This is a genomic window from Desulfomarina sp., from assembly GCF_054039375.1.
This window is the reverse complement of record NZ_JBPLBA010000140.1, coordinates 1-56,312: the sequence shown is the minus strand read 5'-3', so window position 1 is coordinate 56,312 and position 56,312 is coordinate 1. Positions and strand designations below refer to the sequence as shown.

Sequence of the window (56,312 nt, the reverse complement as noted above, 5' to 3'; positions counted from 1 at the left end):
CATCTCCAGGCTGGCGGGCTTGACTCCCGCCGGTGTCATTTGTGAAATTATGAATGATGACGGGACAATGGCCCGTATGCCTGACCTGGAGAAATTCGCGGAAAAACACGATCTCAAGATTGCGACCATTGCCGATCTTGTCGAATACAGGTTACGTGAAGATGTTCTGATCCAGCGGGAAGCCGAGGCAAGAATCCCCACGGATCACGCGGGGGAATTCAGGGCGGTTATCTATACAAATTCCGTTGATAATCACGAACATATTGCCCTGGTTAAAGGTGATATCAGCAAGGTGGAACGGGTGCTTGTCCGGGTGCATTCCGAGTGTCTTACCGGAGATGTGTTTGGCTCTTCCCGGTGCGATTGCGGCCTGCAGCTTAAAGCGGCGATGAAAATGATCGACCAGGAGGGGGCCGGTATTGTTCTCTATATGCGCCAGGAGGGAAGGGGAATCGGCCTGGTGAACAAGCTCAAGGCCTATTGTCTTCAGGATACTGAAGGGATGGATACGGTTGAGGCCAATCATAAACTCGGCTTTAAAAGTGATTTGCGGGATTACGGTATCGGAGCTCAGATCCTGCGGGATCTCGGGGTGAAAAAAATGGCAATACTCACCAATAACCCCAAAAAGATTGTCGGTCTGGAAGGATATGGTATCGAGGTTGTTGAACGTATTCCGCTGGAAATGCCTGCCGGAGAAGAAAACAAGGGATATCTCCTCTGCAAGCGGGATCGGATGGGGCATCTTATAGCTGTTGAAGATTGAGAGGCAGCTTGAATTATTGCAAGGTGAAAATATGGCGAATATTATTGAAGGCAGCCTGAAGGCGGATGGAAAAAAATTTGCGGTAGTTGTTGCACGGTTTAACTCCTTTATCAGCGAAAAGCTGCTTGAAGGTGCACTTGACAGTCTTATTCGGTCGGGGGCCCTGGAAAGCGATATCGATATCGTGCGGGTGCCCGGAGCATTTGAAATCCCGTTGATTGCCAAACGTCTTGCCGGTTCGCAGAAATATAATGCTGTCATCGTTCTGGGGGTCGTTATCAGGGGAGCCACTCCCCATTTTGACGTTGTGGTCAACGAGGTTTCCAAGGGCGCGGCCCAGGTGGGGCTTGAAACCGGGGTTCCGGTTCTTTTCGGGGTACTGACGACGGAGACAATCGAGCAGGCAATCGAGAGGAGCGGCACCAAGGCCGGTAACAAGGGCGCTGAAGTTGCGGTTGCCGCCATAGAGATGGCCAACCTGGTTGAAAGACTGCATTGATTTGATACGGCAGGGGGCTTGTTTCTCTGCCATGGTGTGATAATGGGAACACGTAGGAAATCAAGAGAGGCGGCACTGCAGTTTCTCTATCAGAATGATTTTGTTGCGGTGGCGGACGTGGGTGACGAGGCCGCTCTGCAGGACAGTTATGGTCTTTTCTGCTCTCTGTACCAGGTGAACAGAAAGGCACGGCCCTATGGGTATGACCTGATCAAAGGGGTTTTGACTGAACTGGAATCGATTGACTCGATCATTGAAAAAAAAGCCACCCACTGGCGACTGCCCAGGATTGCGCCAACCGACAGAAACCTGTTGCGCATCGCGGTGTATGAAATGCTTCACGTGGATGATGTGCCGCCCCAGGTGGCCATAAATGAAGCGGTGGAGATAGCAAAACGATTTGGAGGTGACGAGTCTCCCAGGTTCATCAATGGAGTTCTGGATGCTGTCTGTGAGTAGTTACTTATTGGAAACGGGGTAACACGCATGGCTGCCAAAACTGATCAGAAACGGCCGGGGCTGAAGCAGGAGGCACTGGCTGTTTTTGGTATCTTTGTTTCACTCTTTATTTTTCTCAGTCTCTTTTCCGTAAGTTTTGAACTGGGCCCTTCCTGGTGCGGGAAAATCGGCCTGCTTCTGGCTTCTCTCCTGCAGGATTTTACCGGCCTGGGAGCCTATATGCTTCCCAGCCTGACCCTGCTGCTCTCTCTTCTTTTTTTCAGACCGAGGATGTCCTTTGACAGGTTGCCCCAGGTCACCGCCGGCCTTTCCATGGCCCTTATCTCTTTCTGCGGGCTGCTTTCCAGCCTGGCTATCAGGGACCCGAAACTCCTCGATACTGGAGGGTTTCTCGGGAGAACAGGGTTTGTTCTCCTGCGCTCTGTTATCGGCAATGGCGGCACGGTCATGGTTTTCAGCCTGTTTTTTCTGATTGCGCTGATGCTCACCACCCAGTTTTCTCCCTATGAAAGCGTCAGACTGGTCTGGAAAGCCATTAAAAAATTCTTTTCTTTTGTTAAACGGGATCCCCTGAAAAAAGAAGCCGCAAAGAAGAAGCGAAGTGTGAAACGCGGGAAGATTCAGGAAAAGAGGAAAAAGAAGCCGGCCGGGGAGCAGGAACCGGCCGTGGGGCAGCAGACTGTCCCGGAATTGAAAGAGTCCGCCTCGGCTGTCAAGAGGAGTCGGGAGGATGAGGAGTTCGCGGCCAGGCCGGTGGCCAGGGGGGACTGGAAACTGCCGCCGCTGTCACTGCTCAGTAAAAATAAACAGGTCCACACCAAGGTTGAAAAGGAAGCGTATTACAAGCTCTCCAAACAGCTTGAGCAGAAATTAAAAAATTTTGGTGTTTCGGGTAAGGTTGTCGGTATTTCCCCCGGACCTGTGGTCACCACCTATGAATATGCTCCGGCTCCCGGTATAAAAATAAATAAAATTGTCGGTCTGGCGGATGACCTGGCCCTGGGTTTGAAAGTCAGGTCGGTGAGGGTTGTGGGTTCTGTTCCCGGAAAAGCCGCTCTTGGTGTGGAAATCCCGAATGAAAACAGGGAAATCGTCTATATCCGTGACCTGATCGGTTCGGAAGATTACCGCGAAAATCAGCACAAGCTTTCCATCGCCCTCGGCCTTGATGTGGTGGGTAATCTTTCCATGGCCAACCTGGCGAAAATGCCGCACCTTCTGATCGCGGGCGCAACGGGTGCCGGCAAGAGTGTCGGGATAAACACCATTATTGCCTCAATTCTCTACAATGCCACCCCGGAAGAAGTTCGTTTCCTGATGATTGATCCCAAGAGGATCGAGCTTTCCGGCTATGAGGGGATCCCCCACCTGCTCCATCCGGTTGTGGTTGATCCCAAACTGGCCTCCCGTGCCCTGAACTGGGCGGTGAGGGAAATGGAGCGACGCTACAGGTTGCTGGAGGAGAGCAAGGTCAAATCCTTTGATTCCTACAATGAACATAACGAGGAAAAACTGCCGTATATCGTAATTATAGTTGACGAACTTGCGGATCTTATGATGGTGGCTTCAAAGGATGTGGAGGCCGCCATTGCCCGGCTAGCCCAGATGGCAAGGGCGGCGGGGATGCATATGATCCTGGCAACCCAGCGTCCCTCGGTCGATGTGCTGACCGGACTGATCAAGGCTAATTTCCCCACCAGAATTTCATTCAAGGTGTCTTCCAAAATTGATTCCAGAACGATTCTCGATACATCGGGAGCCGAGCATCTTCTTGGTGCGGGGGATATGCTCTATCTTGCTCCGGGTACTTCGAGAATCAAGCGGATTCACGGGGCGTTTATTTCCGAACGTGAGACAACCGATATTGTTGATTTCTGGAAAAGCCAGGGCAGCAGCACCTATGACGATGAGGTGATCGAGGAAATTGAACGGGATGAAAATGGTAAAGACGGTGCCGGAAGCGATGATTATGATGAACGCTACGATGAGGCTGTCGCCATTGTCACCGAGGCGGGCCAGGCGTCCATTTCCATGGTGCAGCGACGCCTCAGGGTCGGCTATAACAGGGCCGCCAGAATGATAGAGCAGATGGAAAAAGACGGGGTGATCGGCCCCGCTGATGGAGCAAAACCACGGCAGGTTATAGTGCGGAATAGTTACGATTAAAGCGCGGAGAGTGGTTTATGAATTTCCTTGACAATTACCAGGCAACCTAATATAAAAAACTCTTATGAAAATGAGTAGTCATTCATTGTTGTGCAGGTTTCACGATTTGTACCTCAATAAATGATTGTTAGCAATACTCGGCTGCATCCTTTTTTGTGTTAGTAAAAGTATTTTATGCTTTTGTTAAATAAAATTGTATGGAGCTGAGGGTTTTTATGGTATCAATTGTACATAGTTTAAGTTGGCCCTGTCGGTTCAGGGTCACAACAGTTAATACAAACTGAGGAGGTAGTTTAATGCCAAGTTATGTAGATCCTTCCAAATGTGATGGCTGCAAGGGTGGAGATAAAACCGCATGCATGTACATCTGTCCGAACGATCTGATGGTTTTGAACGTTGAGGAAATGCTGGCGTATAATCAGGAGCCTGATGCGTGCTGGGAATGTTACTCTTGCGTTAAAATCTGTCCGCAGGGCGCTATTTTCGTACGTGGTTATGATGACTTCGTACCGATGGGCGGCCAGGTTCATCCGATGAGGTCTTCCGATTCCATCATGTGGACCGTTAAATTCCGTAATGGAACTATGAAACGCTTCAAGTTCCCGATTCGCACCACCGCTGAAGGTGCTGCCAATGCTTATGTGGGTGAAAAAGGCGCTAACCTGGACGACGAATGTCTGCTCCTCGAAAGCGATCTTCCTACCCCCAAATAAGTAAAGTTAGAAGGTTTTAACTGATAAAAATCTTATTATTCCAAGGAGATTTAAATATGGCGTTACCTAATAAACCAAAAGGTGAGCTCAAAGCCGATGTGAACCCGGAAATCGTCGAGCACGATGTGGATGTTCTTATCGTTGGTGGTGGTATGGCTGCTTGTGGAACCGCTTTTGAAATCAAGAAGTGGGCTCCGGAAGATCTGAAAATCATGCTGGTTGACAAAGCTTCTCTTGAGCGTTCAGGTGCTGTTGCTCAGGGTCTTTCCGCTATCAATACCTATATCGGAGAGAACGCAATTGAAGATTATGTCAAGATGGTTCGTAACGACCTGATGGGCGTTGTCCGTGAAGACCTTATTTATGACTGTGGTCGTCACGTTGATGAGTCTGTCAAGCTGTTCGAGGAATGGGGTCTGCCCGTATGGAAGAAAGACGCGGACGGCGAAAACCTCGACGGTGCCAAGCCTGCTCCGACCCTGCGTGAAGGTGGAACTCCGGTACGTACCGGTAAATGGCAGATCATGATCAACGGTGAGTCCTACAAGTGCATCGTTGCAGAGCCCGCACAGACCGCTCTTGGTGCTGACAATGTACTCGAGCGTGTATTTATCGTGAAACTGCTCCTCGACAAGAACAAGCCGAACCAGATCGCCGGTGCGGCTGGCTTCTCCACCCGTGAAAACAAGGTACACATCTTCCGCTGCAAAACAGCCATGGTTGCCTGCGGTGGTGCGGTAAATATCTTCCGTCCCCGTTCAACGGGTGAAGGTAAAGGACGTGCCTGGTATCCGGTATGGAACGCAGGTTCCACCTACACCATGTGTGCTCAGGTCGGTGCTACCCTGACCATGATGGAAAATCGTTTCACCCCGTCCCGCTTCAAGGATGGTTACGGACCGGTTGGCGCGTGGTTCCTCCTGTTCAAAGCCAAAGTTTCCAACGGCCTTGGAGAGTTCTATGCGATGGGCGATGCGGCCAAGGAAGAGCTTTCCAAATATATGCCTTACGGCGCTTCCGCAGTTACTCCCACCTGTCTGCGTAACCATCTGATGATCAACGAGCTGAAAGAAGGCCGTGGTCCTATCTACATGGCTACCGACGTTGCTCTGAACGCATTCCTTGACGAGCGCCGTGAAGCAGGAATGGACGAGAAGAAACTGAAGAAGTTCTGGAAACATCTCGAGTCTGAAGCCTGGGAAGATTTCCTCGACATGTCTGTAGGTCAGGCTGGTCTCTGGGCCGGTATGAACATTGAGCCTGAGAAGGTAGGTTCTGAGATTATGCCGACTGAGCCCTATATGCTCGGATCCCATTCAGGTTGCTGCGGTATCTGGACCTCCGGTCCCGAAGAAGACTGGGTACCCGATGTACAGAACGATTCCCGTGTACACAAGTACAAGTGGGGATACAACCGTATGACTACTGTTGACGGTCTGTTCACCGCCGGTGACGGTGTTGGTGCTTCCGGTCATAAGTTCTCTTCCGGTTCCCATGCTGAAGGCCGTATCTGTGCCAAGCAGATGGTCAAGTTCTGTCGTGATAATGCTGATTTCACACCTGAACTCAAGCAGACTCCGCAGGAAATCGCAGATGAGATTTATGCACCTGTCAAGCGGTACTACGAATTCGTCGGTGCTTCCACCGCCGAAGATGTAAACCCGAACTACTGCAAGCCTGCTGGTCTCATGATGCGTCTGATGAAGGCAACGGACGAGTACGGTGGTGGTGTTGCTACTTACTACATGACCTCCGGAAAACTGCTCAACATCTGCCTCGATCTTCTCCAGCTTCTCCGTGAAGATGCTGAGAAAATGGCCGCCGGTGACCTGCATGAGCTCCTGCGCTGCTGGGAGAACTACCATCGTATCTGGTGTGTTGAAACCCATATCCGTCACATCGAGTTCCGTAAGGAATCCCGTTATCCGGGCTTCTATTACAGGTCTGATTACCCGACCTGTGATGACGAGAACTGGAAGTGTTTCGTAAACTCCACCTTCAATCCTGAGACCCAGGAATGGAAATGTGAGAAGGTAGAGTGTATCAACATCGTCGAAACCGACCCCTGGCTCTAATAATATGGTCAGCAAGGTTTACTGTTGATATGATGTAGGAAAAATCTCCAGGGGTCTTTTATGACTTCTGGAGATTTTTTTGTAACAGGGATTTTGATTTATGTTGGCCAGGGAATTTCTGCCCTGGCCAACATAAATCAAATTTCTTTTGAATTTCATCTGTTTGAGATTAAAAACCCGCCTCTGGTATTTGGCAGGGGGATTATTGACTCGCAATAGTCTGAAATCATTGGTTGAAAACGTGGTTTTAGCATGTCGGGTCAACTATTATTCACTTGAGTCCCCTTGGGAAAGTTTCCGGGTTTCACCTGATTTGGTAGCTCAGGTTGTTCTGTTGCACTCAATAGTTGATATACGATCCATATATTTGGTATGTTGTGTGGATGTGTGTCAACGGTACAATATTTTTATGAGCAATTATGGAGGTAAGGTATGACTGACGAGCAAGGCACTTCCAGTGCAATATTGGTCGTGGGCGGTGGCATCAGTGGTTTGACTGCTGCATTGGAAGCCGCGGAAGTCGGGAATGATGTATTTCTTGTTGAACAGGGCCCCAGTTTTGGAGGCAGGGTGGCCCAGTTGAATCAGTATTTCCCGAAACTGTGTCCCCCGAGCTGTGGACTTGAAATCAATTTCCGTCGCATCAAGGACAATCGAAAAATAAGGACTTATACACTGACAACTGTAAAGTCTGTTTCGGGAACACCTGGTAATTATGAAGTGACACTGGAAACGGCTCCCCGATATGTGAACAGCAACTGTACAGCCTGTGGTGACTGCAGTGACGCCTGTCCCGATGAGATTGAAAATGAATTCAATTTCGGTATGGATAAATGCAAGGCCGCATATCTGCCCCATGAAATGGCCTTTCCGAGGAGATATGTTGTTAAAAAAGATGCCCTGAGTTCTGCCGGGGAAGAGGCGATCAAGGCTGCATGTAAATATAATGCCATTGACCTTGATATGCAGGTGGAGACAAAAACCGTCAAGGTCGCTTCCATTGTCTGGGCTACCGGCTGGACCCCATATGAGCCCACGAAAATGGAAAATCTCCATTTTGCAGACTCCCAGTCAATTATCACCAATATGATGATGGAGCGGATGGCCGCGCCAAATGGCCCCACGGGTGGCACTATTGTCCGACCGGGGGATGGAAAGGAAATAGAGTCCATCGCCTTTGTCCAGTGCGCTGGCTCCAGGGATGAAAATCATCTTGAATACTGCTCTCATATCTGTTGTATGGCAACCTTCAAGCAGATGAGTTATGTGCGCGAGCAGTACCCCGACGCTCAGATTTATGTGTTCTATATTGATCTTCGAACTCCTGGGAAATACGAGAAATTCCGTGAAGCGAGGATGGCCGACGAAAAGGCGACTTTTATTAAAGGCAAGGTGGCCGATATAGTGGTGGAGTCTGATGGCGGCGTAACCGTGGTAGCCGAAAATGCCCTCACTGCTGAAAAGATATCTCAGAAAGTGGATATGGCCGTACTGGCAACCGGCATGCAGCCGACTCTGGATATCCAGGGCGCTCCTGTTGCTCTCGATATGGACAGCAATGGTTTTGTCATGACCAATTCTGAAAAAGCAATGATAGCCGCAGGTTGTGCCAAGAAAGCTGCGGATGTCGTTACTACCACTCAATCATCAACTGCTGCTGCCCTTAAGGCAATTCAGGTTTCCAGGAGGTAATTATCAATGGATAAGACATATTGTGCATATATATGTTCCGGTTGTGGCATCGGGGAAGCGCTTGATATGGAGGCTCTTGCCGAGGTTGTAACTGATGAAATGTCCATGGAGTGCAAAAGTCATGAATGCCTCTGTGGACAGGAAGGGCGTGCTTTTATAGAAAAAGATATCGCCGATGGCATCAATACCGTTGTTATTGGAGCATGTTCTCCGCGTGTGATGGCAGACGAATTTAATTTCGGTGATGATAAAATTACGGTTCGCGCCAACCTGCGTGAGCAGGTGGTCTGGGCGGAAGTCAAGCCTGCGGAAGGTGAAGAACCTGCCGAGGAAGCCGCAGAGTATCTGCAGGAAACAGCAGCGGATTATATGAGAATGGCCTGCACCCGTGCCCAGAAAACGGAACTGCCGGAGCCGTTCAAGCTTGAAATGCTGCATAAAACCATTCTTGTCATGGGTGGTGGTCTTGCGGGTCTCACCGCGGCGAAAGAAGCTGCCGCCGCCGGTTATGATGTTCTGCTGATTGAAAAAGAGGATAAGCTCGGCGGTAAGGCCAATGGCTGGAGAAAATCATTTCCCACCAAGGCTCCGTGGACCGATCTTGAGGAAAACCCGATTGGTGCGATGATAGCGGAGGTTGAAGGCAACCCAAAAATCACGGTGAAGACCGGCATGGAAGTTGCCCGTATTTCCGGTGCGCCCGGTGATTTCAATGTCACCCTGAAGGAGGCCGGAACCAAGAGCGAGTGGGACGCGCCTGCCAAGGTAACTGTCGACGAGCAGGATCTCATTGAAAAGGGTGAGATGGAAGATCCCAACGAGGGACTGCAGAAATATACTGAAATTGACCCGGATGCCATCAAGGTGGGTTCGGTTGTGCTTGCAACCGGATGGAAACCTGCTGATGTGTCCCAGTATGAACACCTGGGTCATGGCACCCTGAAGAATGTAGTCACCAACGCGGAATTCGAAAAGCTTTCCAAGGAAGGCAAGGTGCCTGCAAGTGTGGCGTTCATCCAGAGTCCGGGCGGAGAAGAGCACGATAAGGATTTCCCTTATTGCAACTCTGTCACTTCCATGGTTGCTCTGAAGCAGGCTCAGTATGTCTGTGAGGACAATGAAGACGGCAAAGCGTTTATCCTCTATCAGCATATGCGTACTCCCGGCCATATGGAGCTGTTTTATAAAAATGTTCAACTCCATGACGGTATATTCATGACCAAGGCAACGGTCATGAAGGTGGAGGAAAATGGCGATAAATTAAGCGTGTCAGCGGAAAATACCCTGCTGGGTGAGGACCTGACCCTGGACGTGGACATGGTGGTTCTGGCTGCCGGTATGGAACCGGTTACAGCCAATGAAAATTCCATCAACCTTGCCTATCGGCAGGGACCGGCTTTTTCTGATCTGGACCTGTTTGACGGTTACGCGGATTCTCATTTTATCTGTTTTCCGTATGAGACAAGGAGAACCGGTGTTTATGCCTGTGGTGGTGTCAGGAAGGCCGAAACCATGGAGGAGGCAGTTGACGATGCCACGGGTGCAGCTCTCAAGGCTATCCAGTGTATCGAGTCTGTTGATCGTGGCGTAGCCGTACATCCCCGTTCCGGTGATGCAACTTATCCGGATTTCTTTATGCAGCGATGCACCCAGTGTAAACGGTGTACGGAAGAATGTCCTTTCGGTGCCCTGGATGATGATGAAAAAGGAACACCGCTGCCGAATCCGACCCGCTGCCGCCGCTGCGGTACCTGCATGGGTGCCTGTCCGGAAAGAATTATCGGCTTCAAGGATTATAATATTGATCTGATCGGCTCCATGATCAAATCGGTTGAAGTTCCGGAAGACGATGACGATCGTTTGAGAATAATTGTGTTTGTCTGTGAGAACGATGCTTATCCTGCCCTTGATATGGCCGGAATGAAGAGGAATGGTATTAATCACATGATCCGTTTTATACCGGTACGTTGCCTGGGTTCAGTCAATATGGCCTGGATCAGGGATGCACTTTCTGCCGGAATGGACGGTGCCATGCTGCTGGGATGTACTTATGGAGATGATTACCAGTGCCATTTCGTCAAAGGATCTGAAATCGCAAACAAGCGTATGGAAAATATAGGTGATACTCTTTCAACCCTCGGTCTTGAGCCGGAGCGTTGTGCGGCTGAACAGGTTGCCATTACCGATTACGACAAAATCCCGCAGATTCTGAATGATTTTGTAGAGGAAATCGTCGAGATGGGACCAAATCCATTCAAAGGCTTCTAATCTGTTTTTTATCATTACGCCACCATCCTTTTTGATGGTGGCGTTCAATGCTGCCGCCAGGAGGCAAAGTTTGAGATGATGTATTTTTTGATAATATAGCAGGAGGAAGAAAATGAATGTTCAACCGGATTTAGATTTTATCAGATCTCTGAAGGAAGCAGGAGGGGATACACTGAAAAAGTGTTATCAATGTGCCACCTGCTCTGTGATGTGTCCCCTTTCAAAAGACGGCAGTCCGTTTCCGCGTAAGGAAATGATCTGGTCTGGCTGGGGGATGAAGGAAAAGCTTATTGCTGACCCGGACGTGTTTTTATGTCATCAGTGTGGTGACTGTACGGCAAACTGTCCACGCGGCGCCAAACCCGGCGATGTTCTCGGGGCGATTCGTGCCTATGCCTATACCCATTACGGCTGGCCGGCACCCCTTGCCAAACTGGCATCAAGTGCGAAGGGACTGCCCATGCTGATAGGTATCCCGGTTATTGTAATCCTGATCATGTGGCTGTTATCGGGAGCCATGCATATTCCGTCCCAGGAAGACTTTGCCCACCATGGTTACCAGCAGTTTTTTGGCACCTGGAGCTTTAAATGGTATGCCAAGAATATCTTTTTTATTGTTCTTATAATGGTTCCTTCCCTGGGGCTCGGTCTTTTTTCCGCATTCAAGGGTATCACAAAAATGTGGAAAGCCATGGCGGAAAATGAAGGTGTCAACCCGGATTATCGTCCTTCCGCAGTCCAGTTTGTCAAGGAATTCCTGTGGCCTTCGCTTGTAGAGATTGTCCAGCATAATCGCTTTAAGGAATGTACTACTCATATTGACAGGGTCAGAGGGCATCTGCCGCTGATGTTTGCCTTTATCGGTCTCTTTATCGTGACCTGCTGGTCTTTGCTGAAGAATGATGTCCTTGGTCTTATCTGGCCTTCACTGCATGGTCCGCTTCCATTGACGGACCCCTTTAAAATTCTGGCCAATGTTTCAGCCGTGGCCTTTATTTTCGGCATAGCGGTGTTGTGGAGCAACAGGAGAAAAGCTGAGCAGGAGCTTGACACAAAAGTAACTTTTTATGACTGGTTTCTTATCTGGGAAATTACGGCAGTTGGTGTTACCGGTCTCGGGGCTGAACTGCTTAGATGGGCAGGTATGCCGACCATGGGATATATTGTCTATTTTTTCCACCTGGTGGCGATAATGATGCTTTTCCTCTATCTCCCGTACACAAAACTGGCACATCTTATTTACAGGACAGCAGCTTATACTTTTGAAAAGTATCGAGAAAGTGCCTTTGCGAATAAATAATATCACATAAGTGATCTGAAAAAGGGCTGGATTCTCAATGAATCCTGCCCTTTTTAATTTCCCCTGTTCCATGACACGGGACGATAATTCGTAATTTTCAAGGCACCCCTCAAGAAAAAAGCTTAAAATTGAAAATATCTATTGAATTAAGATTTTGAAGTGAGTATATTCTCTCACCCTGTAAGCTGGCGTAGCTCAATTGGTAGAGCTCCTCACTTGTAATGAGGTTGTTGTGGGTTCAAGTCCTATCGCCAGCTCCATTTAAAAAAAACACTTTACAAAGTGCTTAAAAGAGAATATAAGTGCCTGTCTTTTTTCAGACACTTCCCCTGGAGGGGTTCCCGAGCGGTCAAAGGGAACAGACTGTAAATCTGTCGGCCAAGCCTTCGAAGGTTCGAATCCTTCCCCCTCCACCATTTTTCTTTTGCTTTGTGAAGTGAGAGATACCCAGAGCGGGAATAGCTCAATTGGTAGAGCATCAGCCTTCCAAGCTGAGGGTTGCGAGTTCGAGTCTCGTTTCCCGCTCCATTTTTATTTCTCATATTTGGATATGGCGCCCACGTAGCTCAGTCGGTAGAGCGCATCCTTGGTAAGGATGAGGTCACCGGTTCAAATCCGGTCGTGGGCTCCAGTTCGGTGTGGGGTGTTACTGGTGCCTGTCGAGAGCAGTGCCCGCTTTTTGCTTTGCGGGGGAGCTTTTCAGCTTTGGTGCCTGACCCTGTTTGTCGGGGTAAGCAAAAAATCCTTTTTAACGGCCTGAGGAGACAAGAAGATGTCAAAAGAAAAATTTGAACGGACTAAACCGCATGTCAACGTTGGGACTGTTGGTCACATCGATCATGGTAAGACAACCTTGACCGCTGCGATTACTCGTGTCTTATCTACTAAAGGTCAGGCTGATTTCACTGACTTCAGCGAGATTGATAAGGCGCCGGAAGAGAAAGAAAGAGGAATCACCATCGCCACGGCACATGTGGAATACGAGACTGAAAAACGTCATTACGCTCATGTGGATTGCCCTGGTCATGCTGATTATATCAAAAATATGATTACCGGTGCTGCGCAGATGGACGGTGCAATCCTGGTTGTGGCAGCAACTGACGGTGCGATGCCCCAGACCAGGGAACACATTCTTCTTGCCCGTCAGGTTGGTGTCCCCGCTATCGTTGTCTTCCTGAACAAATGTGATATGGTCGATGATGAAGAGTTGATTGAGCTTGTGGATATGGAGCTCCGTGAACTGCTGGATAAATACGAGTTTCCTGGTGATGATATTCCTTTTGTTCAGGGCTCGGCTCTGCTTGCGCTTGAGAATCCTGAGGATGAGGAGAAGACCAAGTGCATCTGGGAGCTGATGGAAGCAATTGATTCATATATTCCTGAGCCGAAGCGCGATGTGGATCAGCCGTTTTTGATGCCGGTTGAAGATGTTTTCTCTATTTCCGGACGTGGTACTGTCGCTACCGGCAGGGTAGAGCGTGGTGTTATCCATGTCGGGGATGAGGTTGAGATTGTTGGTATCAGGGAAACTCAGAAAACCACCTGTACCGGAGTTGAGATGTTCCGTAAACTCCTGGATGAAGGTCAGGCTGGAGATAATATCGGTGCTCTTCTTCGTGGTATCAAGAGAGATGAGATTGAACGTGGACAGGTTCTTGCTGCGCCTAAATCCATTACCCCGCATACCAAGTTCAAGGCCGAGTGCTATATTCTCGGTAAGGATGAGGGCGGAAGGCATACTCCGTTTTTCAACGGATACAGACCGCAGTTCTATTTCAGAACTACGGACGTAACCGGTGTGTTGACCCTGGAAGAGGGTGTTGAAATGGTAATGCCGGGAGATAATATTGCTGCAACTGTAGAGCTGATTACTCCCATTGCCATGGATGTCGGTCTGCGTTTTGCTATTCGTGAAGGTGGGCGTACAGTTGGAGCCGGTGTTATCAGTGAGATTGACTCCTGATTCATTCACGATAATTTGTTTTAACCTGCCTGTTTCTGCAGGCAGGTTAATGTTTTGAATAGGGTAAGATAATGAGAGATATCGTGACTCTGGCATGTGGAACCTGTAAGCGCCGGAACTATACAACGACGAAAAACAAGAGAAACACGCCAAATAAACTGGAGTTTAATAAATATTGCCCGTTTTGCAGAGTACACACTCCACATAAAGAGACCAAGTAGCTTAACTTGTGCAGGCCAGTAGCTCTAATTGGTAGAGCGCCGGACTCCAAATCCGGATGTTGGGGGTTCGAGTCCCTCCTGGCCTGCCATAGGTGTTTGTGGAGCAGGGAGTTTTCGGTTGTGTTTTGGATCGGGAATTATGAACACACGTTTTTTTTGGTAATTGCTCTCAGGCACCTCGGCTTTTCACGGTCTCTTTTGTCCGCTTAGGTTGGCAGAAGCGGAGAAGAGCCTGCAAAAATCTGTGGCCCTGTGGACAGTTACAGTTCAGAGGTTATTAAATCAGACAGTTGTTGCCTCTGTGAGGAGTTACTTTTTTGGGAGGTAGGAGATGGCAGGAAAACAGAAGTCCAGAAAAAATAAAACAGTCAAGGTTAAAGAGCCGTCACCGTACTCACCTGCCCAGATAAAGAAATTTATTGATGAAGTCAAAGTAGAGTTTTTGAAGATTGTCTGGCCGGATAAAAAAATGACCCTGGGGCTCACCGGTGTTGTTGTCGTGTTGACGGTGGTGATTTCAATCTACCTTGGAACGGTGGACCTGCTGCTGGGCAAAGTTGTGGCGTCGATTTTACAGTAAGAAGCAAAAACTTACTTTTACTGATACTTTATTCGTATCTTCACTCTATTACGATACTGATCCTATGGCAAGACAATGGTATATCCTTCAGGTGCACTCCGGTTTTGAAGAGAAGGTAAAAGCTACTCTTGAGGAGCGTATTAAAAAAGAGGGATTGGAAGAATCTTTCGGCGAGATCCTTGTGCCCACCGAGCAGGTTGTTGAAATGATCAAGGGAACCCGCAAAACTTCAAGCAGGAGGTTCTTTCCCGGTTATATGCTTGTCAGCATGGATTTGAATGATGTCACGTGGCATATCATTCATCAGAATATGCCGCGGGTTGTTGGTTTTGTAGGCGATGACAGAAATCCGATACCTCTTTCTGATGAGGATGCAGCTAAAATCATAGGACGTATTCAGGATGGTTCTGAAAGGCCTCGTCCCAAGGTGATATTCACCGTAGGGGAAGTTGTGCGTGTGACTGATGGGCCATTCGCCAATTTTCAGGGTGTTGTCGATGAGGTTTTTCCGGAAAAGGGAAGGGTTCGGGTTATGGTCTCAATTTTTGGCAGGGAAACCCCTGTCGAACTTGAATTTGTTCAGGTGACGAACACCTGATTCTGCATTTAAGATAAAGCTTGATGTCCTGCAATGTGATTACCCACAGGCACGGCTGGCTTTTTTCGGTTTTTTTGCTGGCACAGGCAGCAGGCTGCGGGATGCAGCGAAAAAGAACCTGTGAATTTATGGCATCTGTGGGCAGTTACAGTTCGTAGGTAATAATAACATAGAGTTATTAATGCCGTGAGTGGTTACTAAAAATGTATACTGGTCTGAAAGATTTTTGTTAAAAACCAGTGAGTGAGTTGGAGTAAAACAATGGCCAAAAAAGAAATGGCGTTCATCAAACTGCAGATTCCCGCGGGAAAGGCAAATCCTTCACCGCCGGTCGGGCCCGCTCTCGGGCAGCATGGCGTGAATATCATGGAATTCTGCAAGAGTTTTAACGCCAAGACACAGTCAATGGGTGACACAATCGTCCCCGTGGTTATCACCGTTTATCAGGATCGTTCTTTCAGTTATATTACCAAGACTCCACCGGCATCCGTTCTGCTTCTGAAGGCAGCTGGAATTGCCAAGGGCTCCGGTAATCCAAAAGCTGAGAGAGTCGCGGAAATTGGTCGCGACAAGATTCGTGAAATTGCCGAGACCAAGATGGTTGACCTTAACGCCTATGACATTGAAAGTGCCATGCGCATCATTGAGGGAACCGCAAGAAGTGCCGGAATTACTGTTATAGATTAATTTTTCAATATTTTACTGCCGACAGGTTTTTTTGTTGCCCTGGTCGAGTAGGAGGCTGCTATGCCGAAACACGGAAAGAATTATAAAAATAAAATTAAAGCAATAGACAGATCAATGCTTTATCCTGTTGAAGACGGGATAAAGGCAGTATTGTCTGCTACTTACGCTAAATTCGATGAAACTTTTGATATCGCAATGAAACTTGGTGTTGATCCAAGGCATGCGGATCAGATGATCAGATCGTCGGTTTCTCTGCCCCATGGAACAGGAAAGGTTACCAGGGTGCTGGTTTTTGCAAAAGGACCCAAGGAAGCAGAAGCTCTCGAGGCTGGGGCAGATTACGTCGGCGGTGATGATCTCATAGAAAAAATTAAAGAAGGCTGGCTTGAATTCGATAAAACGGTTGCTACCCCTGATATGATGGGAACCGTAGGAAAAATTGGACGAATTCTTGGCCCCCGCAACCTGATGCCCAACGCCAAACTTGGTACTGTTACCTTTGATGTGGCGGATGTTGTAAAGGAAATCAAAGGTGGGAAGGTTGATTTCCGGGTTGACAAGGCTGGTATTATTCATGCCGGTATCGGGAAGCTTTCATTTGGTGCTGAAAAACTGCAGGACAATCTTCTCGCTTTTGTCGCCAGAATTATTCAACTCAAACCTTCCGCAAGTAAAGGTGTTTATTTAAAAAGTATCACAATTTCTTCAACCATGGGACCCGGCGTTAAGCTAGATCCTCTCGTTTTGAGGAGTATGGTAAAATAGAGTTTTGTTTCCTGCGGTAGAAGAAAATATTTTCTTCTGCCGCAGGTTGAGTCGTAGACAGCGGGTACAGCTTGTTTAATTGTGGTATAATCACAACCTGCCGAGACGAATAGGGCCAGAATTGATTTTTATTCCGCTGAGTGAAGAGTCGAGTTCTTCCTGCCTATATTCTTTGTAACTGCTGTTTCGAATTGTTTCATTAAATTTTAACCTGGAGGAGTGTTTTGAATCGTGATGAAAAAGTGACACTTGTCTCGGAATTGAATGATTCGTTCAGCCGAGCCAAATTTACAGTTGTTGCTGATTATTGCGGTCTTGATGTTTCCCAAATCCAGAAAATTCGCGTGGAACTGCGAGACTGTGATTCGGAAATCAGGATTGCCAAAAATACTCTCCTGAGGCGCGCTGCAAAGGACACCGAAAACGACGCACTGGTTGACGAATTTGTTGGCCCGACTGCTGTTGTAATGTCCTATACCGATCCGGTAGCACCGGCTAAGGTGATTGCAAAATTTGCAGATGATTTTGATAAATTCAATATCAGATCTGCTGTGCTTGATGGAGAAAAGATCAGCGTTGACGAGCTGCTTGCCTTGTCAAAACTGCCTACCAAGGAAGTACTGCTTGGTCAGCTGCTGTCCACCTGGAACAATGTTCCTACGGGACTTGTCAGGGTCCTCAGTGGTGTACCGCGTACTTTTGCATATGGATTGCAGGCTCTTAAAGAGAAGAAAGAAAACGAAAACTAGAATATATTTGGGAACTGATACGTTCCAATAAATAAGAGGATATTTATCATGGCTGTTACAAAAGAAGATGTGATTGATTTTATCGCCAATATGTCTGTACTTGAACTCTCCGAACTCATCAAGGAATTTGAAGAGAAATTTGGTGTTTCCGCCGCCGCTCCTGTAGCAGTAGCTGCAGTCGGTGCCGCTGCCGGTGGTGATGCTCCTGCCGAAGAAAAAACCGAATTTGATGTTATTCTTGCAGGCATCGGTGATCAGAAGATCAAGGTTATCAAGGAAGTTCGTGCCATCACCGGTCTTGGACTGAAAGAAGCAAAAGCTCTTGTTGAATCGGCTCCTGCCCCGTTGAAGGAAGGCACCACCAAGGAAGAAGCAGAAGAGATTAAAACAAAGATCGAAGGTGTTGGTGCAACTGTAGAGATAAAATAAAAGTTCATATACTCTGTTGTTCCATTTGCGAACAACTTCAGTTTACGACATCACGCTACGGGCTTTGCCACGTAGCGTGTTGTGCTTTAAGGGTATAGAAAAAATATAGAAAAATAATTAGTAATATCAGGTAGTTCTGCCAGGCGGGCTCCTCCGTTTTCCTGCCCTGGAGTGATTTTGCTGAAAAAGGACCTTTATATGCTTTGCGAGGTTGATCATTTTTTGGTTGATTTTTATTTAGAAATTCTTACCTGAATGCTGCCAATGAACAGTTCCATTAAATATATTGTAATGGTACGAGATTAATTTATCTTTTTTAAAAAAGTGCAGGATTCAGGTCTTGTTTTATCATCACTTACAACCCCGAAAACGGGGTATCAAATCGATTTTTGAAAGCTGGTTTACGAATATCGACTCTACGTTGTTGAATCCCGATTTTTTAGCACGAATACAAGGCAATTTCGAGGACAATTATGGAAAGAATCAGAAAGAACTTTGCCACGGCTGAAACTGTTATAGAGCCGCCCCACCTCATCTCCATGCAGCGTCTTTCGTATGAAAAGTTTCTGCAGATAGATAAAGATCCCGATGAAAGGGATGATTTTGGACTGCAGGCCATTTTGAAAAATGTATTTCCGATTAACGATTTCAACGGACTATGTTCCCTTGAATTTGTACGGTACAAGTTCGGAGAACCGAAATATACAGTCCAGGAATGCCAGCAGAGGGGAATGACATATGAAATTCCCCTGAAGATCGTGGTCCGACTGATCACTTTTGATGTCGATGAAGAAACTGGGGTTCAGTCTATTCGTGACATAAAGGAGCAGGAAGTTTTTCTCGGATCTCTGCCTCTTATGACAGGCGATGGCGTCTTTGTCATTAATGGAACCGAAAGGGTGATTGTCTCCCAGCTCCAGCGGTCTCCTGGACTTTTTTATACCCACGATAACGGAAAAAGCCATTCCAGTGGAAAACTGCTTTACTCTGCCCGCATTATTCCGGTACGTGGTTCCTGGATTGATCTTGAATTTGATATCAAGGATGTCCTCCATGTGAGGATAGACAGACGGAGAAAGTTTCCGGTCACAACCCTTCTGAAGGCGATCGGTTTTTCAGATGAGGAATTGCTGAGTGAGTTTTATCCCCTCAGCACTATTCGCAAGACTGAAGACGGGTATGAGAAATCCTTTGATGCGGATCTTTTTAAGGGGAAAAGGCTGGAGTTTGATCTGATCAATCCCGCCGATGGTGAAATTCTTGGCCGTAAGGGCAAGAAGATTTCCATGGTTCTGTGTAAAAAAATAGCAGCCGCCGGCATAGACTACCTTCCTGTATCGCGAGAGGCTCTTCTCGGGAATGTGCTTGCAAATACCCTCATGAAGGAAGATGGGGAGGAGCCGCTTTTTCTCTGCAATACCGAAATCACCGAACCAATGCTTGATACCCTTGAAGAGGCCGGGATCAATGAGTTCAAGGTGCTGCATATTGACGGGGTGAATTATTCCGATTCCTTCAGCAAAACCCTGGCCCTGGATAAGGCCAGAAATACCGAGGAAGCGCTGCTTGAGATTTACCGAAGACTGCGACCATCGAGCCCTCCGACACTTGAAGTTGCTGAAGCTTTTTTTGAAAATCTTTTTTTCAACCAGGACCTTTACGATCTCTCCGAGGTTGGACGCTATAAAATCAATGCAAAACTCGGCCTTGATATTGATATCAACAACAGGGCCTTGACAAGAGTGGACATTATCCATGCGGTTCGGCATCTCGTCAGGTTGAAGGATACCCAGGGCGGAGTGGACGATATTGATCATCTTGGAAACAGAAGGGTCAGGACCGTCGGAGAGCTTGTGGAAAATCAGTACCGGATGGGATTGGTCAGGATGGAGCGGGCAATCAAGGAGAGGATGACTCTTCAGGATGTGGAAACCCTGATGCCCCACGACCTTGTCAATCCAAAGCCGATTTCCGCCGCGATCAAGGAATTTTTCGGTACCAGTCAGCTTTCCCAGTTCATGGATCAGACAAACCCACTCTCTGAAGTTACTCACAAGAGGCGGTTGAGTGCGCTCGGACCTGGTGGTCTTTCAAGGGAGAGGGCCGGTTTTGAAGTTCGTGACGTGCATCCGACTCATTATGGCCGGATCTGTCCCGTTGAAACGCCCGAGGGTCCGAACATCGGCCTGATCGTTTCCCTGGCTACTTATGCCAGGGTCAACCCGTACGGATTCATTGAATCACCCTATAGGAAAGTCAAGGACCGCATTGTTCTTGATGAAGTCAAATATCTCAGCGCCCTGCAGGAGCAGAATCATATTATTGCTCCCGCTCTCACGCCCTATGATGATAATAAACGTATTATCCCTGATATTCTGATCACCCGTGAAGAAGGCGAGGTTCTCACCTCTCCTGCTGATAAGGTCTCCTACATGGATATCGCCCCGAACCAGATGATCAGTGTCGCCGCATCCCTGGTGCCCTTTCTGGAAAATGACGATGCCAACCGGGCCCTGATGGGTTCGAACATGCAGCGACAGGCTGTTCCCCTTCTGAAGACGGCAGCACCGTTTGTCGGTACTGGAATGGAAAAATATGTTGCGCGTGATTCCGGAGCGTGTCTTTTGAGTGCCGGAGATGGTGTTGTGGAAGAGGCTGATGCCAACAGGATAGTGGTCAGGTATGAAGAGCCGGGCACGGATGGTTATGATACCGGAGTTGCGGTTTACCGGCTGCAGAAATATAAGAAGTCTAATCAGAACACCTGTTTTAACCAGATCCCTCTTGTTTTACCCGGAACCAGGGTGAAAAAGGGTACAGTACTGGCCGATGGGCCATCCTGTGAGCAGGGCGAGATTGCCATCGGAAAAAATGTCACCATAGCCTTTATGCCGTGGCGTGGTTTCAATTTTGAAGATTCCATTCTGGTCAACGAACGTCTTTTAAAAGAAGATACCTATACCTCGGTGCATATAGAGGTTTTCGAGACAATGGCCAGGGATACAAAACTCGGCAAGGAAGAGATTACCCGCGATATCCCCAATGTCAGTGAGGAGACTCTTCGTAATCTTGACGAATCAGGTATTGTCCAGATAGGAGCTGAACTGAAACCTGGTGACACTCTGGTCGGCAAGGTCACACCCAAGGGTGAGACCGTACTTTCACCTGAAGAAAAACTGCTGCGGGCAATTTTTGGTGAAAAGGCTCAGGATGTCAAGGACTCTTCCCTGCGTGTACCTCCGGGGGTGAGTGGAGTGGTTATTGACGCCAAGGTTTTTTCCAGAAAAGGAGTGGATAAGGATGAGCGCTCCCTGATGATCGAAGATCTTGAGATAGAAAAGCTGAATCAGGACAAGCTCGATGAATTACGCAGTCTGAAACGTGGCGTCTGTCGTGAAATTGGTGATATTATCGATGGCAGGACGGCCAAAAAGGATATTCACGACGCCCGTGGAGAAGTGGTTGTTGCTCTGGGCAAGAAGATCACAAAAGAACATGCGGACAGAATTGGTTTCGATCTTTTACGTGATATCGATTTTTCGGAGAAGGCTAAGTATGAGGATGCCATTGATGCTGTCTATGAGCGATATAACAGTCAGGCACGATTGATCACCGAACGATATGACGGGATCATTGAGCGCATGAAGAAGGGTGATGACCTGCCTCCGGGTGTAGTGAAGATGGTAAAAGTCTATGTCGCCACAAAAAGAAAACTCTCGGTCGGTGACAAGATGGCCGGCCGTCACGGGAACAAAGGTGTTGTTTCCCGTCTTCTGCCCGAAGAGGATATGCCGTTTTTTGCCGATGGCCGGACTGTTGATATCGTCCTCAATCCCCTGGGAGTTCCCTCCCGGATGAATGTTGGGCAGGTTCTCGAAGTTCACCTTGGTTTTGCCGCAAAAAAACTCGGGGAACAGCTGGAGGAGTTAGCCAATCGTTTTGCCGTGGATGAGATCCGGAAAAAACTCCGTGCGGTTTTTTCAGAGGAAGAGTTCGAGGCTATAACCGATGGTAAAAGTGATACGGAACTGATCGAATGGGCAAGACGTCACCGGGATGGCATCCATATGGCTACCCCTGTTTTTGACAGTGCTCCGGAATCGGAGATCCGCCGCCTTCTTGTTGAAGCCGGTGTGGATGAGGTCGGACAGAGTCAGCTTTATGACGGGCTCACCGGGGAGCCGTTTGCGAACAAGGTAACGGTTGGGGTCATGTATATGCTGAAACTCCATCATCTTGTTGACAACAAGATTCACGCAAGGTCAACCGGACCTTATTCGCTTGTTACGCAGCAACCCCTGGGCGGCAAGGCTCAATTCGGTGGTCAGCGCCTTGGAGAGATGGAGGTGTGGGCCATGGAGGCGTATGGGGCTGCATATACTCTCAAGGAATTCCTGACAACCAAATCAGATGATGTCGAAGGCAGAACGACAATGTATGAGCGGATAGTCAAAGGAAATAATTTTCTTACAACCGGGCTGCCGGAGTCGTTTAATGTTCTGGTGAAAGAACTTCAGGCCCTTTGTCTGAATATGGAACTTATCGAAGAATAAGAGACATGGATTGGCGTAGAGCACAATCCTTATTCTCATTACCCTGGTTTGGGTTTGATCTCTTCACGGCCTGACAAATGTATCGGCCGTGGAGGAATCCTATAACATAAGGGAGAGGTGATTTCGTGGAAGAGTTATTCAATTTTTTTCAAAAACCGAAAGCCCCAGTAAAATTTAAAAATGTCAAAATATCTCTTGCTTCCCCTGAGAAAATCATGGACTGGTCCCATGGTGAGGTCAAGAAACCTGAGACTATAAATTACAGGACGTTTAAGCCTGAGCGGGACGGTTTGTTCTGTGCAAAGATTTTTGGTCCGGTCAAGGATTTTGAATGCAATTGCGGTAAATATAAACGCATGAAGCACAGAGGGGTTGTCTGTGAAAAATGCGGTGTTGAAGTTATTCAGTCAAAAGTCAGGCGTGAGCGGTTGGGCCATATCAAGCTTGCAGCTCCCGTTGCCCATATCTGGTTTTTAAAGAGTCTGCCCAGTAAAATAGGGGCGGTTCTCGACATGACTCTCAAACAGTTGGAAAAAATCCTTTATTTTGAACAGTATGCTGTAGTTGAGTCAGAGGCTGAAAGTCTACCGCCGGGGACACTGCTGACAGAGGAAAAATACCGACAGGCATTATCTGATTATCCAGGCCAGTTCAAAGTCGGAATCGGTGCCGAGGCAATCAGAAAACTGCTTGCCTCTAAAGATCTTGCACAGTTGTCTCATCAACTGCGTGAAGAAATGGCCAACACCAATTCCAAGACCAAGAGACAGAAACTTGGAAAAAGACTGTTTGTTATTGAGGCGTTCAGGGATTCCGGCAATCAGCCGGAATGGATGATTCTCGAAGTTATTCCTGTACTTCCACCTGATCTTCGTCCCCTTGTTCCCCTGGAGGGTGGTCGATTTGCCACCTCAGATCTCAATGATCTGTACCGAAGGGTGATCAACCGCAACAACAGGTTGAAACGTTTACTGGAGCTGGACGCTCCTGACATTATTATCCGCAATGAAAAGAGAATGTTGCAGGAGGCGGTTGACGTCCTCTTTGACAACGGCCGTCGGGGCCGTGTCATAACCGGGGGGAACAAGCGTCCTCTGAAGTCCCTCTCGGATATGCTGAAGGGCAAGCAGGGTCGTTTCAGACAGAATCTGCTCGGAAAACGTGTTGATTACTCCGGTCGTTCGGTCATTGTGGTGGGGCCGCACCTGCGCCTTCACCAGTGCGGAATTCCGAAGAAGATGGCCCTCGAACTTTTCAAACCCTTTATTTACCACAAGCTTGAAAGAAAAGGCTATGTGACCACCATCAAAAGTGGTCGTAAGATGGTGGAGAAAGGAGTGAAAGAGGTCTGGGATGTTCTCGATGAAGTTGTGACGGAATATCCTGTCATTCTCAACCGTGCCCCGACCCTGCACAGACTCGGTATGCAGGCCTTTGAAGCGGTTCTTATCGAAGGAAAGGCGATTCAGCTTCATCCCCTGGTCTGTATGGCATTTAATGCTGACTTTGATGGTGACCAGATGGCGGTCCATGTACCGTTGTCTGTAGAGGCGCAGGTTGAGGCCAGGGTACTGATGATGTCCACTAACAATATCCTGTCTCCAGCCAACGGTGAGCCGGTCATCATTCCTTCACAGGATATTGTGCTCGGTCTCTACTACATGACCCGTGAACGGATAAACGTGATGGGGGAGGGCAAGGCTTTTTCTTCCGACGAAGAGGCGATAATTGCTTTTGACTATGGCCAGGTTCATCTCCAGGCGAAAATCAAGGTCAGAAAGGATGGGGAGCTTATTGACACGACCATGGGTCGGATTATTCTCGGTCAGCTTCTTCCTGACTCAGTCAGGTTTGCCGAGGTCAACAAGGTGATGACCAAGAAAGCGCTGGCCACACTTATTGACCATACATACAGGAATGCCGGAACCAAGGATACGGTCATTCTTGCTGACCGTCTGAAGGATATTGGTTACGAGTACGCCACCAGGGCCGGGATTTCCATCTGTGTCAACGATATGAAGATTCCTCTTGCAAAAGAGGAATTTGTTGAAAGCGCTGAAAAGGATGTGCTTGATGTTGAGCAGCAGTATACGGATGGTCTTATCACTTCCGGTGAAAAGTATAACAAGGTTGTGGATATATGGTCCAAGGTTACAGAGGAAGTGGCCAACGCCATGATGGACGAGATCAAGGTTGATTATTTCCGTGATAAGGATGGCAATGTGGTTGAGGCTCCAAGTTTTAATTCCATTTTTATCATGGCCGATTCAGGGGCACGGGGTTCAAGAGACCAGATCCGTCAGCTCGCCGGTATGCGTGGCCTGATGGCAAAACCGTCCGGGGCTATTATCGAGACTCCGATCAAGGCCAATTTCCGGGAGGGGCTTGGTGTCCTTGAATATTTTATTTCCACCCACGGTGCCAGGAAAGGACTTGCAGATACAGCCCTGAAAACAGCCAACTCCGGTTATCTGACCAGGAGGCTGGTTGATGTGGCCCAGGAATCTACCATTGTCGAGAAGGATTGCATGACCCTGGACGGTATGATTGCCGAACCGCTGATGGATGGTGGTGAAATCATTGTCCCCTTGAGCGGCAGGATACTCGGCAGGGTCGCCCTGGAGGATATTGTTGATCCTTTCAATGATACTCTTATAGTCAAGGCCGGTGAAGAAATTACCGAGGAGAAGGTAGAGCAGATCATGGAGACTGGTATTGACAAGGTCCCCATCCGTTCTGTATTGAGCTGTCGCGCCAAGCGCGGAGTTTGCGCAGCCTGCTATGGCCGGGATCTTGGTCGGGGCCATATGGTGAATATCGGTGAGGCTGTCGGTGTAATAGCAGCTCAGTCCATTGGAGAGCCCGGAACCCAGTTGACCATGCGGACCTTCCATGTCGGTGGTACAGCCAGCCGGTCCGTTGAACAGGCAGAACTTCAGACGCATATCGGTGGTACGGTTGAGTTTTACAATCTGCATTCGGTTGAAAACTCCGAAGGCACTCACATTGTTATGAACCGCAATGCTGAAATCATTATCAAGGATGAACTTGGCAGGGAAAGGGAACGTTTTAAAGTCAATTACGGTGCCCAGCTCCTGGTTAAAGAGGGGGATACGGTAGAAAGGGATACCATCCTTGCAGACTGGGATGCCTATACAATTCCGATTGTTGCTGAAGTGGGCGGTGTCATTAAATTTGGCGATATTATAGAAGGCGTGACCATGCAGGAAAAGGTTGATGGAGTCACCGGAAGGGCGTCCATGGTGATCGTCCACTCCACCGGTTCCACTCAGCTGAACCCCCGAATCTCAATAAAAAATGAGAAGGGAAAAACTGTCAAACTTCCGGGGTCCGAAGCGTTTGCCCGTTACAGTCTGCCGGTCGGTTCTATTATTTCAGTGAGTGAAGGTGAGGTCATTCAGCCGGGAACCATAGTTGGTAAGATTCCAAGGGAGACAACAAAGACCAAGGATATTACCGGCGGTCTGCCCAGGGTGGCCGAGCTGTTTGAGGTGAGAAAGCCCAAGGATCCAGCCATCATCACAAAAATTGATGGAAAGGTCAGTTTCGGCAAGGAACTGAAGGGAAAGAGACGGGTCGTTGTTACTCCGGAATATGGTGATCCCCAGGAATACCTGGTGCCAAAATCAAAGCATATCATTGTCCATGAGGGTGATTATGTGCAGGCCGGAGAACCATTGATGGAGGGAACTATTGTTCCAAACGATATTCTTTCCGTACTCGGGGTGAAGGAGCTTTCCAAGTTTCTTGTTAACGAGATTCAGGAAGTGTATCGGCTGCAGGGGGTCAAGATCAATGATAAACATATCGAGGTCATTGTTCGTCAGATGCTCAAACGGGTTATGATTACTTCTGTTGGAGATTCGAAGTTCATGATTGGAGAACAGGTCGAGTGGTGGAAGTTTGAAGAGGAACGCGACAGGTTGATAGCCGAAGGAAAGAAGCCGGGTGCTGCTGAACCATTGCTTCTGGGTGTCACCAAGGCTTCCCTGTCAACGGAAAGTTTCATTTCCGCTGCATCCTTCCAGGAAACAACGAAGGTTCTTACCAATGCGGCAATGGCTGGAAAAGTTGATGAACTGAAAGGTTTGAAAGAAAATGTAATCATGGGAAGGCTTATTTCCGCAGGAACCGGCCTTGGGGGTGACCAATAACGGGCAAATTGATATCCGGGCTGTTTTTTTGCTTGACACAGTAGTGCCGCTGGGTTAAAAGTGATTGCTTTCGTGCTTGTAAAATTTCCGGATGTGCATTTGTTGTTGGGAATTAATAATTAGGTTTTGTAAAACAGGAGCAGTTAACGTAATGCCGACAATAAACCAACTTGTAAGGTATGGTAGAAAAAAGTCCGTAAAAAAGACTAATACACCGGCCTTGAAAGGATCGCCCCAGAAAAGGGGTGTTTGTGTAAGAGTCTATACCACGACGCCGAAGAAGCCGAACTCAGCACTCAGGAAGGTGGCAAGGGTGCGGCTGACCAATGGAATTGAGGTGACATCTTACATTCCAGGAATCGGACACAACCTGCAGGAGCACTCGGTTGTCATGATTCGTGGTGGCAGGGTGAAGGATTTACCTGGTGTGCGCTACCATGTTATCAGGGGTACACTGGATACGCTCGGAGTGTCTGACAGGCGCCAGGGTCGTTCAAAATATGGAGCCAAGCGGCCGTCTTAAGGGTCGGTGGATTGGAGAGGTAGTAAGTTATGTCGCGAAGAAGAACAATTGAGAAACGCCCTGTTGACCCGGATCCTAAATATAACAGTGTCCTGGTGTCCAAATTCACCAATGGCCTGATGGAGAGGGGAAAGAAGACTCTTGCCCAGAGGATTTTTTATGAGGCAATGGATATAGTTGCGGATCGCGTAAAAGACGAGGATCCCCTCACTGTGTTTGAAGAGGCCATGAATAATGTGCGGCCAAGGGTTGAGGTTAAATCCAGGAGGGTTGGCGGCGCAACATATCAGGTACCGATGGAGGTTCGACAGACCAGACGGAACGCGCTTGCCATCAGGTGGATCATCGGTTTTTCCCGGTCCAGGTCTGGAAAGTCCATGTCTGAGAAGCTTGCAGCCGAGCTGATGGACGCCTATAACAAGCGTGGTGCTTCTGTGAAAAAGAAAGACGATACTCATCGTATGGCGGAGGCAAACAAGGCATTTGCTCACTATCGCTGGTAGTGGCGGATTGTCCCTGTCGGGAGAAGGGCTGTGTTTTAAGTTTGCTCAAAGTGTGAGGGATCTTCTATGGCAGCCCCGAAAGAGTTGTCCGGTGTGCGTAATATTGGCATTATGGCCCATATTGATGCCGGAAAAACAACGACAACCGAAAGAATATTGTATTACACCGGTCGTTCGTACAAGATCGGAGAAGTTCATGAGGGTACGGCCGTCATGGACTGGATGGAACAGGAACAGGAGCGGGGGATTACGATTACCTCGGCAGCAACCACCTGTTACTGGAAAGAGAATAAAATAAACATAATAGATACTCCCGGGCATGTTGATTTCACTGTTGAGGTGGAACGCTGCCTGAGGGTTCTTGATGGAGTTGTAGCGGTGTTCTGTGCTGTGGGAGGAGTTGAACCCCAGTCTGAAACCGTATGGAGGCAGGCGGATAAATACGCTATTCCGCGGGTTGCCTTTGTCAACAAGATGGATCGTGTGGGGGCCGATTTCAGCAAATGTGTAAACATGATTGCTGAGAGGCTGGGGGCAAATCCGCTGCCCATACAGATTCCGGTAGGAAAAGAGACTGAGTTCAGGGGAGTGATTGACCTCATTGAGGAAAAAATGCTCCTTTTCAGTGAACAGTCTCTTGGCCAGGAAGTAGAAGTTGTCGATGTTCCTGGCGAACACTTAGAAAGATTCACGGCCGCACGGATGATGCTCCTCGAGAAGTTGGCCGACTTCGATGAGGGTATCATGGAAAAATACTTAGATGATACTACAGTATCTGCGCCTGAGATATACATCGCTCTCAGGAAAGCAACGCTGGCGCTTGAAGTAGTGCCTGTTTTGTGTGGGAGCGCTTTTAAAAACAAGGGTGTGCAGCCACTGCTTGACAGTGTGATTCGCTATCTGCCGTCTCCTCTGGATGTAAGGGAAATTGAAGGAGTCGGTAAAAATGGTGAACCCGTTACCAGGAAGACTGATCCTGCGGACAGTTTTGTGGGGCTGGTTTTCAAGCTGATGAGTGACACCTTTGTTGAAAATCTTGCCTTTATCCGCGTCTATTCCGGCAGAATCGGAGTGGGGGATAAGGTTTTTAATCCTGTAAAGAAAAAACAGGAAAAAATTGGCAAGATCCTCAAGCTTCATGCAAATAAACGTGAAGAAGTGGATGAAATACTTGCTGGAGATATCGGCGCGATAGTCGGTCTCAAGTTTACGACCACTGGTGACACGCTCTGCAGGAAAGGGGATCATATAATCCTTGAGAGTATGGATTTCCCTGATCCTGTAATTGGTGTAGCAATTGAGCCGAAGAGCAAGGCGGAAGAAAAAAAACTGGCAGAAACACTGGAGAAAATTGCTCTGGAGGATCCGTCGTTCACCATAACGACAAACAGTGATACAGGCCAGACTATCATTTCCGGTATGGGGGAACTTCATCTGGAAATTATTGTTGACCGCCTGCTCAACGAGTTCAAGGTAGCGGCAAATGTAGGGACCCCCCAGGTCGCCTACAAGGAAACAATCGGCAGGGTCTGCCGCGGGGAAGGAAAGTTTGATCAGCTGACGGGGGCCAAAGGGCAGTATGGACACGTCATTATTGAGATTGAACCGGCGGACAGGGGAAGTGGATTTTCGTTTGAAAATCTTGTGGACGAAAATACCGTTCCTGAAGAATATCTGGAATTTATCCGCAAGGGAATAGAGGACAGTCTTGATTCCGGTCCGTTGATCGGATATCCGCTCACGGATCTTAAAGTATCCCTGGTGGGTGGTTCGTACCATGACGAGGAATCAACTGAAATGGCTTTCGGTATTTCTGCTGCCATGGCAATAAGGCGGGCGGCGGCAGATGCAGACCCTGAGTTGCTGGAGCCGGTCATGAGCCTGGAAGTTGTCACTCCCGAAGAGTATGTTGGAGATGTAATTTCCGATTTGAACAGTAAACGGGGGAAAATAGTCGGCGTTGAGGCGGAAAAAGAGCTTCAGGTTTTAAAAGCACATGTGCCTCTTGCTGAGATGTTCGGTTATTCGACGTCCCTCAGGTCATCGACACAGGGACGGGCAACATTTACAATGCAGTTTTTACAATATGATGTAGTACCTGCTTCAAAGGCAGATAAAATAATAAAAAAAATCAGAGGGATCTAGGTCCAAACATATTGAGGAACAGTTATGTCAAAGGAAAAATTTGAAAGGACTAAACCGCATGTTAACGTCGGTACGGTTGGTCATATCGACCATGGTAAAACGACCTTAACAGCTGCAATCACCCGGGTGCTATCTCTGAAGGGGCAGGCTTCCTTTACCGACTTCAGTGATATTGACAAGGCTCCTGAGGAGAAGGAAAGAGGTATTACAATCGCAACGGCCCACGTTGAGTACGAGACTGAGAAGCGTCATTATGCTCACGTTGATTGTCCCGGTCATGCAGATTACATCAAGAACATGATTACCGGTGCGGCTCAGATGGACGGTGCGATCCTCGTTGTTGCGGCAACAGACGGTGCAATGCCCCAGACTCGTGAGCATATTCTTCTTGCCCGTCAGGTTGGTGTTCCTGCGATTGTTGTTTTCCTCAACAAGTGCGACATGGTCGATGATGAGGAACTCATCGAGCTCGTGGACATGGAACTGAGGGAGTTGCTGGATAAATATGAATTCCCTGGTGATGATATTCCGTTCATCCAGGGTTCTGCTCTGCAGGCACTTGAGAACCCGGAAGACGAAGAGCATTCCAAGTGTATATGGGAGCTGATGGACGCAATAGATTCCTATATTCCTGAGCCGAAGCGTGATGTTGATCAGCCGTTTCTCATGCCGGTTGAGGATGTTTTTTCGATCTCCGGTCGTGGTACAGTGGCAACTGGACGTGTTGAGCGTGGTGTTATTCATGTTGGTGACGAAGTGGAGATCGTTGGTATCCGGGAAACCCAGAAAACAACGTGTACAGGCGTGGAGATGTTCCGCAAGCTGCTGGACGAAGGACAGGCTGGTGATAATATCGGGGCATTGCTGCGGGGAATTAAAAGGGATGAAATTGAGAGAGGGCAGGTTCTGGCCGCTCCGAAATCCATCACCCCGCACACCAAGTTCAAGGCTGAGTGTTATATCCTTGGTAAGGATGAGGGCGGAAGGCATACTCCGTTCTTCAATGGATACCGTCCTCAGTTTTATTTCAGAACCACTGACGTGACCGGAGTTCTGACACTTGAAGAAGGTGTTGAAATGGTCATGCCTGGAGATAATATCGCGGCAACTGTTGAGTTGATTACACCTATTGCCATGGATGTCGGTCTGCGTTTTGCCATTCGCGAGGGTGGGCGCACAGTTGGTGCAGGCGTTATCAGTGAAATTTTATAAAAAGGGTGCATGATGATACCTACAGAGAAAATCCGTATCCGTCTCAAAGCATACGATCATAAGCTGCTGGATCAGTCAACCTCGGAAATTGTTGAGACTGCCAGAAGAACCGGATCTGCGGTAGCTGGACCGATTCCTTTACCGACTTCGGTGAACAAGTACTGTGTTCTCCGTTCACCCCATGTCGATAAGAAATCCCGTGAGCAGTTTGAAATGAGGACTCATCGTCGTTTGCTCGATATTCTTGAGCCGACTCAACAGACAATCGACCTTCTGATGAAGCTGGAATTGTCTGCGGGGGTCGATGTAGAAATAAAGCTGCCGTAGATGGCGACGATATCAATTGTAAATTGAAGCATCAGGTAGAATTATGCCAAAGTCAATGGGTATATTAGGTAAAAAAATCGGGATGACCCGGGTTTACAGCGAAATGGGACAGGCTACTCCAGTCACTGTTGTGGAAGCTGGGCCCTGTAAAGTCCTCCAGGTAAAAAGTGAAGCCGTAGATGGATACAATGCCATTCAGGTAGGCTTTTCTGAAAAGAAGGAGTCAAGGGTCAATAAGCCCGTGGCCGGCCACCTGAAAAAATCAGGGTCCGAAGGGTTTTACTTTATACGCGAGTTCAGGGTCAATGATTCGGATAAATACGAAGTAGGACAGGATATTACTCTGGATACGGTATTCAAAGTCGGTGATCTTGTGGATGTACAGGGGACGAGCAAAGGTAAGGGTTTTCAGGGTGTTGTTAAACGACACGGATTCGCCGGCGGTGGTGCGGGTCATGGCTCCAAATTTCACAGGGCACCAGGTTCCATAGGCATGAGTGCATACCCGGGAAGAGTTGTAAAGGGGAAAAAAATGCCGGGAAGAATGGGAAATGATACTGTACTGAGAAAGAATGTGATCATCATTGATATTCGTTCTGATGAAAATGTCGTGCTTTTGAAAGGTCCCCTTCCTGGAGCCAAGAACGGCCTGTTGAAAATTTTTTCAAAATAAACTGCTTTTGAATTAAGACAGGCTCGAGGAGATAGATATGTCTACTGTAAAGATAGTTAACACCAAGAATGAGAGTGTTGGCGAGGTTGAGCTGAGAGATGATGTGTTCAACCGTGAAGTCAAGGAACATATTCTGCACGAAGTTGTACGGATGCAGAGAGCGGCTCGACGATCAGGAAATGCCTGCACGAAAACACGGGTTGAGGTGAGAGGCGGTGGAGCAAAACCGTGGCGTCAGAAAGGTACAGGCCGGGCGAGAGCCGGAACGAGGACTTCACCCATCTGGCGGGGTGGTGGGGTCGCCTTTGGTCCCAAACCGCGTGACTATGCTTTCAAGCTGAACCGGAAAGTGAAAAAGCAGGCCGTGGCCATGGCAATAAGTGCCAGGTTCCAGGAAGGAAATCTCATTGTTCTTGATGACTTCACGCTGGAAAGAATCAAAACCAGGGATTTTGTGGAAGTTATGGGAGCACTCGAAGTCGACAATGCCCTTATCGTTGCAGGAAGTGAGAATGAAAATCTGTGCAAATCTTCCCGTAACGTCAATGGTTATAAAGTGTTGCCCGCTGAAGGTGTCAATGTATATGACATTCTTCTTCATAAAAAACTTATTCTGGTGCAACCCACAATAGAGAGCCTTGAGAAGAGGTTGGCGTCATGAAAAATTTATACAATGTGCTGAAGGGACCATGCCTCACCGAGAAGGCAGCATTGCTTCAGGAAGATGAAGGACAGGTTGTTTTCAAGGTCCATCCCAAGGCAAACAAGATAGAGATTAAAAGGGCAGTTGAGCTCATCTTCAACGTCAAGGTGAAGGATGTGAGAACTGCTAATATGCACGGCAAGCAAAAACGGGTTGGAAAAACAATAGGTTTTACCAGTGACTGGAAAAAAGCCTATGTTACCCTGTCTGAAGGTGAGATTAATTTCGTAGACGAACTGTAGCTGAATATTGCAGGAAATTGTTCGAAAATTATAATCACCTGGTGATTGTATCTAACCCTATTTGATGGAGCGATTGGGAAATCATGGCTATAAAAACATATAAACCTACATCGGCTGGCAAACGGCACCATGTGTCGATCAAGAATCCGGAGCTGTCAAAAAATGCACCGGAAAAGAGCCTAGTTTGCAGTTTGTCAAAAAGCGGTGGAAGGAACAATTACGGGCGCATTACCTCCAGGCATATTGGTGGTGGCCATAAACGTAAGTACAGAATCATTGATTTTAAGAGAAATAAAACCGATATAGACGCCAGGGTAGTCGCCATAGAGTATGATCCTAACAGGTCTGCCAATATCGCCTTGCTCAGCTATCTTGACGGGGAGAAGAGCTATATTCTTTCGCCTGACGGGATATCTGTTGGTGACAGGGTAATAGCCGGTGAAAACGTTGACATTCAGCCTGGTAACTGTCTGCCGATGAGTAATATTCCTCTTGGAACCATCATCCATAACATTGAGATGAAAATCGGCAAAGGTGCTCAGCTCGTTCGCAGCGCCGGTGCATCTGCACAGTTGATGGCCAAGGAAGGGAGTTATGTTCTTGTCCGGTTGCCATCCGGCGAGGTGCGAAAGTTCAATAATAAATGCAGGGCCTGTATCGGCCAGGTAGGTAATCGTGAACACGAAAGCCAGAAACTGGGAAAAGCAGGCAGGAACAGATGGAAAGGAAGAAGACCCCATGTTCGAGGTGTAGCTATGAACCCGGTTGACCATCCTATGGGTGGCGGGGAAGGCAAGAGTTCAGGTGGGCGGCATCCATGTACTCCCTGGGGACGTCCGACCAAAGGTTACAAGACTCGAAAGAGAAAGGCTTCTGACAAACTGATTGTCAAGAAGAGATCATAACAGACAAGGAGTAAGATATGTCTCGTTCAATTAAAAAAGGTCCTTTCATCGATGATCATTTACAGAAGAAAGTGTCCGCGGCTATCGAAAGTGGTTCCAGGAAGGTCATCAAAACCTGGTCCAGGCGTTCGGATATCAGTCCTGAGATGGTAGGCCTGACATTTGCAGTTCATAATGGGAAAAAGTTCATTCCGGTATTTGTTACCGAGAACATGGTTGGGCACAAGCTTGGTGAATTTTCCCCGACCAGAACCTATTATGGACATGCTTCAGACAAGAAGGGAAGAAAATAAACAGAAATGCATGTTTCTGTTGGGAACTCACTTGGGAGTATAAGCTATGGAAGCACGAGCCGTAGGCAAATATATAAGAATATCTCCGCAGAAGGCGAGACTTGTCGCTGACGTTGTCAGGGGGATGGGTGTGGATGAGGCCATCAACACCTTGCGTTTCATGCCGAAAAAAGGGGCGGGAATTATCCAGAAGGTACTGGAGTCTGCTGTCGCAAATGCGACTCAGGATGAAACAACTGATGTTGATAATCTTTATATCAAAAAAATTATGATTGATGGTGGACCATCCCTGAAGAGAATCAGGCCCAGAGCCATGGGAAGAGCTACCTCCATAATAAAAAGAACTAGTCATATAACAGTTATTGTCGATGAGAACTAGTTTGGAATACGGTGAGCGATTGCAGGTTGCTTGCCGCTAAGATTAATTTGAGTATTGGATTTGTTGGAGGACTGTTTTGGGGCAGAAGGTTAATCCATTAGGAATGAGACTGAACATTACCCGGACATGGGATTCGATCTGGTATGCGGATAAGGAGTACGCCGCCTTTTTAATTGAAGATCAGAAAATTAAAAAGTTTCTCAAGAAACGACTCCACCATGCAGGGTTGTCTAAGGTAAAGATTGAGCGTACAGGGGAACATGTGCGAATCAAGCTGTATACCGCGCGTCCTGGAATTGTGATCGGGAAAAAGGGTGCGGAAATTGAGCTCATTAAAAAAGAGCTTGAGAAACTTATCTCCCGCAAGGTTACGATTGACATCCAGGAAGTCAGACGTCCTGAGGCGGATGCTCAGCTTGTTGCTGAAAATATAGCTCAGCAGCTGGTCAGAAGGGTTGCTTTTCGCCGGGCCATGAAAAAGGCTGTCAGCTCCGCTTTGAGATTTGGTGTGCAGGGTATCAAAATTTCCTGTTCCGGTCGACTCGGTGGTGCTGAAATGTCAAGGTGTGAGTGGGTTCGCGAAGGAAGGGTACCGTTGCACACCCTCAGGGCCGATGTTGACTACGCGCTTGCAGAAGCTAACACCACATATGGGATTATTGGTGTGAAAGTGTGGATTTTTAATGGTGAAGTGCTCAGTGAAAAGGACAGTGCTGGTGTATAGAGTTTTTTTCTTCATCAATGTTGCTGTTTTAATCGCATAATTCGGAGTAGAAGATGTTAAGTCCTAAAAAGGTTAAACATAGAAAAGTTTTTAAAGGAAGGAACAGAGGTATTGCCTACAGAGGGTCCTCTATTTCCTTCGGCGATTTTGCCATTAAGGCTACATGCTGTGGAAAAATGACCGCCCAGCAGATTGAAGCTGCCCGTGTTACTATCAACAGGACGCTGAAGCGTGGTGGCAAGGTCTGGATCAGGGTGTTCCCTGATAAACCCCTGACCAAGAAGCCCGCTGAGACAAGGATGGGTAAAGGTAAAGGCAGTCCGGAATCGTGGGTGGCCATGATAAAACCTGGAATGGTCCTGTATGAGATTGGCGGAGTCAGTGAAGAACTTGCTGTAAAAGCATTAAGGCTGGCCGGGAATAAACTTCCATTCTCAACCAAAGTAGTAACCAAGAGGAACACTTTATGAAAGTAGAGGAAATTCGTAAAATGTCCGCTGAGGATCTTGAAAACAAGGAAAAGGAACTGAGAGAAGAATTGGGAAATTTAGCTTTTCAACATCGCATCAGACCTCTTGAAGATACCTCGCGGTTAAAAAAAATTAGGAAAGATATTGCTAGAATCGAGACCGTCAAGGCCCAGGCTGTTAGCTGAGCCAAAATATGAAAATTGAATGAGACCGGTCAGATTCTATACATTCATCACTAAGTGATTAAACTATGAGCGAAATAAAAAAATCTAAGAAGACAAGAACCGGTTCTGTTGTCAGCAACAGAATGGAAAAAAGTGTTGTCGTTCAGGTTGAGCGTAAGATTCGTCATAAGCTTTATGGAAAATTCGTGAAAACCAGTGTCAAATATCTGGCAGATGATCCTGAGAACCGTTGTAATATCGGTGACACTGTTCTGATTGAGGAGTGCCGACCACTGAGCAAGAGAAAGAGGTGGCGGGTGAGAACAATACTGGATAAGGCACTTTAAAACTGACAGTGCAGAAGTTGAGAAACGTTTTGTTTCGTATGATATATCAGGTGAAATTATGATACAGGCAGAGACAGTACTGAATGTCGCAGATAACTCGGGAGCCAAGAAGGTTTTGTGTATCCGGGTTCTTGGCGGAACGAGAAAACGATACGCCACTATCGGAGACGTGATCGTGGTTACCGTGAAGGAAGCGCTTCCACACGCCAAGGTGAAAAAGGGTGATGTGATGAAGGCGGTAATCGTCAGAACCGCAAAAGAAATGAAGCGCATGGATGATACCTGGGTAAGGTTTGATGATAATGCAGCCGTAATGCTCGGGACCTCGGGTGAACCTGTAGGGACTCGTATTTTCGGACCTGTAGCCCGTGAGCTGAGAAATCAAGGTTTCATGAAAATTATCTCACTGGCACCGGAGGCACTTTAACCGTCCTGAAGGACAGGAGAGTCTCCTGATCCGCCGGGTCAGATACATTGATTGGAAAAAGGTATAGAAATGAGACAGGGCAGAACATACCTGAAGAAAAATGATCAGGTTGAAGTAATTGCAGGTAAGGACAAAGGCCGGGTTGGTAAAATCCTGCGCGTATTAAGGGCAAAGGATAAGGTCGTTGTTGAGCGAATAAATATGATCAAGCGCCATACAAAACCGACCGAGATGAATCAGCAGGGTCAGATTGTCGAAAAGGAAGCGCCGATACACGTATCAAATATTCAGCTTATTTGTCCCGAGTGTACCAAGACCGGCCGAATTGGTAAAAAGGTACTTGAGGATGGGACCAAGGTCCGCTACTGCAAGAGTTGCGGTGAGCCCATCGAAAGTAAATCATAAGTAATCGAAAAAAGGTTTAAGCCAGGAGTTATACATGGGTGCGCTGAAAGAAAAATACATGAACGAATGTGTTCCTGCGCTGAAAGAGGAATTCGGATACAAAAATGTTATGCAGCTGCCGCAACTCAAGAAGATAGTCTTGAATATGGGGTTGGGTGAGGCTGTGCAGAATCCGAAAATTGTTGAAGGTGCCGCTGAAGAACTTACACGCATAGCCGGCCAGAAAGCCGTCATTACAAAGGCTAAGAAATCAATTGCGACATTTAAGCTTCGCGAGGGTATGCCCATAGGGTGTCGAGTTACTCTCCGTGGAGATAAAATGTATGATTTCTTCAGCAAGCTTGTTAATATAGCGCTTCCGCGGGTAAGGGATTTCAGGGGACTTTCTCCCAAGGGATTTGATGGACGTGGAAATTTTTCCATGGGAATTCAGGAACAGATTATTTTCCCGGAGATCGATTACGACAAAATTGATAAGATCAAAGGGCTTAATATTACAATTGTAACATCCGCACAGACGGATGAAGAAGGGCGATCTCTTCTCAGGAAACTTGGAATGCCTTTTAAGAAATAATAAACGGAGTAGGATACGTCTTTACTTAAAAGAATTATTGGAGGTTGGTTTGGCTAAAAAATCAATAATCGCAAAAGCAAAACGCGAGCCGAAATTTGGAGTGCGGAAATATAATAGATGTCCTCTCTGCGGGCGTCCGAGGGGATTTATCAGAAAGTTTGGTATTTGCAGAATCTGCTTCCGTAAATTGGCGCTGAGCGGTGAAATTACCGGAGTGACTAAATCAAGTTGGTAGAATTTCAGCCGTTTTTGATTTGGCCATCCACACTATTGAAACATAAGGAGTGTTCGCTATGTCAATGAGCGATCCCCTGGCAGATATGCTGACCAGGATACGAAATGCAGTAATGGTAAAATTTGATACTGTTGAAATGCCCTCCTCGACGGTAAAAGTGAATGTCGCCAAGGTTCTGAAAGAAGAAGGGTATATTCGCGGGTATCAGGTTATTGAAGATTCAGTTCAGGGGACTCTGAAAATTGAACTGAAATACGGTCCGAATCAGGAGCCGGTTATAACCGGTTTAAAGAGAATCAGTAAACCCGGTTTAAGGAAATATGCAAAAGCAAATGCGATTCCCAAGGTGTTGAATGGACTTGGAATAGCAATTATATCCACATCCAGAGGTGTCGTGACGGATAAAACAGCCAGGGCACTCAATTCTGGTGGGGAGATCATTTGTGAGGTCTGGTAGACCGCGCAGGAAACGGAGGTAATTATGTCTCGTATTGGTAAACAACCAATTCCGGTCCCTGCAGGGGTGAAAGTTGACCTGAAGGGTCAACTGATTTCCGTGACCGGAAGCAAAGGAACATTGGAACGTGAAATCATTCCAGAGGTGGAAGTGGTTCTGGAAGATGGCGTGATTTCTGTCAGAAACAGAGTAGAGAGCAAAAAGGTCAACGCCTTCAGAGGACTCACAAGAAGTCTGATCAATAACATGATCATCGGTGTTGCAGATGGTTTCAAAAGAGTTCTTGTCATTGAGGGTGTCGGTTATAAGGCCAGTGTCAGTAATTCGAAGCTCACCCTTAATGTAGGGTATTCAAATCCTGTTGAATTTGAACTGCCCAAAGAGGTCAATGCAACTGTAGATGGTAACACAAAAATTGTGCTTGAATGTATTGATAAGGAATTGCTTGGTCTTGTCGCGGCAAAAATTCGCCAGGTCAGAAAGCCTGAGCCCTATAAGGGAAAAGGTATCCGCTATGAAGATGAACATATTGTCCGCAAGGTGGGTAAAGCCGGCGCGAGTTAATTTTTGTTGAATGCACATAATGAAAATTTAAATATTAATAATGGATAAATAAAATGGCCAGGACGAATCCAAAGACAATATCAAGGGCAAAACGCGTCAGGCGTATCCGGAAGAAAATTACCGGTACGGGTGAACGGCCCAGATTGAGAGTCTTCAAAAGCAATAAACATATTTATGCTCAGATAATAGATGATGTAGCCGGACATACACTTGTATCTGTGTCCACACTTGATAAAGACTTTTCTCTGGCAGATGATGAAAAGGGAAAGGTTGCCGCTGCAAAAAAGATTGGTGAAATGATAGGTGCTCGCGCAAAATCCGCCGGAATCACCAAGGTGGTTTTTGACCGTGGAGGATCAATATATCACGGTAGAGTAAAATCACTTTCCGAAGGTGCTCGGGAAGGTGGTTTGATTTTTTAATGATTTTATTTAATACGGGGGTGCCCCTTGTCTGATTTTAAACGTTCCAAAAGTAACAATGCTGAGGAGCTGATAGAAAAAATTGTTTTCATTAACAGGGTCGCTAAAGTCGTAAAAGGTGGACGTAGATTCAGCTTTAGTGCCATAGTTGTGGTAGGTGATGGAAAGGGAAAGGTCGGTTATGGACTTGGAAAAGCTAACCAGGTTCCCGAGGCCATTAGGAAAGGTGTGGAAAAAGCGAGAAAATCGATGATTTCCGTCTCCCTGACTGAGTCCTCAATTCCTCATCAGATTATAGGAAAATATGGTGCAGGAAAGGTCCTGCTTAAACCCGCATCCGAAGGTACCGGTCTTATTGCTGGTGGTCCTGTCAGGGCGGTTTTGGAATCGGCTGGTGTGTCAAACGTCTTGACAAAATGTCTTGGATCACACAATCCGCACAATATGGTTAAAGCTACGATCAATGGCCTTCAATCGTTGAGATCAGCAGAATATATTGCTGAACTTCGAGGCAAGACAGTTGAAGAAATCACTGCATAGACAACCTGTTTTTCAGTAGGTTGTCCATGTAAAATATATGAAAAAAGGTAGTCAAATGGCCGAGACAATAACTTTTTATCAGGTCAAAAGTGGGATTGGCAGTACCAGGAAAATAAGGGCCACTTTAATTGGGCTTGGGCTCACCAAAATGAATAAAAAAGTTACAAGAAAAGATACACCTGAGATACGCGGTATGCTTAAAAAGGTTGGTCATCTTGTACATATTGAGGAGATATAGCATGTTAACTCTGGCAAACCTTTCTCCACAAAAAGGATCGACTAAAAACCGGAAACGGCTTGGAAGAGGACCGGGAACCGGTCATGGTAAAACTGCGGGAAGAGGTCACAAGGGATTCAAATCACGTTCAGGTTCTGGAATAAAACCCGGCTTTGAAGGTGGTCAAATGCCATTGCAGAGACGGTTGCCCAAACGAGGTTTTAATAATATTTTCCGAAAGGAATATACAATTGTCTCACTGAAACAGCTGGATACCTTTGATGCGGGATCTGAAATCAACCCCCAGGTGTTAGTTGAAGCCGGGATAATCAGGAAGGGTGATGCTGTAAAGATTCTTGCCAATGGAGAAGTAACAAAATCACTGACTGTCAAGGTTGATAAGATCAGTGCGGCTGCCAAAGAAAAAATTGAAGCGGCAGGCGGAAGTGTTGAACTTGTTGAAGCTGGTCAGGATGGCAAATAGTTGCCTCTCGTTGTCAGGGCATCAAGTATTGTTATTATTGATAGGAACGAAGATAGGACATTATAATGGGCGGATTGCAGAGTGCTGCAAATATACCGGAGCTGCGTAGACGTATCTTTTTTACGCTTATTATGCTTGCTGTTTATAGAATGGGTGTTCAGATACCCACGCCTGGAATTAACGGTGAAGCTCTCCAGGCGTTTTTCAATCAGAATGCTGGAACATTGTTTGGCATGTTTAACTTGTTCTCCGGTGGGGCACTGAAGAATTTTTCAGTGTTTGCTCTGGGGATAATGCCATATATCTCCGCCTCCATTATTATTCAGCTGCTGACTGTTGTTATTCCACAGCTTGAAGCATTGAAAAAAGAAGGAGAGGCCGGTAACCGGAAAATAACGCAGTACACCCGATATGGTACGGTTTTCCTGAGTATCGTTCAGGGCACATTTATCGCGGTTGGTCTTGAGAGTATGACAGGGCCCGGCGGGGAAGCTATTGTTCTCGTTCCCGGACTGCAGTTTAAACTGATGACCATGCTCACTCTAACTTCAGGTACCGCGTTTATCATGTGGCTTGGGGAACAGATGACAGAGAGGGGTATTGGGAACGGTATATCATTGATCATTTTCGCAGGTATTGTCGCCCGGGGACCGGCTGCGGTAGTCAACTCCATTCAGTTGATCAAGGCTGGAGAAATTGCCTTGTTTTTTGTACCTTTTCTGGTTCTGTTCATGTTTGCGATTGTAGCAGTTATAGTCTTTTTTGAAACGGCGCAGCGACGCATTCCAATACAGTACGCGAAGCGTGTGGTAGGGAGAAGAGTGTATGGTGGTCAAAGCTCTCACCTGCCCCTTAAAATTAACATTTCCGGGGTGATTCCTCCCATATTTGCCTCATCAATTATGATGTTTCCAGCGACCATAGGAAGTTTTATCAAAATTGAATGGGTGCAGAGAGTTTCAGCCGCCATGGCTCCGGGAACGATCTACTATTATATCTGCTATATTGGAATGATAGTCTTCTTCTGCTTTTTTTATACTGCAGTCCAGTTCAAGCCTGATGATGTAGCTGATAATCTGAAGAAAAACGGTGGGTTTATACCAGGAATAAGACCAGGTAAAAGAACTGCTGAGTTTCTTGATAAAGTGCTGACCAGGTTAACTGTCGTTGGAGCCATTTATCTCAGTGCCGTATGCGTATTACCGACCTTGCTCATACGTGAATTCAATATTCCGTTTTATTTTGGTGGAACGGCACTGCTCATTGTTGTCGGGGTCGGTATTGATACCATCTCGCAGATTGAATCTCATCTTCATATGAGAAATTATGAAGGGTTTATGAAACAGGGACGGATTAAAGGACGCCGATAAGTTGTGGCTTCATCCTCAGGGCGGGGGGCTGTAATAGTAAAAACTCCCGCTGAAATAGAAATAATGGCCGAGGCGAACAGTATTGTTGCCGGTGCTTTAAAATTATTAAAGGAAGCTGTCAGACCCGGCATTACAACCTGGGAACTGGACAGGCTTGCTGAAGAATATTGTCTTAAGCGAAAAGGAAGGCCTGCTTTTAAGGGATACAGGGGGTTTCCTGGGAGTCTCTGTGTCTCGCTTAATGAAGAAGTAGTGCACGGGATACCATCCAGGAAGAAAAAATTAAAAAAAGGGGATATTCTTTCCATTGATTTTGGTGTTGAGTATGAAGGATTTTTCGGTGATTCTGCACTGACTGTCGCAGTGGGAAAGATAAAACCGGAAATTACACGTCTTCTGAAGGTAACCGAAGAGTCTCTGTACAAAGGTATTGAACAGGTTACTGCCGGAAACCATATAAGGGATATATCACTGGCGGTCCAGAATCACGTGGAAGGACACGGTTTTTCAGTTGTTAAACAGTTTGTCGGGCACGGTATCGGCAGCGCATTGCATGAGCCTCCTGAAATCCCGAATTTTTATCAGGGTGAAAGGACGGAAAGATTGAGGGTCGGAATGGTTCTGGCAATTGAGCCGATGGTCAATCTCGGTACCGGCAGGGTAAAAGTTCTCAAAGACGGATGGACGGTAGTTACAGCTGATCGTAAGCCTTCTGCTCATTTTGAGCATTCCGTGGCGGTAACTGAAAACGGACCACGTATTCTCAGTTGACAGAAAAGCCTGCAGAAATTTAAAAAACACTTCTCTTTTTTTGAGAGGTATAGTATAATGCTCCGTTTTTAATTGAAACTATGAATACTCAGGGACATCCATGGCAAAAGAAGAAGCAATCGAAGTAGAAGGTACTATTATTGAGCCGTTACCGAATGCAATGTTCAGGGTCGAACTTGACAATGGGCATAAGGTGCTTGCACATATTTCAGGCAAGATGAGGATGCATTTTATCAAAATCCTGCCTGGTGACAGAGTTACGATAGAACTTTCTCCCTACGATCTCACCAGGGGAAGAGTAACGTTCCGGGCGAAAAACGCCAAAAAGAAAAAATAGAGTCTTATCATGAAAGTACGCGCATCAGTAAAAAAAATATGCAGTGAATGCAAAATATTTAAGCGAAATGGGGTAGTTCGCGTATCCTGTAAAATTAAGAAACATAAACAGAGGCAGGGTTAATTGTGGAGTTACCGCTTTTTACTTCCTACTTCCTTTAAGGAGATAGATCTTGGCACGTATAGCAGGAGTTGACCTTCCAAAAAACAAACATATTGACCGGGCACTTACTTATATTCACGGGATTGGTCTGACATCGGCCCGCAAAATCCTCGATAAGGTGGATCTGCCCTACACGATGAACAGTGATGATCTCGGGGGCGATGACATCAACCGGATCAGAAAGGTGATTGAAGCGGAATACACTGTTGAAGGTGACCGCCGCCGGGAAGTTTCCATGGATATCAAGCGACTGACCGATCTCGGCTGTTATAGAGGACGGCGTCATCGTATGGGGCTGCCCTGTCGTGGACAGAATACAAAGACTAATGCACGTACCAGAAAAGGCCCCAGACGTGGAGCTGGACGTCGGAAATAGCAGATAATTAAACAGGTATAAAATTATGGCCGTTGCAAAAAAAAGAAGGGTAAAAAAGAATGTACCGGAAGGTATAGTTTTTATCTATTCAACTTTTAACAATACGATTGTGACTATTTCCGATAAACAGGGAAATGTTGTCGCCTGGTGCAGTGCCGGGGTTCTTGGGTTTAAAGGTTCCAGGAAAAGTACACCTTTTGCCGCCCAGAATGCTCTCGCTGATGCTGCTAAAAAAGCTGCAGATTTTGGAATGAGAAAAGTTGAAGTGAAGGTAAAAGGACCTGGGCCCGGGAGAGAGGCTGCTTTGAGAGCGCTGATAAATACAGGGTTTGAAGTGAGTCGAATTTATGATGTGACACCGATACCTCACAACGGATGCAAACCACCCAAACGTCGTCGGGTCTGATTATTTTTCAATTTCCCTGAAAGAAAAAATATTTTGAATGGAGGCCTACGTTGGCTAGAAATATAGGTGCTGCATGTCGTCGATGCAGGAGAGAAGGATTGAAATTATACCTCAAGGGTGACCGTTGTTACTCTGATAAGTGCTCGTATGAGAGAAGGGCTTTTGGTCCTGGTCAGCACGGGCAGGCAAGATTTAAAAAACTCTCCAACTATGCTGTTCAGTTGCGTGAAAAACAGAAAGTCAAGGCCATGTACGGTATGCTGGAGGGGCAGTTCAAATTGAATTTCCAGAAGGCTGACAGGCAGAAGGGCGTTACTGGTGAAAATCTGCTCGTACTTCTTGAGCGACGACTCGACAATACTGTTTTTCGACTGGGATTTGCCGCTTCAAGAAATCAGGCGCGTCAGCTTGTTCGTCATAAGCATATTCTGGTCAATGGCCGAAAGGTAGATATTCCGTCCTTTCTTGTTTCTGTCAATGATACTATAACGTTAAAGGAAAAAAGCCGGGCGAACGGTGCCATCAATGAAAATCTAGAGGCTGTTGCCAGGCGTGGGATTCCGAGCTGGATTGAGCTTGATAAGGACAATTACAAGGCAACCATTAAAGCCATGCCGAATCGCGAAGAAATCACCATGCCGATTCAGGAACAGCTCATTGTTGAACTGTACTCAAAATAAAACGAAGTAGAATTATGAAGGTAATGTCTCCTCAGGAGGCTTGCTTTCGCGCTTAATGAACACCTTTTGTATGTCAAGGGGTGAATACTTTTCAAAGTAAAGAAGAAAAGCAGAGAAGGTAATTTATGACTCAAGCTGCCGACGAAAAAACACCATTTTACCGTAACTGGCACGAGCTGATTAAACCAGAGAAGCTTGAGGTTGACAGGGACAAGCACACCGAGACTTATGGAAAGTTTGTCTGTCAGCCCCTTGAAAGGGGATTTGCGACTACTATCGGGAATTCGCTGCGGCGAATCCTTCTCTCTTCAATTCAGGGTGCGGCAATAACCACTGTAAAAATTGAGGGGGCTCTTCACGAATTCACTTCCATGAAAGATATAATGGAAGATGTCAGTGAAATTATTCTGAATCTTAAAACAATCAGGATCAAGCTGCTCTCCGGTGATTCCCAGAATGTCATCATTGACAAGACCGGCCCTGGAAAGGTTACAGCTGCTGATATCGACGGTAATGAGCTTGTTGAAGTGATGAATCCTGAGCAGTTGATCTGTACTTTGACCGGGGACGTCACCTTCAGGGCTGAGCTTACCGTTGAATGGGGAAAGGGATATCAACCTGCTGAGAAGCAGGATAAGGAAAACCTGGCTATTGGGCAGATCCCGATCGACGCCATTTTCACCCCCATAAAGAAAATTCAGTATGTCACTTCCCAGGCTCGAGTCGGTCAACAGACTGATTATGATAAGCTGACTATTGAAATTGAAACTGACGGGAGTCTCAGGCCGGAAAGTGCTCTTGCATACGCGGCTAAGATTCTTAAAGAACAGATGACCATCTTCATCAATTTTGATGAGGAAGAGGCGGAGCCCGAGGTGACGGAAGATACCAGTAGAGAGGTCGAACCAGATAATCCGTACCTGGATAAACCTGTTGAAGACCTTGAGTTGTCTGTGCGTTCGGCCAACTGCCTGAAAAATGCTGATATTCACTTTATCGGAGATCTGGCCCAGAAGACCGATCAGGAGATGCTGAAGACCAAGAATTTTGGACGGAAGTCCCTGAACGAGATAAAAGCCCTGCTCGCCGAAATGGACCTTACCCTCGGCATGAAATTTGAAAACTGGACTCCACCTGATGTTAAAGAAACCGATGACCAGCAACTGTAACAGATGATATTGGTCAACCGGAATAATTTTACTTCCAAATTACTTTGATTTAGTGCTGTTACCGAGGATTAAGAGATGAGACACGGAAAATCTGCCAGAAAACTGGGAAGGACCAGTTCGCATAGAGAAGCAATGTTCAGGAACATGGTTACTTCACTGTTTGAGCATGAACGAATCGTTACAACAAAAGAAAAAGCCAAAGAACTGCGACCAATTGCGGAGAAGATGATTACTCTCGCCAAAAGGGGTGATCTCCATGCCCGAAGACAGGCACTCAGCTATATTCGAAGAAAAGATGTTGTTGAAAAACTCTTTACTGATATTCAGGAACAGTTTGCTGATCGTAAGGGTGGCTATACCAGAATCCTCCAGACGGGTACACGAAAAGGTGATTGTGCAGCCATGGCAATAATTGAACTCGTAGGGTACGAAGAAATTATTGATACTGTAGAAGATGACAGTTGAATAAGATTGTTTCAGGAAGTTTCAGGCTGGATGGGAAATTATTCCTATCCAGCTTTTTTTTTATTTTTTTTAATTACCTATGAAACTCAGCCAAATTGTGGATGTGCCTGTTTTATAAGGCGCATCCCCAGTTTCACAAATAACAGGCTGAGTTTCATACGTAATCAGATAATTTTTTGTAACTTCCTCTAGAGTTATTGATCAGTCGGCTCTATGAGCAGACGGACGAAAATAGTGGTTGTCCATAGTTGGTCTTTTTGGCCGATATTTGCGTTGCCCGAAAAAAAATACTTATGACTTGTGAAAAAAAGAGTTTTCCTGACGGTATGACTCCGATAGGTAATGGTTGTTTTTCTTTTGACTGTCATCCGGAAGTTAAATGTTTTACAGTTTGCTGTAAAAATGTGGATATGATCCTTTATCCGTATGATGTACTTATGTTGAAAAACTGCCTGGGAATTGATTCCGGGGATTTCATGCGGGAACATACTGTTCTTGTTCGAGGAGAAAATCCATATTTCCCGACGGTGAAACTGAAATTGATGGAAAATGAAGAAAAATCCTGCCCCTTCCTGGGAGAGAAAGGATGCGCTGTATATAAAAGCCGTCCTTCTGCATGTCGAACTTACCCGCTGGAAAGAGCCGTAGATAGAAGTTTTGTGAAGGGAAAGGTGAGTGAGTTTTATTTTCTGACAGACCACCCATACTGCCTCGGCCACCGGGAAAAGAAGAAACATACAGTACAGAGCTGGATTCGTAACCAGCGGCTGCTTGAATGTAATTCCATGAATGAACTCTGGACCGAGCTAGATACATTGTTTATGACAAATCCATGGAAAGGAGAGGGTGTTGGTGGAGAGAAGCAGCAGTTGTCTTTTATGGTCTGCTATAATATTGATACTTTCAGAGAGTTTGCAGAGAGCCACAAACTCCTCGGGCAATTCAGGATCGACAGAAACTGGAAAAAAATGATTAATAACGATGATGCTGAATTGATGAAATTCGGATTCGAATGGTTAAAACTTATCCTGACAGGAAAATCGAAAGTTTTACGATGATCCTCATCATCCCGTTGCATAATTGTTTAACTCATGGTAAAAAACAGTGTTATTTTCACACGAATGATTTGAGCAAGATCTGCATTTACAATAAAACACACATCTTCAATTCAACCTGGTGTTGCCGGAGAGAAAAGAGTTCTTTTTCCGCGATTTGAGAAGATGGAGGAAAAACCAGAAACGGAGAAAAAAAATGGCAAATGTGACAGTAAGAGAAATGCTTCAGGCCGGGCTTCATTTTGGACATCAGACAAGGCGATGGAATCCTAAGATGAAACCCTATATTTATGGTCCCAGGAATGGAATCTATATTGTTAATCTCGATCTGACCAAAAAGCTTTTTGATAAGGCTTGTGATTTCATAACCAATGAAGTCAAAAAAGGTGGAACAGTCCTGTTTGTTGGTACCAAAAGGCAGGCCCAGGCCATTATTAACGAAGAGGCAAAACGCTGTGGCATGTATTATGTCGATCACCGCTGGCTTGGCGGAATGCTGACCAATTTTCAGACAATTAAGAATTCAATAGACCGGCTTAAATCCATTGAATCCATGCAGGAAGATGGTTCGATCAACCGGTTTCCCAAAAAAGAAATTCTTTTGATGGAGAAGGAAAGGGTTAAGCTGGAACGAAATGTCGGCGGAATTAAGAACATGAGAAGTCTGCCGTCGGTTGTTTTTGTTGTTGATCCCAAGAAAGAGTCGATAGCAATTAATGAGGCAAAGAAACTTAATATTCCGGTAGTTGCCATTACTGACACGAACTGTGATCCTGACAATGTGGATTTTATTATCCCCGGAAATGATGATGCCATACGGTCAATCCGTCTGATAAGCCATCATATCGCTGAGGCTGTACTGGCAGGACAGGCCATGAAAGATGGAGAGGATGCCTCGGAAGAAGCTGTAGCTGCTGCTATGGGTGATGCAGGGAGCGAAATGGCTGAAGAGACGGTAGAAAGTGCCGAATAGTTGTTCTGCCGTTGTTAACGGCCCCGCTGAAGTTGGGTTTACTGCCGGGGGTTGTCAGAAACGGCATGTGGTTGTTCGCTGATTGCATGAAACTGAGTAAAAAGGGGCAGTCATTTGACAGCCCCTTTTTGCTGTGTGTATTTGCTGAGTCCCAGACGGTTTAGTTAGTGGTTGTCCACAGTTGGTCTTTTTGCCCGATATCTGCGTTGCCCGAAAAATTTTATCCTTGGAATATCAATTATAAGCCTTCGGTAAAATTTCCCGTGCACCTTGATCTCGAACAAAAATTGTTATTTCTGGACAGACACTCGTTATATTTCCAGATAACATCGTGAAATATAATGATAAAAACCACATTAAATCTGGAATACAGGATTGAGATAAATGTCGACTTCTCGGGACAGTTTCCCGGGGAGTTACCTCTGAAGATATCTGCCGGATTAGTTTTGAAAGGGCAGATTTATAAAGGTATAACATATTGAGTTAAGGAGATTTGCCATGAAAATTACCAGCAAAATGGTAAAAGAACTGAGGGACAAGACTGCTGCAGGGATGATGGACTGCAAGAAGGCGCTGTCCGATACAGATGGTGACATGGAAAAAGCAGTAGACCTTCTACGGCAGAAAGGTCTTGCCGTGGCAGCAAAACGTGCAGGCAGGGCGACAAGTGAGGGTGTTATTGAAACTTATATTCATGCCGGTGGAAATCTTGGTGTTATGGTTGAGCTGGGGTGTGAAACTGATTTTGTTGCCAAAAATGACGATTTTCGTGCTTTTGCCCGAGATATCGCAATGCATATTGCAGCGGTAAATCCGGTAGCCATCACCAGGGAAGAGGTACCTGCAGAGATTGTGACCAGAGAAAAAGATATTTATGTTCAGCAGGCCCTGGACTCCGGAAAACCTGAGGAAATAGTCGAGAAGATGGTCACAGGTAAAATCGAAAAATTTCTGTCTGAAATCTGCCTGCTGGAGCAGAAATATGTCAAGAATCCGGACCTGACTGTGCAGGATCTGCTCAATGAACTGGTTGGAAAGATGGGTGAAAATATATCCATCAAGCGATTTGCCAGATTTCAGGTTGGCTCCACTGAATAGTTACTGTCGTAATTGATAGAGCTGCCGGGTGCCTATTCACCGGATCTGCGTCAAGCCATTGATAAAGTAGCGGGCAGACGAGCCTGTGACTCACTATCACCTGAAAGAGCAAGGACAATGACGATAAAATACAGACGGATGTTGTTGAAGTTAAGCGGCGAAGCCCTGATGGGTGAAGAATCATATGGAATAAGCCCCAGGGTCCTTGAATTTGTGGCGTCGGAAGTAAAAGCAGTGATTGAGCTGGACGTTGAGCTGGGTATTGTAATAGGTGCGGGTAATATTTTCAGGGGTGTTGCCGGGGCAAGCAAGGGTATGGATCGGACGACTGCGGACAACATGGGAATGCTGGCTACGGTCATGAACAGTCTGGCGATGCAGGATGCCCTGGAAAGAAATGGAATTATTACGAGGGTAATGTCTGCAATACCGATGCAGTCTGTATCTGAGCCCTATATTCGTCGTAGGGCCACGAGGCACCTGGAAAAGGGCCGGGTGGTCATTTTTGCTGCCGGTACAGGAAACCCCTACTTCACAACTGATTCTGCTGCTGTTTTGAGAGCGCTTGAGATTGACGCGGAAATTGTCATTAAAGCAACTAAAGTCGATGGTGTCTACGATAAGGATCCGGTGAAATACAGTGACGCCCTGAAATATGAAACACTTTCCTATGATGAAGTGCTTCGTAAGGGTTTGAGGGTAATGGATGCTGCGGGAATTGCCCTGGCCAGAGAAGACGGACTGCCGATTATGGTGCTGGACATGGGAGAACCCGGCAATATCAGAAAGGCTGCCACTGGTGAAAAGGTTGGAACCTTGATCAGTGAGCAGGGCGATGATTAAGGGTCTCTTGAAAAATGGCCTTTTCGCACGATCTCTGCGTCACAGGAAAGTGGAAAATTGTCAGTTCTGCTTAATTTAAAACCAGTAAAATGTAATTTTTGAAATACGTCCAGTGTCACGTCAGAGCAGTGTTGACGGGACACTGGGAAGTTGTTCGAGCACTGTTCTTGTACAATAAGGCAGAGTTGGAGGAAAAAAGGACATTCTCGGGCAGTCTCCTGGAAAGACAGACACTGGTTAATGATATGGAATAGGGGATGAGATTATGAGTGAAGTCATTTCGAAAATGTCGGAGAAGATGAGCAAGAGTGTAGATTCATTCAAGAAAGAACTGTCAAAGGTTCGTACTGGAAGGGCTTCTCTTTCCATTCTTGATGATATCTCTGTGGATGCGTATGGCAGTGGAATGCCTCTCAACCAGGTTTGCACATTGACCATTCCCGAGAGCAGGATGATTGCTATTCAGCCATGGGATCCTCAGATGCTACCTGCTATTGAGAAGGCCATTTTAAAATCAGATATCGGCCTGACACCAGTTAATGACGGAAAAATTATACGTCTGAATATTCCGCAACTGACCGAAGAGCGTCGGAAAGAACTTGTTAAATCAGTAAAAAAGATTGCTGAAGAGTTCAAGGTTGCCATTCGCAATATTCGACGGGAGGCTATTGATGCGTTGAAGAAGCAGAAAAAAGACAAAGAAATTGCGGAAGATGATCTGTTCAAGCTTCAGGATCAGGCCCAGGCAGAAACGGACAGTTATATAAAAAAAATAGATGAAATTACCGTTTCCAAGGAAAAAGAGGTAATGGAAGTCTAGTGTCCCGTCAACACCGCTCTGACGTATCTGGCCTGTCCTTTTTCGCGTCATCCTGCATGTGGCTCAGGTTATATGTTCAGCCATGTGCTTAAAGCGGCAGGCAGGACGGCACACAAAATTACAGCACAATTTCACGTCATTTCATCGTTAACGTGACAATGGCAGCCTGAGGTTCAGTGTATTCCGGCAAGAGCATCAGCTTTTTTTTCATTAACCGGATACTCCTTTTTTCTGCTTTCAATGAATAGTTATAATTATGGTTTCTTCTGATTTGGTCGATCAGGACCGCCTCCCGAGGCATGTTGCAATTATAATGGACGGGAACGGTCGCTGGGCGCAGAGCAAGAAAAAGCCCCGGCTGTTCGGACATATGGCCGGTGCCGATTCAGTTCGTGATATTGTGGCTGCGTCGCGGGAAATCGGTATTGAAGTTCTCACCCTGTACGCATTTTCATCAGAAAACTGGAAGAGGCCGTCCCAGGAAGTGAGCGGGTTGATGTCCATTCTGAAAAGATATCTCGAAGCTGAACTTCCACGAATGCAGGAAAATGACATCCGGCTTGTTTCCATCGGGGACAGAAGTAAACTTCCGGGTCAGGTGAAGATATCTCTTGAGAACACAATTGCCGCAACATCCGGTAATTCCAAATTGATTTTGAATCTAGCACTCAGTTATGGCGGCAGGGATGAAATTGTAAGGACTGTCCGAAATCTCGCAGGTCAATGTCTGGCAGGGGAACGAAGTGTGGAATCAATTACAGATACTGTGATCAGCAGTCACCTTGATACTGCCGGTTTACCTGATCCTGACCTGCTTATCCGGACCGGTGGGGAAGCCCGGCTGTCCAATTTCCTTCTCTGGCAGCTTTCTTATGCTGAAATAATTTTTACGGACGTTATGTGGCCGGATTTCAGAAAAAATGTATTCTTGCAGGCGCTCACAGATTATCAATCCCGTGAACGAAGATTCGGTCGTACAGGAGAACAGGTACAGACAGGTTAGATTATGAAACGTATCGTACCCGGAATTCTGCTGGCTGCTTTCTGGCTTATATTACTGTTGAAAGGGTCGATACTGTCATTTAATGCTGTTGTCTGCATCATGATTTTCATTGGTTGTGGTGAATACCTGAGAATGGCAGCAGGCCCGGATCTTGGAATATTAAGCAAATGGTTTCTTGCGGGTGTTCTCTTTCTTCCTGTTCTTGGAGTGAGTCTGTTGCCGGGGGATGGAACGCTGGCTGCAACGATTTTCTGTTCGTTTTTTCTCCTCACCTTCTTTATAATTTCAAGGTACCGTTTCCTCAATGACAGCTATCAACTTTATGCCCGGTTGATTTTCGGGTTGATTTATATCGGCTTTCTTGGAGCGCATTTTGTCCTTCTGCGTCAACTTGATCAAGGAGCCGCCTGGTTGATTATTGTTACCTCGATTACTGCCTGCTCAGACAGTGGAGCCTATTTTATCGGTGGAGCCGTGGGAAAACACAGAATGTCTCCTTATATTAGCCCGAACAAGACTGTTGAAGGTGCAGTGGGAGGGCTTTGTCTTGCTGTTTGCGGCGCCCTGTTTTTTTCCTGGTTGCTTTTTCCTGAGAAGAATTACCTTTTCATTGCAGCTGCGGCTGTGGTGGTCGGGTTTGTCGGGATTGGTGGTGACCTTGCCGAATCAATTATTAAACGCGGGACGAACACCAAGGATTCCGGAACCCTTCTTGCCGGACATGGCGGGATACTGGACCGGATTGATTCTCTGCTTTTCGCCGTACCGGCCATGTATTATTTTCTTGTTCTCACGGGGGCCTGATGAAATCAATTTCTCTTCTGGGGTCCACAGGTTCCATTGGTGTAAATGTTCTGGAAGTTGTCAGGCAATTCCCCGCCAGATTCAAAATTTCCGCCCTTGCGGCTGGCAGCAATATAGAACTTTTAGCGGAGCAGGCTATTGAATTCAGGCCGGAACTTCTGGCAATCGGCAGTGGGGAGAATGCCGGAAAACTCCAGAAACTGCTTCCGGCGGAATACACTGATCGTATAGTTGTTGGTGAAGAAGGGAACCGGCTGGTTGCGGCCCATGACAGCGCAGACATGACAGTTTCAGCGATAGTCGGGGCTGCCGGGTTGTTGCCGACCCTTGCCGCAATCGAGGCGGGGAAAGACATAGGGCTTGCCAACAAAGAGACCCTAGTGATGGCCGGTAAGATAGTTATGGAGGCGGTAAAGCGTAAAAAAGTTGCCATGCTTCCAGTGGATTCAGAACATTCTGCCATTTTTCAGGCCCTGGAAGCCGGTCGGAAAAAAGATTTGCAGAAGATCATCCTTACTGCATCAGGAGGTCCGTTCCGTGGAAAAGGTGAAAAAGAACTTCAAATCGTTACATTGAAGGAGGCGCTGAATCATCCAAACTGGGAGATGGGCAGAAAGATATCCATTGATTCCGCCACTCTTATGAACAAGGGACTGGAGGTGATCGAAGCCAGATGGCTGTTTGGTGTAGAAGCAGATAATATAGAGGTTGTTGTTCATCCCCAGTCAATTATTCATTCCCTGGTGGAATTTAAAGACGGTTCACAGATTGCCCAGCTTGGTATACCGGATATGAGAATCCCGATTGCCTACGCCCTTTCCTATCCCGAAAGGCTGGAGCTTGAACTCAACCCCCTGCAGCTTTCCCGATGCGCAAACCTGGAGTTCATTGAACCGGATCATGCCAGTTTTCCTGCACTGAAACTTGCCTTCACAGCCATTGAGGCCGGGGGGGTCAGCCCGACTGTTCTGAATGCGGCAAACGAGGTGGCGGTGGAGGCTTTTCTTCATTCCCGGATATCTTTTCCTGAAATTACCGAGACAGTTGCGCGAACAATGGATATTATTCAGGAGGGCAGTGAAGACAGCCTGGAGGACATTCTTCAGGCCGACTTTCTAGCGCGCCGGCAGGCGGCCCGTTTTATTTCGTCCTGAGTGATTACGTCCTTGTGAGCAGTTGTGAAACAATGGTGTTATCCCCTTTTTGCGTATGTTTTTCCGAAAACCGCAGTAAAATTATACTTGATTACCCATGAAACTCAGCCAAATTGTGGATTGGGCCTGTATTATCAGGCTGGCCTACGGTCAAAAATCACTGGAAATCTCAATTGATCAGGAATTTAAATGAAAAAGTGTCAGTCCAGGTCATTTTATAATCAGTCTAATGTGTTTTTTGAAATACGCCTGATAAAACAGGTCCAATCCCCAGACTCACAAATAAGCATAAATGCAAAATTATCTATAAGATAATATCGATTCATAGGCCTTAAGGTTAAAGCGAATAGGGTTAACCAAGCGATTGTTGTTGTAATGCCACACCAGCTTTCTAAATTTTGATATTACCTCATCTATGCCGCCAACAGCTGAAAAACCGTATACTTTGGGCTTGATCCACTTCCAAAATATTTCGACAGGATTGTATTCCGGCGAGTATGGCGGCAAATTGAACAAATGGATATTTTCATGGTTATCCAGGTATTTTTTTACCCTCTTTGATTTGTGAATAGTGGCATTGTCCAAGATTATTACAATCTCTTTATCCGGTGTTCTTTGGTGTAACTGGGTAAGAAAACTTGTAAATGCATCACTGTTCGAATATCTGGATTTTTTCCAGTAAAATTTTTGTGTTGTCAGATTCAAGCATCCAAAGAACGTAAGACTTTCGCGCTTGCGAGGCGTTGGAATTCGATGGCGGCCACCTTTTTTTAAACCAACCTTGAACCAAGTATGGCTCGGTTGAAAAATGCGCCTCGTCAAGTGCGTAAATGACCGTCTCTTTCTCGGCCAGAATATTTTGTATGTCTTTTAAAATGGCATCGATAGCCAAGCGTTTTTCTTCCGCTGAAGGGGCATGTCCGGGAACGGTTTTTGCCGGTCGTTTGTATGAATACCCTAAATCCTTCAACGCCCTGACAACGGTGTCTCGGCTGACCGGCAATTTTTCCTGATTCTTTGTATAATGCACAATCAAGGGAACAGTCCATGTATTATCCTGAAATCCATGCTCAGTAGGTGGGTCCACGAGAATTTCCTCGATAAAACGCTTGAGGCGTTTTCGTTTATCAGCGGGCCGACCGGGTGAAAATTTTCGGCTCAGGCCGGCAAGTCCCTGAGTCTTATAACGCTTGAGCCAGTCCCTTACTGTATGTGGATTACGCTTGAGTGTTTTGGCTATTTGAGGAACCGACATGCCATTATCCGCATTCATAAGTACCATGAGAGCCTTTTCAGAATCTTTGGACGATGCTTGTCTTCGAAAATTTATCAGTTCCGTTCTATGGGCCTCAGATAAAACAATTTTTATCATAACACCTCCTTTATCCATTCTTTTTGACCAAAAGAACAGAAAAATGAGAGTGTGTCAACATATATTATAATTATTTATGCATTTATACTTATATCCTTGTCCATGCCCGTTGACAGAATGCCAATAGAACCACAAAACGTAACTCCACATGGTCAGTTCAAAAATATAGGTCGTACAGACGGGTTCCCTCAAAACTTTCAGAAAAATGCTGTCATTACTGTCATGCCGTCACAAAATGGATCCCAGAATGACAGCAATGACGGTAATGACGGTAAAATCCCAAAAGTTTCAGGAAGTCGACGAATAGTTGAGGTGGAAATATGAACATTACTGCGATTCTGGCAGAAGCTAAAAAAAACAGAGTAGAAATATCTGTCCAGGCAGGGAAAATCAAACTGATCGGTGAAGAGATTCATATCGGGCGGCTCGTTCCGCTTTTCAAAACGCATAAGGCGGAGATTATCTCTTTTTTGAACATGAAAGAGAGCAACCCTGTAATACCGGAATTGAGGCCTTGCCCGATCTGTGGCGGCAGGGATTTTATCCACGGCTTTAAGGGCGGCTATTTTTGTGTTGAGTGCCAACCGGACGTAAGACCAGGTATTTCAGTGAAGGCCGGAGGGTCGGTAAGGAAAAAATAGCATCGAGGTCAGACTATGGAGGAAAATACCATGAAAATGACAGGAATAACCTGGCAGGCGTGAACAATTTCGGCAAAGACCGCTTAACAGAGCAATGTATTGTCCATTTCAATCAGAGGAGGATGGAATGAAATTAACACTTAAGCAGGAACGATTTTGCCATTGTTACATTGAAAAAGGAGACGCAACCGGCGCATATCGACAGGCATATAACGCTGAA

Annotated in this window: 64 protein-coding genes and 5 tRNA genes (1 of these 69 running past the window's edge); 67 read left to right on the top strand and 2 right to left on the bottom strand. The window is 46.6% G+C overall.

Features of this window, described 5'->3' with window-relative positions; all coding sequences use genetic code 11:
* From ACXLDX_RS08640 to ACXLDX_RS08315, 66 genes are all read left to right on the top strand, one after another.
* Window positions 1-766, top strand: partial view of a bifunctional 3,4-dihydroxy-2-butanone-4-phosphate synthase/GTP cyclohydrolase II gene (locus ACXLDX_RS08640; protein WP_457576770.1) — the 3' portion only. The gene continues 446 nt to the left of window position 1, outside the view; only the last 766 of its 1,212 coding nucleotides appear in the window; its start codon lies off the left edge, out of view; the stop codon is at window positions 764-766.
* Between the two features lie 31 nt (window positions 767-797).
* A complete protein-coding gene (ribH, locus tag ACXLDX_RS08635; protein ID WP_457576769.1) occupies window positions 798-1,265 on the top strand; it encodes a 6,7-dimethyl-8-ribityllumazine synthase in 468 nt (155 codons plus the stop codon).
* A gap of 42 nt (window positions 1,266-1,307) precedes the next feature.
* The gene (nusB, locus tag ACXLDX_RS08630; protein ID WP_457576768.1) at window positions 1,308-1,724 is read left to right on the top strand and encodes a transcription antitermination factor NusB; all 417 of its coding nucleotides are present in this window, start codon (window positions 1,308-1,310) and stop codon (window positions 1,722-1,724) included.
* A gap of 27 nt (window positions 1,725-1,751) precedes the next feature.
* Window positions 1,752-3,890 carry an FtsK/SpoIIIE family DNA translocase gene (locus ACXLDX_RS08625; protein ID WP_457576767.1) on the top strand — a complete coding sequence of 713 codons (2,139 nt, stop codon included), beginning with the start codon at window positions 1,752-1,754 and terminating at the stop codon, window positions 3,888-3,890.
* Between the two features lie 296 nt (window positions 3,891-4,186).
* Entirely contained in the window at window positions 4,187-4,603 is a 417-nt protein-coding gene (aprB, locus tag ACXLDX_RS08620) for an adenylyl-sulfate reductase subunit beta (protein ID WP_228855945.1), read from the top strand.
* Between the two features lie 56 nt (window positions 4,604-4,659).
* A complete protein-coding gene (gene aprA, locus ACXLDX_RS08615) occupies window positions 4,660-6,678 on the top strand; it encodes an adenylyl-sulfate reductase subunit alpha (RefSeq protein ID WP_457576766.1) in 2,019 nt (672 codons plus the stop codon).
* Window positions 6,679-7,110: 432 nt separating this feature from the next.
* On the top strand, window positions 7,111-8,370 hold the full coding sequence (locus tag ACXLDX_RS08610) for an FAD-dependent oxidoreductase (protein ID WP_457576765.1): 1,260 nt from the start codon (window positions 7,111-7,113) through the stop codon (window positions 8,368-8,370).
* Between the two features lie 6 nt (window positions 8,371-8,376).
* Window positions 8,377-10,638: a hydrogenase iron-sulfur subunit gene (locus ACXLDX_RS08605; RefSeq protein WP_457576764.1), complete on the top strand. Its 2,262-nt coding sequence runs from the start codon at window positions 8,377-8,379 to the stop codon at window positions 10,636-10,638.
* Window positions 10,639-10,750: 112 nt separating this feature from the next.
* Window positions 10,751-11,938 (top strand): quinone-interacting membrane-bound oxidoreductase complex subunit QmoC, encoded by a 1,188-nt coding sequence (qmoC, locus tag ACXLDX_RS08600; RefSeq protein ID WP_457576763.1) that lies wholly within the window; start codon window positions 10,751-10,753, stop codon window positions 11,936-11,938.
* A 184-nt stretch (window positions 11,939-12,122) separates the two neighbouring features.
* Window positions 12,123-12,198: transfer RNA gene (locus ACXLDX_RS08595), tRNA-Thr, on the top strand.
* Between the two features lie 71 nt (window positions 12,199-12,269).
* Window positions 12,270-12,354: transfer RNA gene (locus ACXLDX_RS08590), tRNA-Tyr, on the top strand.
* 36 nt (window positions 12,355-12,390) lie between these two features.
* Window positions 12,391-12,466, top strand: a tRNA-Gly gene (locus tag ACXLDX_RS08585).
* Between the two features lie 27 nt (window positions 12,467-12,493).
* Window positions 12,494-12,569: transfer RNA gene (locus ACXLDX_RS08580), tRNA-Thr, on the top strand.
* Between the two features lie 141 nt (window positions 12,570-12,710).
* Window positions 12,711-13,901, top strand: a complete 1,191-nt coding sequence (gene tuf, locus ACXLDX_RS08575) for an elongation factor Tu (RefSeq protein ID WP_457576762.1) — start codon at window positions 12,711-12,713, stop codon at window positions 13,899-13,901.
* Window positions 13,902-13,969: 68 nt separating this feature from the next.
* A complete protein-coding gene (gene rpmG, locus ACXLDX_RS08570) occupies window positions 13,970-14,122 on the top strand; it encodes a 50S ribosomal protein L33 (RefSeq protein WP_407929111.1) in 153 nt (50 codons plus the stop codon).
* A gap of 12 nt (window positions 14,123-14,134) precedes the next feature.
* Window positions 14,135-14,211 (top strand) — tRNA-Trp (locus ACXLDX_RS08565).
* A gap of 242 nt (window positions 14,212-14,453) precedes the next feature.
* Window positions 14,454-14,702, top strand: a complete 249-nt coding sequence (secE, locus tag ACXLDX_RS08560; protein WP_457576761.1) for a preprotein translocase subunit SecE — start codon at window positions 14,454-14,456, stop codon at window positions 14,700-14,702.
* 64 nt (window positions 14,703-14,766) lie between these two features.
* Entirely contained in the window at window positions 14,767-15,300 is a 534-nt protein-coding gene (nusG, locus tag ACXLDX_RS08555; RefSeq protein ID WP_457576760.1) for a transcription termination/antitermination protein NusG, read from the top strand.
* Window positions 15,301-15,561: 261 nt separating this feature from the next.
* The gene (gene rplK / locus ACXLDX_RS08550) at window positions 15,562-15,987 is read left to right on the top strand and encodes a 50S ribosomal protein L11 (protein WP_228855954.1); all 426 of its coding nucleotides are present in this window, start codon (window positions 15,562-15,564) and stop codon (window positions 15,985-15,987) included.
* 60 nt (window positions 15,988-16,047) lie between these two features.
* Window positions 16,048-16,752, top strand: a complete 705-nt coding sequence (gene rplA / locus ACXLDX_RS08545; RefSeq protein WP_457576759.1) for a 50S ribosomal protein L1 — start codon at window positions 16,048-16,050, stop codon at window positions 16,750-16,752.
* 224 nt (window positions 16,753-16,976) lie between these two features.
* The gene (gene rplJ / locus ACXLDX_RS08540; RefSeq protein ID WP_457576758.1) at window positions 16,977-17,501 is read left to right on the top strand and encodes a 50S ribosomal protein L10; all 525 of its coding nucleotides are present in this window, start codon (window positions 16,977-16,979) and stop codon (window positions 17,499-17,501) included.
* 48 nt (window positions 17,502-17,549) lie between these two features.
* A complete protein-coding gene (rplL, locus tag ACXLDX_RS08535) occupies window positions 17,550-17,930 on the top strand; it encodes a 50S ribosomal protein L7/L12 (protein ID WP_457576757.1) in 381 nt (126 codons plus the stop codon).
* A 473-nt stretch (window positions 17,931-18,403) separates the two neighbouring features.
* Entirely contained in the window at window positions 18,404-22,483 is a 4,080-nt protein-coding gene (gene rpoB / locus ACXLDX_RS08530; protein ID WP_457576756.1) for a DNA-directed RNA polymerase subunit beta, read from the top strand.
* Between the two features lie 125 nt (window positions 22,484-22,608).
* On the top strand, window positions 22,609-26,658 hold the full coding sequence (gene rpoC / locus ACXLDX_RS08525; protein WP_457576755.1) for a DNA-directed RNA polymerase subunit beta': 4,050 nt from the start codon (window positions 22,609-22,611) through the stop codon (window positions 26,656-26,658).
* A gap of 151 nt (window positions 26,659-26,809) precedes the next feature.
* Window positions 26,810-27,181 carry a 30S ribosomal protein S12 gene (rpsL, locus tag ACXLDX_RS08520; protein ID WP_228855960.1) on the top strand — a complete coding sequence of 124 codons (372 nt, stop codon included), beginning with the start codon at window positions 26,810-26,812 and terminating at the stop codon, window positions 27,179-27,181.
* 29 nt (window positions 27,182-27,210) lie between these two features.
* Complete coding sequence (gene rpsG, locus ACXLDX_RS08515) at window positions 27,211-27,684, top strand: 30S ribosomal protein S7 (RefSeq protein WP_228855961.1); 474 nt, start codon at window positions 27,211-27,213, stop codon at window positions 27,682-27,684.
* Window positions 27,685-27,750: 66 nt separating this feature from the next.
* Complete coding sequence (gene fusA, locus ACXLDX_RS08510) at window positions 27,751-29,829, top strand: elongation factor G (RefSeq protein ID WP_457576754.1); 2,079 nt, start codon at window positions 27,751-27,753, stop codon at window positions 29,827-29,829.
* Between the two features lie 24 nt (window positions 29,830-29,853).
* A complete protein-coding gene (gene tuf / locus ACXLDX_RS08505; protein ID WP_228855963.1) occupies window positions 29,854-31,041 on the top strand; it encodes an elongation factor Tu in 1,188 nt (395 codons plus the stop codon).
* 15 nt (window positions 31,042-31,056) lie between these two features.
* Window positions 31,057-31,368, top strand: coding sequence for a 30S ribosomal protein S10 (gene rpsJ / locus ACXLDX_RS08500; RefSeq protein WP_457576779.1), 312 nt, complete (start codon window positions 31,057-31,059; stop codon window positions 31,366-31,368).
* A 43-nt stretch (window positions 31,369-31,411) separates the two neighbouring features.
* Window positions 31,412-32,041 carry a 50S ribosomal protein L3 gene (gene rplC / locus ACXLDX_RS08495; RefSeq protein WP_457576753.1) on the top strand — a complete coding sequence of 210 codons (630 nt, stop codon included), beginning with the start codon at window positions 31,412-31,414 and terminating at the stop codon, window positions 32,039-32,041.
* A 37-nt stretch (window positions 32,042-32,078) separates the two neighbouring features.
* Window positions 32,079-32,702: a 50S ribosomal protein L4 gene (gene rplD / locus ACXLDX_RS08490; protein ID WP_457576752.1), complete on the top strand. Its 624-nt coding sequence runs from the start codon at window positions 32,079-32,081 to the stop codon at window positions 32,700-32,702.
* Window positions 32,699-32,986 (top strand): 50S ribosomal protein L23, encoded by a 288-nt coding sequence (gene rplW, locus ACXLDX_RS08485; protein WP_457576751.1) that lies wholly within the window; start codon window positions 32,699-32,701, stop codon window positions 32,984-32,986. Before rplD ends, rplW begins: the two co-directional genes overlap by 4 nt.
* 83 nt (window positions 32,987-33,069) lie before the next feature.
* Window positions 33,070-33,891 carry a 50S ribosomal protein L2 gene (gene rplB / locus ACXLDX_RS08480; protein ID WP_457576750.1) on the top strand — a complete coding sequence of 274 codons (822 nt, stop codon included), beginning with the start codon at window positions 33,070-33,072 and terminating at the stop codon, window positions 33,889-33,891.
* A 17-nt stretch (window positions 33,892-33,908) separates the two neighbouring features.
* Window positions 33,909-34,184, top strand: a complete 276-nt coding sequence (gene rpsS / locus ACXLDX_RS08475) for a 30S ribosomal protein S19 (RefSeq protein WP_228855968.1) — start codon at window positions 33,909-33,911, stop codon at window positions 34,182-34,184.
* A 46-nt stretch (window positions 34,185-34,230) separates the two neighbouring features.
* On the top strand, window positions 34,231-34,563 hold the full coding sequence (rplV, locus tag ACXLDX_RS08470; RefSeq protein ID WP_228855969.1) for a 50S ribosomal protein L22: 333 nt from the start codon (window positions 34,231-34,233) through the stop codon (window positions 34,561-34,563).
* A gap of 76 nt (window positions 34,564-34,639) precedes the next feature.
* Window positions 34,640-35,287, top strand: a complete 648-nt coding sequence (gene rpsC / locus ACXLDX_RS08465) for a 30S ribosomal protein S3 (RefSeq protein ID WP_457576749.1) — start codon at window positions 34,640-34,642, stop codon at window positions 35,285-35,287.
* A gap of 53 nt (window positions 35,288-35,340) precedes the next feature.
* Window positions 35,341-35,757, top strand: a complete 417-nt coding sequence (gene rplP, locus ACXLDX_RS08460; protein WP_457576748.1) for a 50S ribosomal protein L16 — start codon at window positions 35,341-35,343, stop codon at window positions 35,755-35,757.
* Window positions 35,754-35,942, top strand: coding sequence for a 50S ribosomal protein L29 (gene rpmC, locus ACXLDX_RS08455; protein ID WP_457576747.1), 189 nt, complete (start codon window positions 35,754-35,756; stop codon window positions 35,940-35,942). Before rplP ends, rpmC begins: the two co-directional genes overlap by 4 nt.
* A gap of 65 nt (window positions 35,943-36,007) precedes the next feature.
* Window positions 36,008-36,268, top strand: a complete 261-nt coding sequence (gene rpsQ / locus ACXLDX_RS08450) for a 30S ribosomal protein S17 (RefSeq protein WP_457576746.1) — start codon at window positions 36,008-36,010, stop codon at window positions 36,266-36,268.
* A 58-nt stretch (window positions 36,269-36,326) separates the two neighbouring features.
* Window positions 36,327-36,695 carry a 50S ribosomal protein L14 gene (rplN, locus tag ACXLDX_RS08445; RefSeq protein WP_228855974.1) on the top strand — a complete coding sequence of 123 codons (369 nt, stop codon included), beginning with the start codon at window positions 36,327-36,329 and terminating at the stop codon, window positions 36,693-36,695.
* Window positions 36,696-36,764: 69 nt separating this feature from the next.
* On the top strand, window positions 36,765-37,100 hold the full coding sequence (rplX, locus tag ACXLDX_RS08440) for a 50S ribosomal protein L24 (protein ID WP_457576745.1): 336 nt from the start codon (window positions 36,765-36,767) through the stop codon (window positions 37,098-37,100).
* 34 nt (window positions 37,101-37,134) lie between these two features.
* Window positions 37,135-37,674, top strand: coding sequence for a 50S ribosomal protein L5 (rplE, locus tag ACXLDX_RS08435; protein ID WP_457576744.1), 540 nt, complete (start codon window positions 37,135-37,137; stop codon window positions 37,672-37,674).
* Between the two features lie 49 nt (window positions 37,675-37,723).
* Window positions 37,724-37,909: a type Z 30S ribosomal protein S14 gene (locus ACXLDX_RS08430; protein WP_228855977.1), complete on the top strand. Its 186-nt coding sequence runs from the start codon at window positions 37,724-37,726 to the stop codon at window positions 37,907-37,909.
* A 58-nt stretch (window positions 37,910-37,967) separates the two neighbouring features.
* Window positions 37,968-38,366 (top strand): 30S ribosomal protein S8, encoded by a 399-nt coding sequence (gene rpsH, locus ACXLDX_RS08425; protein WP_457576743.1) that lies wholly within the window; start codon window positions 37,968-37,970, stop codon window positions 38,364-38,366.
* A gap of 24 nt (window positions 38,367-38,390) precedes the next feature.
* On the top strand, window positions 38,391-38,930 hold the full coding sequence (gene rplF, locus ACXLDX_RS08420) for a 50S ribosomal protein L6 (RefSeq protein WP_457576742.1): 540 nt from the start codon (window positions 38,391-38,393) through the stop codon (window positions 38,928-38,930).
* A 53-nt stretch (window positions 38,931-38,983) separates the two neighbouring features.
* Window positions 38,984-39,352, top strand: a complete 369-nt coding sequence (gene rplR / locus ACXLDX_RS08415; protein WP_457576741.1) for a 50S ribosomal protein L18 — start codon at window positions 38,984-38,986, stop codon at window positions 39,350-39,352.
* Window positions 39,353-39,379: 27 nt separating this feature from the next.
* On the top strand, window positions 39,380-39,892 hold the full coding sequence (gene rpsE, locus ACXLDX_RS08410; RefSeq protein WP_457576740.1) for a 30S ribosomal protein S5: 513 nt from the start codon (window positions 39,380-39,382) through the stop codon (window positions 39,890-39,892).
* Window positions 39,893-39,947: 55 nt separating this feature from the next.
* A complete protein-coding gene (gene rpmD / locus ACXLDX_RS08405) occupies window positions 39,948-40,130 on the top strand; it encodes a 50S ribosomal protein L30 (RefSeq protein WP_228855982.1) in 183 nt (60 codons plus the stop codon).
* Window position 40,131: 1 nt separating this feature from the next.
* Window positions 40,132-40,593, top strand: coding sequence for a 50S ribosomal protein L15 (gene rplO, locus ACXLDX_RS08400; RefSeq protein WP_457576739.1), 462 nt, complete (start codon window positions 40,132-40,134; stop codon window positions 40,591-40,593).
* 65 nt (window positions 40,594-40,658) lie between these two features.
* Window positions 40,659-41,963, top strand: coding sequence for a preprotein translocase subunit SecY (gene secY / locus ACXLDX_RS08395; protein WP_457576738.1), 1,305 nt, complete (start codon window positions 40,659-40,661; stop codon window positions 41,961-41,963).
* Window positions 41,964-41,966: 3 nt separating this feature from the next.
* Entirely contained in the window at window positions 41,967-42,734 is a 768-nt protein-coding gene (gene map, locus ACXLDX_RS08390; protein ID WP_457576737.1) for a type I methionyl aminopeptidase, read from the top strand.
* A gap of 100 nt (window positions 42,735-42,834) precedes the next feature.
* A complete protein-coding gene (gene infA / locus ACXLDX_RS08385) occupies window positions 42,835-43,071 on the top strand; it encodes a translation initiation factor IF-1 (RefSeq protein ID WP_035234762.1) in 237 nt (78 codons plus the stop codon).
* Between the two features lie 9 nt (window positions 43,072-43,080).
* Window positions 43,081-43,194: a 50S ribosomal protein L36 gene (gene rpmJ, locus ACXLDX_RS08380; protein WP_228855985.1), complete on the top strand. Its 114-nt coding sequence runs from the start codon at window positions 43,081-43,083 to the stop codon at window positions 43,192-43,194.
* Window positions 43,195-43,243: 49 nt separating this feature from the next.
* Complete coding sequence (rpsM, locus tag ACXLDX_RS08375; protein ID WP_457576736.1) at window positions 43,244-43,609, top strand: 30S ribosomal protein S13; 366 nt, start codon at window positions 43,244-43,246, stop codon at window positions 43,607-43,609.
* 25 nt (window positions 43,610-43,634) lie between these two features.
* A complete protein-coding gene (gene rpsK / locus ACXLDX_RS08370; RefSeq protein WP_228855987.1) occupies window positions 43,635-44,015 on the top strand; it encodes a 30S ribosomal protein S11 in 381 nt (126 codons plus the stop codon).
* A 50-nt stretch (window positions 44,016-44,065) separates the two neighbouring features.
* On the top strand, window positions 44,066-44,695 hold the full coding sequence (gene rpsD, locus ACXLDX_RS08365; RefSeq protein WP_457576735.1) for a 30S ribosomal protein S4: 630 nt from the start codon (window positions 44,066-44,068) through the stop codon (window positions 44,693-44,695).
* Between the two features lie 125 nt (window positions 44,696-44,820).
* Window positions 44,821-45,864 carry a DNA-directed RNA polymerase subunit alpha gene (locus ACXLDX_RS08360; protein WP_457576734.1) on the top strand — a complete coding sequence of 348 codons (1,044 nt, stop codon included), beginning with the start codon at window positions 44,821-44,823 and terminating at the stop codon, window positions 45,862-45,864.
* 75 nt (window positions 45,865-45,939) lie between these two features.
* Window positions 45,940-46,329, top strand: a complete 390-nt coding sequence (gene rplQ, locus ACXLDX_RS08355; RefSeq protein WP_457576733.1) for a 50S ribosomal protein L17 — start codon at window positions 45,940-45,942, stop codon at window positions 46,327-46,329.
* A 293-nt stretch (window positions 46,330-46,622) separates the two neighbouring features.
* On the top strand, window positions 46,623-47,387 hold the full coding sequence (locus tag ACXLDX_RS08350; RefSeq protein WP_457576732.1) for a YkgJ family cysteine cluster protein: 765 nt from the start codon (window positions 46,623-46,625) through the stop codon (window positions 47,385-47,387).
* 193 nt (window positions 47,388-47,580) lie between these two features.
* Window positions 47,581-48,357 carry a 30S ribosomal protein S2 gene (gene rpsB / locus ACXLDX_RS08345; RefSeq protein ID WP_457576731.1) on the top strand — a complete coding sequence of 259 codons (777 nt, stop codon included), beginning with the start codon at window positions 47,581-47,583 and terminating at the stop codon, window positions 48,355-48,357.
* 498 nt (window positions 48,358-48,855) lie between these two features.
* Window positions 48,856-49,455: a translation elongation factor Ts gene (gene tsf, locus ACXLDX_RS08340; protein ID WP_457576730.1), complete on the top strand. Its 600-nt coding sequence runs from the start codon at window positions 48,856-48,858 to the stop codon at window positions 49,453-49,455.
* 117 nt (window positions 49,456-49,572) lie between these two features.
* A complete protein-coding gene (gene pyrH / locus ACXLDX_RS08335) occupies window positions 49,573-50,298 on the top strand; it encodes a UMP kinase (RefSeq protein WP_457576729.1) in 726 nt (241 codons plus the stop codon).
* Window positions 50,299-50,560: 262 nt separating this feature from the next.
* Window positions 50,561-51,118 carry a ribosome recycling factor gene (frr, locus tag ACXLDX_RS08330; protein WP_457576778.1) on the top strand — a complete coding sequence of 186 codons (558 nt, stop codon included), beginning with the start codon at window positions 50,561-50,563 and terminating at the stop codon, window positions 51,116-51,118.
* Between the two features lie 256 nt (window positions 51,119-51,374).
* Window positions 51,375-52,121, top strand: coding sequence for an undecaprenyl pyrophosphate synthase (gene uppS / locus ACXLDX_RS08325; protein ID WP_457576728.1), 747 nt, complete (start codon window positions 51,375-51,377; stop codon window positions 52,119-52,121).
* A 3-nt stretch (window positions 52,122-52,124) separates the two neighbouring features.
* Entirely contained in the window at window positions 52,125-52,925 is an 801-nt protein-coding gene (locus ACXLDX_RS08320) for a phosphatidate cytidylyltransferase (RefSeq protein WP_457576727.1), read from the top strand.
* Window positions 52,925-54,079, top strand: a complete 1,155-nt coding sequence (locus tag ACXLDX_RS08315) for a 1-deoxy-D-xylulose-5-phosphate reductoisomerase (RefSeq protein ID WP_457576726.1) — start codon at window positions 52,925-52,927, stop codon at window positions 54,077-54,079. Before ACXLDX_RS08320 ends, ACXLDX_RS08315 begins: the two co-directional genes overlap by 1 nt.
* Before the next feature lie 300 nt (window positions 54,080-54,379).
* On the opposite strand, the gene ACXLDX_RS08310 is transcribed toward ACXLDX_RS08315, so the two are convergent.
* Both ACXLDX_RS08310 and ACXLDX_RS08305 read right to left on the bottom strand, forming a co-directional pair.
* A complete protein-coding gene (locus tag ACXLDX_RS08310; RefSeq protein ID WP_457576777.1) occupies window positions 54,380-54,829 on the bottom strand; it encodes an IS630 family transposase in 450 nt (149 codons plus the stop codon).
* Complete coding sequence (locus tag ACXLDX_RS08305; RefSeq protein WP_457576725.1) at window positions 54,729-55,451, bottom strand: IS630 family transposase; 723 nt, start codon at window positions 55,449-55,451, stop codon at window positions 54,729-54,731. Before ACXLDX_RS08305 ends, ACXLDX_RS08310 begins: the two co-directional genes overlap by 101 nt.
* 320 nt (window positions 55,452-55,771) lie before the next feature.
* Between ACXLDX_RS08305 and ACXLDX_RS08300 the strand changes: the two genes are divergently transcribed.
* Window positions 55,772-56,092 (top strand): hypothetical protein, encoded by a 321-nt coding sequence (locus ACXLDX_RS08300; RefSeq protein ID WP_457576724.1) that lies wholly within the window; start codon window positions 55,772-55,774, stop codon window positions 56,090-56,092.
* The last annotated feature ends 220 nt before the right edge of the window (window positions 56,093-56,312 follow it).

Excerpts from the sequence above, each read along its gene's own strand:
- rplW (WP_457576751.1), top strand. The coding sequence starts at position 32,699 with ATGAAAAATTTATACAATGTGCTGAAGGGACCATGCCTCACCGAGAAG.
- ACXLDX_RS08610 (WP_457576765.1), top strand. The coding sequence starts at position 7,111 with ATGACTGACGAGCAAGGCACTTCCAGTGCAATATTGGTCGTGGGCGGT.
- tuf (WP_228855963.1), top strand. The coding sequence starts at position 29,854 with ATGTCAAAGGAAAAATTTGAAAGGACTAAACCGCATGTTAACGTCGGT.
- nusG (WP_457576760.1), top strand. The coding sequence starts at position 14,767 with ATGGCAAGACAATGGTATATCCTTCAGGTGCACTCCGGTTTTGAAGAG.
- aprB (WP_228855945.1), top strand. The coding sequence starts at position 4,187 with ATGCCAAGTTATGTAGATCCTTCCAAATGTGATGGCTGCAAGGGTGGA.
- ACXLDX_RS08320 (WP_457576727.1), top strand. The coding sequence starts at position 52,125 with ATGAAACGTATCGTACCCGGAATTCTGCTGGCTGCTTTCTGGCTTATA.
- rpsG (WP_228855961.1), top strand. The coding sequence starts at position 27,211 with ATGTCGCGAAGAAGAACAATTGAGAAACGCCCTGTTGACCCGGATCCT.
- ACXLDX_RS08360 (WP_457576734.1), top strand. The coding sequence starts at position 44,821 with ATGACTCAAGCTGCCGACGAAAAAACACCATTTTACCGTAACTGGCAC.
- rplN (WP_228855974.1), top strand. The coding sequence starts at position 36,327 with ATGATACAGGCAGAGACAGTACTGAATGTCGCAGATAACTCGGGAGCC.
- ACXLDX_RS08625 (WP_457576767.1), top strand. The coding sequence starts at position 1,752 with ATGGCTGCCAAAACTGATCAGAAACGGCCGGGGCTGAAGCAGGAGGCA.
- pyrH (WP_457576729.1), top strand. The coding sequence starts at position 49,573 with ATGACGATAAAATACAGACGGATGTTGTTGAAGTTAAGCGGCGAAGCC.
- ACXLDX_RS08605 (WP_457576764.1), top strand. The coding sequence starts at position 8,377 with ATGGATAAGACATATTGTGCATATATATGTTCCGGTTGTGGCATCGGG.
- qmoC (WP_457576763.1), top strand. The coding sequence starts at position 10,751 with ATGAATGTTCAACCGGATTTAGATTTTATCAGATCTCTGAAGGAAGCA.
- infA (WP_035234762.1), top strand. The coding sequence starts at position 42,835 with ATGGCAAAAGAAGAAGCAATCGAAGTAGAAGGTACTATTATTGAGCCG.
- rplK (WP_228855954.1), top strand. The coding sequence starts at position 15,562 with ATGGCCAAAAAAGAAATGGCGTTCATCAAACTGCAGATTCCCGCGGGA.
- rplP (WP_457576748.1), top strand. The coding sequence starts at position 35,341 with ATGTTAAGTCCTAAAAAGGTTAAACATAGAAAAGTTTTTAAAGGAAGG.
- rpsL (WP_228855960.1), top strand. The coding sequence starts at position 26,810 with ATGCCGACAATAAACCAACTTGTAAGGTATGGTAGAAAAAAGTCCGTA.
- rplR (WP_457576741.1), top strand. The coding sequence starts at position 38,984 with ATGGCCAGGACGAATCCAAAGACAATATCAAGGGCAAAACGCGTCAGG.
- ACXLDX_RS08300 (WP_457576724.1), top strand. The coding sequence starts at position 55,772 with ATGAACATTACTGCGATTCTGGCAGAAGCTAAAAAAAACAGAGTAGAA.
- rpsQ (WP_457576746.1), top strand. The coding sequence starts at position 36,008 with ATGAGCGAAATAAAAAAATCTAAGAAGACAAGAACCGGTTCTGTTGTC.
- secY (WP_457576738.1), top strand. The coding sequence starts at position 40,659 with ATGGGCGGATTGCAGAGTGCTGCAAATATACCGGAGCTGCGTAGACGT.
- nusB (WP_457576768.1), top strand. The coding sequence starts at position 1,308 with ATGGGAACACGTAGGAAATCAAGAGAGGCGGCACTGCAGTTTCTCTAT.
- fusA (WP_457576754.1), top strand. The coding sequence starts at position 27,751 with ATGGCAGCCCCGAAAGAGTTGTCCGGTGTGCGTAATATTGGCATTATG.
- ACXLDX_RS08305 (WP_457576725.1), bottom strand. The coding sequence starts at position 55,451 with ATGATAAAAATTGTTTTATCTGAGGCCCATAGAACGGAACTGATAAAT.
- secE (WP_457576761.1), top strand. The coding sequence starts at position 14,454 with ATGGCAGGAAAACAGAAGTCCAGAAAAAATAAAACAGTCAAGGTTAAA.
- tsf (WP_457576730.1), top strand. The coding sequence starts at position 48,856 with ATGAAAATTACCAGCAAAATGGTAAAAGAACTGAGGGACAAGACTGCT.
- rplL (WP_457576757.1), top strand. The coding sequence starts at position 17,550 with ATGGCTGTTACAAAAGAAGATGTGATTGATTTTATCGCCAATATGTCT.
- rplD (WP_457576752.1), top strand. The coding sequence starts at position 32,079 with ATGTCTACTGTAAAGATAGTTAACACCAAGAATGAGAGTGTTGGCGAG.
- rplX (WP_457576745.1), top strand. The coding sequence starts at position 36,765 with ATGAGACAGGGCAGAACATACCTGAAGAAAAATGATCAGGTTGAAGTA.
- rpsK (WP_228855987.1), top strand. The coding sequence starts at position 43,635 with ATGGCCGTTGCAAAAAAAAGAAGGGTAAAAAAGAATGTACCGGAAGGT.
- rpmC (WP_457576747.1), top strand. The coding sequence starts at position 35,754 with ATGAAAGTAGAGGAAATTCGTAAAATGTCCGCTGAGGATCTTGAAAAC.
- rplE (WP_457576744.1), top strand. The coding sequence starts at position 37,135 with ATGGGTGCGCTGAAAGAAAAATACATGAACGAATGTGTTCCTGCGCTG.
- tuf (WP_457576762.1), top strand. The coding sequence starts at position 12,711 with ATGTCAAAAGAAAAATTTGAACGGACTAAACCGCATGTCAACGTTGGG.
- rplO (WP_457576739.1), top strand. The coding sequence starts at position 40,132 with ATGTTAACTCTGGCAAACCTTTCTCCACAAAAAGGATCGACTAAAAAC.
- rplV (WP_228855969.1), top strand. The coding sequence starts at position 34,231 with ATGGAAGCACGAGCCGTAGGCAAATATATAAGAATATCTCCGCAGAAG.
- ACXLDX_RS08350 (WP_457576732.1), top strand. The coding sequence starts at position 46,623 with ATGACTTGTGAAAAAAAGAGTTTTCCTGACGGTATGACTCCGATAGGT.
- rplC (WP_457576753.1), top strand. The coding sequence starts at position 31,412 with ATGCCAAAGTCAATGGGTATATTAGGTAAAAAAATCGGGATGACCCGG.
- ACXLDX_RS08315 (WP_457576726.1), top strand. The coding sequence starts at position 52,925 with ATGAAATCAATTTCTCTTCTGGGGTCCACAGGTTCCATTGGTGTAAAT.
- rpmD (WP_228855982.1), top strand. The coding sequence starts at position 39,948 with ATGGCCGAGACAATAACTTTTTATCAGGTCAAAAGTGGGATTGGCAGT.
- rpmJ (WP_228855985.1), top strand. The coding sequence starts at position 43,081 with ATGAAAGTACGCGCATCAGTAAAAAAAATATGCAGTGAATGCAAAATA.
- aprA (WP_457576766.1), top strand. The coding sequence starts at position 4,660 with ATGGCGTTACCTAATAAACCAAAAGGTGAGCTCAAAGCCGATGTGAAC.
- rpoB (WP_457576756.1), top strand. The coding sequence starts at position 18,404 with ATGGAAAGAATCAGAAAGAACTTTGCCACGGCTGAAACTGTTATAGAG.
- rplB (WP_457576750.1), top strand. The coding sequence starts at position 33,070 with ATGGCTATAAAAACATATAAACCTACATCGGCTGGCAAACGGCACCAT.
- ribH (WP_457576769.1), top strand. The coding sequence starts at position 798 with ATGGCGAATATTATTGAAGGCAGCCTGAAGGCGGATGGAAAAAAATTT.
- rpsB (WP_457576731.1), top strand. The coding sequence starts at position 47,581 with ATGGCAAATGTGACAGTAAGAGAAATGCTTCAGGCCGGGCTTCATTTT.
- rpsS (WP_228855968.1), top strand. The coding sequence starts at position 33,909 with ATGTCTCGTTCAATTAAAAAAGGTCCTTTCATCGATGATCATTTACAG.
- rplA (WP_457576759.1), top strand. The coding sequence starts at position 16,048 with ATGCCGAAACACGGAAAGAATTATAAAAATAAAATTAAAGCAATAGAC.
- rpsH (WP_457576743.1), top strand. The coding sequence starts at position 37,968 with ATGTCAATGAGCGATCCCCTGGCAGATATGCTGACCAGGATACGAAAT.
- rplQ (WP_457576733.1), top strand. The coding sequence starts at position 45,940 with ATGAGACACGGAAAATCTGCCAGAAAACTGGGAAGGACCAGTTCGCAT.
- rplF (WP_457576742.1), top strand. The coding sequence starts at position 38,391 with ATGTCTCGTATTGGTAAACAACCAATTCCGGTCCCTGCAGGGGTGAAA.
- uppS (WP_457576728.1), top strand. The coding sequence starts at position 51,375 with ATGGTTTCTTCTGATTTGGTCGATCAGGACCGCCTCCCGAGGCATGTT.